Source organism: Advenella mandrilli, from assembly GCF_016595155.1.
GTDB classification, from domain to species: domain Bacteria; phylum Pseudomonadota; class Gammaproteobacteria; order Burkholderiales; family Burkholderiaceae_B; genus Advenella; species Advenella mandrilli.
The window spans coordinates 171,512-214,456 of record NZ_JAENGP010000005.1; the positions used below are offsets into that span (position 1 = coordinate 171,512).

Annotated in this window: 30 protein-coding genes and 7 pseudogenes; 23 read left to right on the plus strand and 14 right to left on the minus strand. The window is 47.2% G+C overall.

Annotation, left to right across the window (positions count from 1 at the left end; genetic code table 11):
* Nucleotides 1–345: 345 nt before the first annotated feature.
* Nucleotides 346–621, plus strand: a complete 276-nt coding sequence (locus JHL22_RS06520) for a transcriptional regulator (protein WP_200235172.1) — start codon at nt 346–348, stop codon at nt 619–621.
* A gap of 227 nt (nt 622–848) precedes the next feature.
* On the opposite strand, the gene JHL22_RS06525 is transcribed toward JHL22_RS06520, so the two are convergent.
* A protein-coding gene (locus JHL22_RS06525; protein ID WP_200235174.1) for an IS3 family transposase occupies nt 849–2,002 on the minus strand; the annotation gives its coding sequence in 2 pieces (ribosomal slippage) (nt 849–1,756 and nt 1,756–2,002; 1,155 coding nt in all).
* 66 nt (nt 2,003–2,068) lie between these two features.
* Between JHL22_RS06525 and JHL22_RS06530 the strand changes: the two genes are divergently transcribed.
* The 5 genes and pseudogenes from JHL22_RS06530 to JHL22_RS06555 form a co-directional block, all read left to right on the plus strand.
* Nucleotides 2,069–3,163, plus strand: a complete 1,095-nt coding sequence (locus JHL22_RS06530; RefSeq protein ID WP_200235176.1) for an HNH endonuclease — start codon at nt 2,069–2,071, stop codon at nt 3,161–3,163.
* A gap of 496 nt (nt 3,164–3,659) precedes the next feature.
* Nucleotides 3,660–4,625 carry a DNA-processing protein DprA gene (locus JHL22_RS06540; RefSeq protein ID WP_032469929.1) on the plus strand — a complete coding sequence of 322 codons (966 nt, stop codon included), beginning with the start codon at nt 3,660–3,662 and terminating at the stop codon, nt 4,623–4,625.
* On the plus strand, nt 4,622–9,298 hold the full coding sequence (locus JHL22_RS06545; protein WP_200235180.1) for a RecQ family ATP-dependent DNA helicase: 4,677 nt from the start codon (nt 4,622–4,624) through the stop codon (nt 9,296–9,298). The genes JHL22_RS06540 and JHL22_RS06545 overlap by 4 nt, the downstream gene beginning before the upstream one ends.
* Nucleotides 9,295–9,783, plus strand: coding sequence for a hypothetical protein (locus tag JHL22_RS06550; RefSeq protein WP_032469931.1), 489 nt, complete (start codon nt 9,295–9,297; stop codon nt 9,781–9,783). The genes JHL22_RS06545 and JHL22_RS06550 overlap by 4 nt, the downstream gene beginning before the upstream one ends.
* A 321-nt stretch (nt 9,784–10,104) precedes the next feature.
* Nucleotides 10,105–10,227: pseudogene (locus JHL22_RS06555) on the plus strand (transposase); the annotation flags it as partial.
* 45 nt (nt 10,228–10,272) lie between these two features.
* On the opposite strand, the pseudogene JHL22_RS06560 reads toward JHL22_RS06555, so the two are convergent.
* Nucleotides 10,273–10,743: pseudogene (locus tag JHL22_RS06560) on the minus strand (IS66 family transposase); the annotation flags it as partial.
* Between the two features lie 25 nt (nt 10,744–10,768).
* Here JHL22_RS06560 and JHL22_RS15930 point away from each other — a divergent pair.
* From JHL22_RS15930 to JHL22_RS06575, 4 genes and pseudogenes are all read left to right on the plus strand, one after another.
* Nucleotides 10,769–11,011: pseudogene (locus JHL22_RS15930) on the plus strand (IS3 family transposase); the annotation flags it as partial.
* A gap of 382 nt (nt 11,012–11,393) precedes the next feature.
* Nucleotides 11,394–11,777, plus strand: coding sequence for a hypothetical protein (locus JHL22_RS06565; protein WP_200235182.1), 384 nt, complete (start codon nt 11,394–11,396; stop codon nt 11,775–11,777).
* A 4-nt stretch (nt 11,778–11,781) separates the two neighbouring features.
* Nucleotides 11,782–13,617 carry a hypothetical protein gene (locus JHL22_RS06570; protein ID WP_200235184.1) on the plus strand — a complete coding sequence of 612 codons (1,836 nt, stop codon included), beginning with the start codon at nt 11,782–11,784 and terminating at the stop codon, nt 13,615–13,617.
* Between the two features lie 22 nt (nt 13,618–13,639).
* Nucleotides 13,640–14,605: a hypothetical protein gene (locus tag JHL22_RS06575; protein ID WP_200235187.1), complete on the plus strand. Its 966-nt coding sequence runs from the start codon at nt 13,640–13,642 to the stop codon at nt 14,603–14,605.
* A gap of 110 nt (nt 14,606–14,715) precedes the next feature.
* On the opposite strand, the pseudogene JHL22_RS06580 reads toward JHL22_RS06575, so the two are convergent.
* Nucleotides 14,716–14,970 (minus strand): annotated as a pseudogene (locus JHL22_RS06580) (IS3 family transposase); the annotation flags it as partial.
* Nucleotides 14,971–15,049: 79 nt separating this feature from the next.
* Here JHL22_RS06580 and JHL22_RS06585 point away from each other — a divergent pair.
* The 4 genes and pseudogenes from JHL22_RS06585 to radC form a co-directional block, all read left to right on the plus strand.
* Nucleotides 15,050–15,196: pseudogene (locus JHL22_RS06585) on the plus strand (transposase); the annotation flags it as partial.
* Between the two features lie 230 nt (nt 15,197–15,426).
* On the plus strand, nt 15,427–16,026 hold the full coding sequence (locus JHL22_RS06590) for a recombinase family protein (RefSeq protein ID WP_200235191.1): 600 nt from the start codon (nt 15,427–15,429) through the stop codon (nt 16,024–16,026).
* A complete protein-coding gene (locus JHL22_RS06595; RefSeq protein ID WP_200235193.1) occupies nt 16,010–16,276 on the plus strand; it encodes a hypothetical protein in 267 nt (88 codons plus the stop codon). The genes JHL22_RS06590 and JHL22_RS06595 overlap by 17 nt, the downstream gene beginning before the upstream one ends.
* A gap of 257 nt (nt 16,277–16,533) precedes the next feature.
* Nucleotides 16,534–17,052 (plus strand): RadC family protein, encoded by a 519-nt coding sequence (radC, locus tag JHL22_RS06600; RefSeq protein WP_200235195.1) that lies wholly within the window; start codon nt 16,534–16,536, stop codon nt 17,050–17,052.
* A gap of 178 nt (nt 17,053–17,230) precedes the next feature.
* Here the strand turns inward: radC and brxL are convergent, their stop codons facing one another.
* From brxL to JHL22_RS06655, 11 genes are all read right to left on the minus strand, one after another.
* The gene (gene brxL, locus JHL22_RS06605) at nt 17,231–19,321 is read right to left on the minus strand and encodes a BREX system Lon protease-like protein BrxL (RefSeq protein WP_200235197.1); all 2,091 of its coding nucleotides are present in this window, start codon (nt 19,319–19,321) and stop codon (nt 17,231–17,233) included.
* Between the two features lie 14 nt (nt 19,322–19,335).
* Nucleotides 19,336–21,843 carry a BREX-1 system phosphatase PglZ type A gene (pglZ, locus tag JHL22_RS06610; RefSeq protein ID WP_200235199.1) on the minus strand — a complete coding sequence of 836 codons (2,508 nt, stop codon included), beginning with the start codon at nt 21,841–21,843 and terminating at the stop codon, nt 19,336–19,338.
* Between the two features lie 2 nt (nt 21,844–21,845).
* Nucleotides 21,846–23,366, minus strand: a complete 1,521-nt coding sequence (locus tag JHL22_RS06615) for an AlbA family DNA-binding domain-containing protein (RefSeq protein ID WP_200235201.1) — start codon at nt 23,364–23,366, stop codon at nt 21,846–21,848.
* 1 nt (nt 23,367) lies between these two features.
* Nucleotides 23,368–25,149, minus strand: coding sequence for a BREX-1 system adenine-specific DNA-methyltransferase PglX (gene pglX, locus JHL22_RS06620; protein ID WP_200235203.1), 1,782 nt, complete (start codon nt 25,147–25,149; stop codon nt 23,368–23,370).
* 2 nt (nt 25,150–25,151) lie between these two features.
* Nucleotides 25,152–28,205 (minus strand): RNA-directed DNA polymerase, encoded by a 3,054-nt coding sequence (locus tag JHL22_RS06625; protein WP_200235205.1) that lies wholly within the window; start codon nt 28,203–28,205, stop codon nt 25,152–25,154.
* Entirely contained in the window at nt 28,202–30,007 is a 1,806-nt protein-coding gene (gene pglX, locus JHL22_RS06630; protein ID WP_200235207.1) for a BREX-1 system adenine-specific DNA-methyltransferase PglX, read from the minus strand. Before pglX (JHL22_RS06630) ends, JHL22_RS06625 begins: the two co-directional genes overlap by 4 nt.
* Before the next feature lie 12 nt (nt 30,008–30,019).
* A complete protein-coding gene (gene brxC, locus JHL22_RS06635; RefSeq protein WP_200235209.1) occupies nt 30,020–33,592 on the minus strand; it encodes a BREX system P-loop protein BrxC in 3,573 nt (1,190 codons plus the stop codon).
* Between the two features lie 14 nt (nt 33,593–33,606).
* Nucleotides 33,607–34,218, minus strand: a complete 612-nt coding sequence (locus tag JHL22_RS06640; protein WP_200235211.1) for a DUF1788 domain-containing protein — start codon at nt 34,216–34,218, stop codon at nt 33,607–33,609.
* A 3-nt stretch (nt 34,219–34,221) separates the two neighbouring features.
* Entirely contained in the window at nt 34,222–34,842 is a 621-nt protein-coding gene (locus JHL22_RS06645) for a DUF1819 family protein (RefSeq protein ID WP_200235213.1), read from the minus strand.
* On the minus strand, nt 34,839–35,033 hold the full coding sequence (locus JHL22_RS06650) for a helix-turn-helix domain-containing protein (protein WP_121737843.1): 195 nt from the start codon (nt 35,031–35,033) through the stop codon (nt 34,839–34,841). Before JHL22_RS06650 ends, JHL22_RS06645 begins: the two co-directional genes overlap by 4 nt.
* A gap of 135 nt (nt 35,034–35,168) precedes the next feature.
* Entirely contained in the window at nt 35,169–35,414 is a 246-nt protein-coding gene (locus JHL22_RS06655) for a hypothetical protein (RefSeq protein WP_200235215.1), read from the minus strand.
* Here JHL22_RS06655 and JHL22_RS06660 point away from each other — a divergent pair.
* The 9 genes and pseudogenes from JHL22_RS06660 to tnpB form a co-directional block, all read left to right on the plus strand.
* Nucleotides 35,395–35,490, plus strand: a pseudogene (locus JHL22_RS06660) (transposase domain-containing protein); the annotation flags it as partial. The gene JHL22_RS06655 and the pseudogene JHL22_RS06660 sit on opposite strands and share 20 nt — an antisense overlap.
* Before the next feature lie 368 nt (nt 35,491–35,858).
* Entirely contained in the window at nt 35,859–36,674 is an 816-nt protein-coding gene (locus tag JHL22_RS06665) for an N-6 DNA methylase (protein WP_200235217.1), read from the plus strand.
* Between the two features lie 450 nt (nt 36,675–37,124).
* On the plus strand, nt 37,125–37,748 hold the full coding sequence (locus tag JHL22_RS06670) for a hypothetical protein (protein ID WP_200235219.1): 624 nt from the start codon (nt 37,125–37,127) through the stop codon (nt 37,746–37,748).
* A gap of 189 nt (nt 37,749–37,937) precedes the next feature.
* Complete coding sequence (locus tag JHL22_RS06675) at nt 37,938–38,366, plus strand: LexA family protein (RefSeq protein ID WP_200235221.1); 429 nt, start codon at nt 37,938–37,940, stop codon at nt 38,364–38,366.
* Nucleotides 38,363–39,637 carry a Y-family DNA polymerase gene (locus tag JHL22_RS06680; RefSeq protein ID WP_200235223.1) on the plus strand — a complete coding sequence of 425 codons (1,275 nt, stop codon included), beginning with the start codon at nt 38,363–38,365 and terminating at the stop codon, nt 39,635–39,637. Before JHL22_RS06675 ends, JHL22_RS06680 begins: the two co-directional genes overlap by 4 nt.
* 134 nt (nt 39,638–39,771) lie before the next feature.
* Nucleotides 39,772–40,900 (plus strand): annotated as a pseudogene (locus JHL22_RS06685) (IS3 family transposase).
* A gap of 210 nt (nt 40,901–41,110) precedes the next feature.
* The gene (locus JHL22_RS06690) at nt 41,111–42,361 is read left to right on the plus strand and encodes a DUF262 domain-containing protein (protein ID WP_200235225.1); all 1,251 of its coding nucleotides are present in this window, start codon (nt 41,111–41,113) and stop codon (nt 42,359–42,361) included.
* Nucleotides 42,362–42,444: 83 nt separating this feature from the next.
* The gene (gene tnpA, locus JHL22_RS06695) at nt 42,445–42,816 is read left to right on the plus strand and encodes an IS66-like element accessory protein TnpA (RefSeq protein ID WP_200235227.1); all 372 of its coding nucleotides are present in this window, start codon (nt 42,445–42,447) and stop codon (nt 42,814–42,816) included.
* On the plus strand, nt 42,810–42,945 hold a 136-nt coding region (gene tnpB / locus JHL22_RS06700; protein WP_200235229.1), incomplete at its 3' end, for an IS66 family insertion sequence element accessory protein TnpB. The genes tnpA and tnpB, both read left to right, overlap by 7 nt.

Sequence of the window (42,945 nt, forward strand, 5' to 3'; positions counted from 1 at the left end):
TGTTACTTGTGGTTTTAAGGATTATTTATTCGAAGTTCGGAAATTACCCGCCATTTCCGATGTGTGAATGCCTCACGGCAATCGGCGCCTTTTAAGGTCGTCAGTCTAGATACGGTTGCGCTATCTCACATAGCCCGTGTAAAGACTGGTTTTTCATCGGTTTTACTTCAACCCCGATGTATTGCAGGTTGCCGTCCAATCGCTTTTCAAGCCGTGATGGCTTGAGAGGGGATGGTATTTATCGTTTCCAAATTGTAAAAGATCGTCGCAGTTACATTTTGTTATGTAACTGCATTGATGCTATTATCAATAACAAGTTGAAGTCTGTCAAGACAATATTTCCAAATGAGCGATATTCAAAATAAAAACGAACCAAATGCAAAAATAGATTATTTTCCACCTATCAAATCAGCCTGTGACTGGTTTGGTGGAGTGTCTGCATTTGCCAAAGCGCTAGGCATTTCGCCCCAACTGGCTCATAGATGGGCTGTAAAACAACAGGCCGTACCGATTATTCGTTGTGTTGAAATTGAAGAGTTAACAGCCGGTATGGTTACGCGCAAACAGTTACGACCAGATGACTGGTGGTTGATCTGGCCGGAGTTGCGAGAGAAAACATAAATCTTACTTTTTGCTTGGATATAACCAGACTTTCATCGTTTTTACATTAAAAATAATGTTGTCAGAGCCTTCAAAAAGATGAAGGTTATTGTTCTAGTTCATATGTGCTAAGATGTTATTGCTCAGCGTTAGGCACTTGCAGTGCGCCTACTATCCTCATAATCTCAACGTCACTCCGTGATAGTATTACCGACATGGGGTTTCCTCATGTTGAATCGACCAGACTTTTATAGACAGTTCGTTGCCTCAGAAAAGTATTGCTGTTCGTAGTTTACCGGCGAAAGGTTCGCTGCATGGCTGTGCCGACGAATCGGGTTGTAAAACATTTCGATGTAGTCAAAGATATCTTCGCGTGCCAGCTCCCGAGTTTTGTAGATTTTCCGCTTAATGCGCTCACGCTTGAGCAACTGGAAAAAGCTTTCAGCAACGGCGTTGTCATGGCAGTTACCACGACGACTCATGCTGGGTTGTAAATTATGGGAAGCTAAAAACGCCGCCCATTCGTAGCTCGTAAATTGGCTGCCCTGGTCGGAATGCACCATGACGCGTTGCTTGGGCTTGCGCCGCCACACCGCCGCGAGCAAGGCCTGCAAAACCAGGTCTTTACTCATGCGCGAATCCATCGACCATCCCACCACTTGGCGTGAGAACAAATCCAATACAACAGCCAGATACAACCACCCCTCATGGGTGCGGATGTAGGTGATATCTGTCACCCAGGCAATGTTCGGTGCGGCAACATCGAATTGCCGGTCCAGAATATTGGCGGCCACGTTATGCGGGATTCCACCATGGAAACCGGGACGACGACGATAGCCCACCTGAGCACGCCAGCCGCGGCTGCGCATCAAGCGTGCCACGCGATGACGACTACAGGATTCGCCCAAGTCGCATAAGTCGTGATGCACCTTGCGGTAGCCATAAACCCGGCCGCTGTCCACCCAGGACGGCTCCACCAAGGCCAACAACCGCTGGTCTTCATGATGGCGCTGGCTATGCGGGTTACGCCGCCAAGCGTAATAACCGCTGGGATGAACCTCGAGCACTTCGCAGAGTCTGCGCACGGTGTATTGAGTCGTGTGCTGCCGAATAAACGCGTACTTTAGCCTGACTCCTTGGCAAAGTACGCGGCGGCCTTTTTTAAGATATCGCGCTCTTCAGTGAGTCGCTTGACCTCTGAGCGCAAACGCCGAAGCTCAATGGCCTCAGCGCTGTCTTGTTCGCGTTGCTGTGCCGACTTGCCGTAGCGTTTGACCCATACGTACAGGCTGTGGGTCGATACGCCTAACCGCTTAGCCACTTCGGCCACTGGACGCTGGTGTTGGGTGATTTGCTTCACCGCTTCGAGTTTGAATTCTTCCGTAAATCGGGCCGTGCTCATAATCATCTCCTCTGTGAGTATTATGGTAAGCATTCGCCCAATACCGTCTTGACAGGTGCTGGGCGAATGCTTACTTTGAATCACTTTTTTTATAAGAATGAACCAGGTTTTATGAGCGCTTACTTATCTGATCACTTACTGGAAAGCAATTTTCGATCAATTTTTTTATTGGGTGCCAACACTGCTACCTACAAGTTTGCCCTTGCCAAGTCATTATTAAAATTATCCAAGTCAAATGCTACTTTTGTCAGTCTTGATGATCTCACGCCCATATACGCCAACTATTTGCTTGAGCATGTAAAAACAGGCAAAAGGCAATTAAGTGGCAAGGGTACCGCAAAGCTACTTAATGCCTTGAATCTTTACGACCAAGGACAAATCTCTGAAGAACTCATGCTTAACATCACCAGAGCAGAGGGTTTTAAATATGTTCTTGATGCTTTTCACAATTTACCCAAAAAACAAAAATCCTTATCTTTTTTTGAAAAAGGAATCCAAGATAAAAAACAAGGCATTGTTTTACATGACAATTTATTTGAGATTTTTCAAAGCCAGGATTTTTCCAATTTTGAATTTGAAATTGAAGGACGTTGGAATTTGGTGGAATCAGCCTGGAGTGAAGACCAATTAATCAATGTCAAATACGACACCAATACTGAAAATCTTTACTATCTAAAGCCTGTTTCCAATAATTCTTTCCTGAACTCTCATCTACGGACCAATCTATCCAAGGTACGATACCCTTTGAATGGGTATCAAAAAGGCAAATGTTTTTATTGCTTAAAGCCCATTTCCATCCAATCCAATCAAGAAAACACCTGTGATGTGGATCATTTGATCCCCATGTCCATCCAATTTGGGTCGATGTATGACCTTCAGCTTAATGAAGTATGGAACTTGGTGTTGGCCTGCAAAGAATGCAATCGTTGGCAAGACGGAGGGAAAGCAGGCAACCTGCCTCAGAAAAAATTTCTTGATCGATTACATCATCGCAATGAATACCTGATTGAAAGCAATCACCCGCTGAAGGAAAACATCATATTAGCGACAGGCAAAATGGTGAAGGATCGTATTGATTTTCTGCTCAAGCGGTATGAGTTTGCCTGTACGATTCGTAAACCCAGCTGGGAACCAAAGGATGTTTTTGGTGACGTATTTTGATGGTAATGCTCCGGCCAGTGCCGTCTAGAGTTCTGTTTTAAATTCTATACGGCACTGGCCGGAGCATTACGTTGTACATATTTCAATCTACCCGCATAGGGAACCACATGATTGAAAATGCCAAAGCAACGACACTTTCATAATTTATTGCTAATTTTTCATACCGTGTAGTCACTGCTCGGTATTTCTTAATTTTCAGGGAGGCATTTTCAACTAAATTGGGTATCGATATAAACACTAATTTATATCGTCATTGCCCCGACTGCTATTTTCTTTCCTTGGTCGCAGCTGATACCAAATGCAGATGGTATCAAAATACTCATTCCGACAATAATAAACTGCCAGCCCTGATCGAGCTACTAGGTATTAGTTCAATTCAAAACGCTCTTGCCGTGGGGTATATCTACTTATAGAAATTGACTTTATTGTGTTTTCGGTCGAATATAAGTAAATTTGTGGTTAATGGACTAGAATTTGTTGTTTGTTTGGAGTGGATGTGAATATTGTAGATGCTCTTGTTGTCAAGAGGTTAATGAACGTTGGTGATGAAACTGTTCTGTCCATCTTAAAGTTTTCAGCGTATAGCGGAGTGGCAACACTCGAAGAACTGGCACACCACTCCTCCAATCTAAAAATATCAAACGGTAAATCTCGAGCAACTCTCGAAAGCTTCTTAGATACTGCGAACTTCCAAGCTCTTAGGGTCGAAGTACAAGCTGAGATTGATTCGTTCAAAAATAAAGGTGTTGAGATTGTTCTCTTCGGTACGAAAACCTATCCAATTGCGTTATACGGTCTCCCGAAACCTCCTCCTTTTCTATACTGCAAAGGCAATCTGAACCTCTTAGATAATAGGCTTTCATTAGCGGTTGTAGGCACTCGTGAAAACACCCCCAAGGGGGAAACCATAACGATTAAAACTATTCAAAAGTTTGCGACTTATGGCTTCACGATAGTCAGTGGACTTGCACTGGGTATCGATACAATTGCTCATCGCGCGGCATTAGACGCCAAAACACCAACGATTTCTGTTCTTGTCGATGTGGAGTCTATTTCTCCCGCAAGTAATCGGGAACTCGCTAAGGAAATATTGGACGAGGGCGGACTTCTAGTTGCAGAGAATGCACCAGGAACCAAAGCAATACCTGCGTTCTTTGCTAAGCGAGACAGGATACAAGCAGGTTTATCTACTGCCGTCTTTGCTATTGAAACTTCGATAGATGGTGGGACGATGCACGCAGTCAAATCTGCTATCTCTATGATGCGTCCTGTCTTCGTTCCTGACGCACATAAAGCTAAGTATCCAGATCTTACTATCAAGGCAATTTCAGGAACTCAACAGCTAGTTAACGAAGGGAGGGCGATACCCTACACGAGCGAATCTTATGAAGATATTCGTCTTCAATTAGAAGATATCGCGAGTTCATTTGGGTCGTTGAAAGCAAAAGGTGGCCTGCTGTGATAAAGGTCATCGTCCTCGATCTTGATGACACGCTTATTGATACATCAAGCCTCGAACCACTTCGGTCAGCTGGCCGATGGAGAGACATACCCAGGTACTTTAATGGTTGTGTCATCTATCAGGACGTTGTCGGCCTTGTTACAACGGCTCGGGCGGTTGGAATCAAGGTTGCTATCTTCTCGAATACGCCTTCGAACTACGTTCAGGGGCTACTCAAACACTTCAGTATCACTGTTGATTATGTAGTAGCCTACCATGATGTAACGCAGCATAAGCCGAGCCCTGAGGGCGTTACTCGTATTCTCGAGTACTTCGGTGTTAGCGCCGACGAGTCAATTTATTTAGGAGATAGTAACCTAGATCGAGACGCTGCTTCCAATGCAGGAGTTGAGTTTTTCTCAGTAGATTGGGGTTCTGCCTCGGAGATCGATTCGTCACATAAGGGAATAAGCGGTCTCTCCGAGCTTATTGGAAAAAACTCGACGCGGAGCTCCGCAAGAACTGGACGTTCTGAGTTAATACAATCTGGGAATAAACTTCATCTGGGATTCTATTTAGATGGTATCAAACAGGAAGTTTGGTCTTTCAAAGATAACAAGAATACTTCTGTTCGCCGCTGGGTTAACAAGACTGTTGAGCTAGCTCCTTCATTCCCAGCCATAGATATAGTTGTTCGAGCGTTAGGTCACGCTGAGCTTAGGGCTGAAGATGGCGATAAAGCATTAGATACCTTGGGCAAATCGCTGGCTGTTGCTTTAGGGGCTTCTTACCAACCTAAGATATTAGAGAAAGATCACGTATTAGATAAATCGACTAATTGCACTGCAGCACAAAGACTCCACCAGGTCAGAGGTGCCTATAAAGCCGATTTTGATTCAATAGAAGCTAATTCAAATCCGACATTTCTGATCGTTGACGACGTATTAACTTCGGGGGCTACAACTGATGAGATAACACGCTGTCTATCTCAAGCTTTTCCGAATTCAAGTATTTACATTTTTACGTTGGTTAAAACTCTCTATAGATTGGAGCTAGGCACTGACAGCCAAGAACAACAACACAATAACCAACTGTTTTCAGATTTGTACAACCCAATCATCGACTCGCTGGCGGACGAAAGTGAACTATCTAGACATGTCAGGTCGAAGTCTAGTAGCAGGCTTGTAAGCAAGAAGTTTTCTGCTAACTACGCGAGAACCAACCATAACTTCATTTTCCACAATCTTCTCCAGTATTCTATCTCGTCTGAAACGGCGTCTGGACAGCTATTTGCAGCAATTCAAGTTCTTAAGAATATGCTTCAGAGAGGGAAGCCAACAATAGCCTCGCGGAAACTGAGGAAGGCATTTGGCATTGAACTGGAGAGGAGCGGTCTTAATACATCAGCTCAGGCTCTTGTGTCAGATAAGCCAGTTTTTTGGAATAGATTGATTCGAGGCAACAAGCATTCTGGGTACTACCCAGCGAAAAGGTTTTTTGATGAGCTGATTCCAAAGTATTTCGGTGAGTACATTTTTGTAAAACAACTAATGCTCCCTGAAGTTCAGATTTACGATATGACTCAGGTCTACGTTGAACAATTCCAGAACCGACAGGTAGATTTTTACATTCCTCAAGTTGGTTTAATTATTGAGATAGATGGTCAACAGCACCAAAATTCTCAGCATTTAGATGAGATGAGGGATGCGTTTACTGAAACCTTGGGACTGAAGACAGTTCGTTTCACTGTTCAAGAAGTGGCATCTGAGAATCAGTCATTTATCAGTAAGATAAATTCGATTATTTCTCAAATTCAGATCGTTGATAGTCTAGAGCGAAATGGTGTCCTAACGCCTCCTAATGGTATTTCTTTATTGAATTACCAAGAGGCTTATGAAAATGGAGTCGATGTTACTGACTCGCGATTGAGGCTGACCTCGGCGTTGCGTTTCCAGATACTGTTATTAGAGCTTCTTGAACGAGGTCAGATCAGACTAGGGGAGTTGAAAAAACTATTCATAGTCAATCGTGATGGAACTGATTTTGCTGAAGCGGCACTGGACGACCTGAACGATTTGTTATCGAATATCTTTCGTCTCATCGGCATTGAAGAAAAGCGAATTGAGGTTGCGCTGATCGAATCAGATGAGCTTCCGAGCGAACGGTCTGGTGAAAATATATTCATCGACTTCAGCTTACTGGAGCGTTATGACGATTCCTTTCAAGTTAACCAAGACGTCATATATTCACGTACGGATTACTTCGATTTCTATCGAAACTTCGAAGATTCTGATGCTGTTTCAATAGAAACCAGTCAATTGATTGACTATGACTTTTTCGAGCTTTCATGTAGTAACCCCATTACCTACAAGCTAGATCTTAGCCCAGGCAGCGAGCAGCGAGAGTCGCTGAGATACTTCCTCAGCAACCTGTTTCTACCATACCTAGAGGATGTAGATTTCAGGGAAGGGCAGGTTGGTATCATAGGATCTGCACTTTCGAAAAACGGCACAATAGGATTGCTGCCTACAGGTTCGGGTAAGTCGATTTGTTACCAGCTGTCTGCGGTCCTGCAACCAGCCGTTAGCTTTGTCGTGTGCCCGATAAAAAGTTTGATGTATGACCAGAAAGCAGATTTGGATAGCATCGGCTTCACTCGAAGCAATTTTATTACAAGTGATTTGAAGGCAGGAGAGAAGGCCAAAGTTCAGAGAGATTTCGGACGTGGTAAGTACTTCTTCGTTTTCATATCGCCTGAGCGATTCCAAACCCATGCGTTTAGAAAAGAGATGTTGGCTATCGGACTAGATCTCTCATTTGCCTACGCGGTGATCGATGAAGCTCACTGTTTGTCTGAGTGGGGACATGATTTCAGGACTTCTTATCTGAACCTGGCAAATACAATCGAACGGTTTGCTCCTAGTGCAAGTTATATAGGCCTAACGGCAACAGCATCAGTTAACGTCTTAAAGGATATTCAAACAGAGTTTGATATCCCCGATGATTTTGTCCGTACCCCAATGGACTTCACTCGCGAGGAACTCTCATTCCACGTTATCGACGATAAAGGCCTTAAAGGTGATGCAGTCGTCAAGCTTGTTTCTGAAATGGAGGGTAAATGGAATTCCGATCGGGAAGACGGCAATAAGGCGGGGATCATATTCACACCTACCGTCAACGGAGCTAAGGGTTGTCATAGCTTAGCGGGCCGAATTTCAACACTCTTGAAGATGGATGTTAGATATTTTTCGGGGTCGGCTCCGAAAATGGGTGGATTGCAGGGAGAGGCTTTCGATAGGTATAAGCGCCAAGTTCAAGACGAATTTAAAGAAAATAAATACCGCCTACTTACTGCCACTAAGGCATTCGGAATGGGCGTGAATAAGGGGAATATTGCCTATACGATTCACTTCGGAATACCTGGGTCGATGGAGGCCTTGTATCAGGAAGCAGGCAGGGCCGGGCGAGATAAAAAACTATTCAAGGAAGTACCCGCAGATTGCTATGTGCTTCTCACAAAAGAGCCCAATTCAGCTATTCTCGACAAGATTTGGGACGCTAGCACGAACGTCAAAGATCTGAAGGAGTACGTGAAGTCATTGAGTCGCGATAGCGACCTGAACACAAATCTATTCCTGATGACAAACGGCTTGGACACAATCAATGATGAGTTCAAGTTGATGACAAATGTATACGAATTCTTTAAGTACAATCAGGAACACAACACGGTGACTATTACTGCCAGGCAGTTTGGTACGGAAAAGTTTAAATTGGAAAAGGCTATCTACCGTCTTTCTCAATTAGGTATTGTCTCTGACTGGGTAATCGAAGACTTTTTTAATGGAACGCTCTATGTCGAGTTCCAGTGCCTATCGGAAGAAGGCCTGGAAAAGAAAATTGAGCATACCGTCAGAAAGTATGATCCTGAGTTTAAGCTCGCTGATGTGTTCAGTAGTGATAACCAGTACTACAAAATTCTCTGCGACAAGCTGAGAAAAGGGTCTATCGATAAATCGCAATTTATCTTTCTTGTTCTTTTACTTTGGTCCTATGACCATTTTGTCTACAACCGCCGCCAGTCACAGAAGAACGTTTATGAACACTGTAGTTTATTTGCTGAAGGCAGGATGGATGGCAAAGAATTTAAGGAGAAGTTGGAGGGTTATTTCAGACACGACAAGTCGAGCCAACTTTTGCTCTATATGGCTGAGAATTCTGCATCGGCGAAGTTATGGCCATCAGTTTTTTTTGAAACTGATGAAGAAGAGGGCACGGAACATCTAGTAGGCAGCGAGAAGATGACGATCCTACGAGGTCAGATTTCTCGATTCCTAGAGTCATACAAAGATAATGCATTCTTGAACTACTTGAGTGGTGTGCTGCGACTAGCTTCCGATGAGTTTGATGATGCAGATGGAGAGCGAAGAATGGCATCGTCATTTGATCGGTTGATCAGTGATAATAGGGATGAAGCACTAGAGCTGGTCCGAAAAACTATGCAGCTAAAGCCAATGTTCTCTGAAAATGCGCGAAGCCGCTTTGCTCGTTTGGTCCATGAGAAATTTGAAGATTTGGATTTTCTTGAGGAGGTAAATGAAGAGCTAGGAGATCCGTTCTCCTATCACACTTTGTTAGCTCCACTAGCAATTAGACTTGAAAAACTTACCAGCCTATACAAGGGGATTAATTGGTGAATGACATACAGAAACTACACCGGGTAATCGATTCACTCGAAGAGCAATCGACGCAAGTGGCAGAGTTTAATGGCCTGTTGAGCGCCGTCAACGATGCAAGAACTGAGATAGAGGCAGCGAAATCAACGCTCGCAAGTCTAGCTTATGAACAGGCTGAATTGGTTACGAAGAACTCGAATAAATTTGAAGAGTTTGACGGTCGCCTTACGTCACTGAATGATCTTCTAGGCCAGATCAAAGATGAACAGTTGAAACTAAGGCGTGAGGTTGCAGCCTTGAAGTTTGTAACACCTGATCAGTTTGAACAAGGCTGCACAGCAATTGATAGCCGCATTGCTAAACAATTAGCGGAATTGAAAAGCAAGTTAGAGGCGGCGGTGGAGTCTCAGCAAAGATCGATAAGCGGGCTACGAACCATAGTTGTTTTAGGTATCTTGGTGTTGGCTGGAGGTGTCGGATTCTTGGCTATGAATATGGTTCTTTAATTTTTAGATTGTCATTCAGTTTTTAATTGTAATCAATAAGTTGGAATACAGAATCGAGCCAAGCTTTGAACTTTGCTAAGATAGGCAATACTTTTTCTTGTCGAAGTTGGTAGCGTTCATCTGGGGTTAGGTTTTTACTTTTCGCCTATTGTGCCAATGCGTAGAGTTTGCCGATATAACTTTTTGCTATATTCGCTCGGCCTTTAACGCGCTTTTCTGATTTAACGCATCTTCATATTTACGTCTAGCATGTGCCCCCCTGTGTCAGGATAGTTGTCACCCTCCCATTTCAACTAAAACAGGCGGTAAAGGACACTCATCATGGCCCGTTATTCCCATGAACGTAAACAAGCGGTACTTAATAAATTACTCCCCCCTTACAACCTGACGGTTGCCGAACTGGCCCGTCAGGAAGGCATTAGTGAAGCAACCCTTTATAATTGGGTAATGCTCCGCCCCATACCGTATTGACAGCTTAAAACTTGTTTTTTACAGCTGCACTCGCCAGGGCAATAACTCGTCTACGCGATTAACCGGATAGTCAGCAATCACCGACAGCACATGACACAGGTACGCCTCGGGATTGATATCGTTCAGTTTGGCCGTGCCCAGCAAACTGTAAAGCGTTGCCGCCCGCTCACCACCCGCATCCGAACCCAGGAATAAGTAATTCTTGCGTCCAACAGACACGCCGCGCAAGGCTCGTTCTGCAGCGTTATTATCGATGTCGATTTCCCCATCATCCAGATAGCGTGTCAAGGCCTGCCACTGGTTAAGGGCATACTGGATGGCATCGGTCGTTACGGATTTACGTGACAGAGTCGGTAACTGCTGCATGAACCACTCATGCAAGGCAAGCACAATTGGCAATGACTTGTCCTGGCGCTCGGCCTGACGAGTTTGTGGTGGACTGCCCCGGATGCCGGCCTCAATCTCATATAAACGGCCAATTTGAGTGAGCACATGATGGGTAATATCAGAGGGCCGATGGTATAACGAAGAACATCGTCATAGCCAAATCCGCTATGTCACACCGGCTCAGCGCCATGCTGGCCAGGATGAGAATATCCTACGGGCTCGCCACGAACTGTACCAACAGGCCCAACGTGCCAATCCCGCCCGCTGGTCAGGTCAGACACGTAACTGGCAACCGATTGGAGAAGACTGGCTCAATCCCGATAAAAACCTGAAGATCATTCAACAGGAAAAAACGTTAGAGGCGGCATGATTCACGTTCCAACTACCTTGACAAACACCGAGTATAAGATCACGACTAAACTGGATCAGTCAAACTGATCGTTTAGTTTCCGCTCAACTGGTTAATAAACGTTAACGATCTTGCCCTGGCTTGATGTGTCCTTCAGTTGCGAGCGAACAAATAATGTTGACTTGAATTTTATTCTTGTATAGAGTGTTATTAATGCATTAATGCATTAATGCATTAGTAGAAACCTCTCTACCGTATAGTGTTCGTTCCGAACTATCACACATAAATTGTGACTTTAGTCTTGCTAAGAGGGGACGTATCCCCTCGACCACTTTTGTGTGCACATATTGTTTGATGGAATTACCACGAATATTCTGCTTATTCATTTTAACAGGGAGTAAAAATGCTTTTCTATGCTGTAGTGTTCATAGTTTTAGGAGTGATTTTCAAACTTCTATTAAGTGAAAAGATATTATACCCAGCAATTATTATAACCACTATTTTATGGGCTTTTGCCTTTGGCCCTTGGGCAATTTTAACATTTTTTGAATTATTGCTCGGCGTTACTATAGTTGAATCAGTGAAAAGTAATACTGACATTAATAGTAAAAATACCGAATCAAATAAAAACACCTCCCCTACAAGAAAAGATTATTTAACACCCACATCAAGAAGAAATATAGTGGCTAAAGAGAGCAGCTCTCCTATAAAAGACGATAATTTTGATATTGACATTAAAAAGCTTAACGTTGCATATACAAAAGAATTAAATAAGAATAGCTGGTAATTCCATGAATCAAAAAATTGCCATTTCAAGGCATGACGATAATTTTTCATTTTTAAATGAAGTAACAAATTCAAACAAACGAATACGCCTTGGCTCAGTTAACCCGAACAAATTAAATCAGGTTGATTACACTCCGATATCCACTAATGGTCACACCGTACTCTATAATCAAAAATATTTTGAAATTCATGAATTTTTTCATAAAGTAAAATCAGAAAACGTTCAGAACCTAATCGTTTTGACTACAAAGGAAAAAAGCAAAATATTAGAAGACTTGTTAATTTATAATCAAAGGATGTATGTGCTAGAAGAACTCTATCCCATATTTTCAGATTTAAAATATATTAGCAATTTAGAGCGTAATTTGAATGAATTAGTGAAAAGACTTAACGATGTAAGAAACTTATGTATTAAAGGCGGGTCATTAAATAAATCGTTATCAACAAAATATCGGTATGCTATAGAAAGAGCTATTAGATACAAAAGTGAGCTTGATTCAACACTATATTTTGCTTGTCTGCCCCCTTACCAAGAAGTGTTTAAGTTGACTGAAAAACAAAAAGATAGAGTGATCTTCAGTGTCGATTATAACTCCATGTTTGCAAAGTGTATTCAAGGCTCGTTCCCTGATCCCAGAAAGCTTAAATTAAAATCGTTTAAAGATAGTTATGAATTAAATGAGTTGTCACCTGATGGAGTTTATAGGGTACTATTAATTGGAGCTAAGAATTCAATTTTCTTAAAGCATCACCCTTTAAAGTTTTCAAGATCAAATCAATCTTTTCATTTTAACCTCGAAGTAGGAGATAATATCGAGGTCTTTTTACCAAGAGATGAGATCATTTATTATACGTCATTTTTTGAAGGATATCGCGTTTATAGCGGGATCGTTTCTTCCAGAGAAATCTTACATCCATTATCTAAAACGGTTCAAACGTTGTATAACGATAGAAAATCTTCACGAATAGGTTGTTTAAAAAACTCTTTAGCCAAGCAATCTATCGTCATTGCCACTAGCGTTACCAATGCCAAAAGGTATATAAAAGTTAACTCGGAGCAGCCAAATGATATCATCAACTTTTTCGAACAACATTTTAAATGCCGATTTGACGATTCGTTCGATGTATTTCAAAAATTAGAATTAGCAAAAATCAGCAATAGACTAGTAACTTCGGGCACTAATATCAATAAGTTAAGGTCTAAGGTTATCAATTATAAAAACAGGGACTCGATTTATTCTTTTCATTCCAAAATGCTTTCTAACTCTAGGATCATGATGATGAAATTAATAGAAAAATTGTTAAAGATTAATACCGTAGAAATATGCTATGCCAATGTCGATTCAATTCATTTTTCGCTAAATCGTGATATGGTCAATGAAGTCAGATCTTTTCTTAATGAAGAATGCTCTGATGAGTTAGGTAAGTTGAAAATAGAAACGCAAGCAACGTTTGGTTACTGGTTTGACTTAGGCAGATATTGGTTAGGCAAGGAAAACTTTGAAGTAACTAAATACAGTAATACCTTATTCAATAACTCTTTTGATAATAAAATCTATAATAGAAGAAGGGTACTTAAAAAGGTTGATTCCATACAGGGTTATAGATACATATCTTATCTCCCAATCGCTATAGAAAAGACTTTCAGTTTTAAAAAGAAATTAGTTGTTAGTAATAACCCTGATCAGACCTTATATAAAAGATTTGATTATTCTGAAATAAAATCAGCTCCGATTGCGAGTAATTCAGTAAATAAAGAAAAGATAACAAATTACAGGCACAAATTTTCTTTACTAAATGAAATGGCTTCAAACATTCAACAATTAACAATTAACAACTGAAATGTGAAAGTAGGACAGTGCGATGAGCTATTATGTATCAACATTTGATAATAAATTTAAGAGAATCTTTGCTTCGAGTTATATTAATTTAGACAAAAGAGATATTTATGATTTGGCGTTACAGATCCTATCCAGTCACGTCAGTAACATGTCTTACTCGATTGAAAGAGAAATCAAATCAATACTAAATTCCTATTTTGATATTAATCAACGTTACAAAGACGTTTACGTAAATTTTTGCTTATCGAATAAATTGATGGCGCTTTCTGAGTCTTCTAATGAATTACATTCTATTCCAAAAGGCAAAGATGTTCGAAAGGTTGTCTACTTAAAAAGAGTCAACAAATTTTATCGAAGCTCCTTATTAGAGTATGCCAAAAAAGAAAATATCAACATTGAATTCGTTGAATTAGCCATGAAAAGAAACTTTCTTAAAGTAATAACGGGATTCTTTTTACAGCGGCACTGTAACCAAACGTTAACCCCTCAGATACTTAGCAAACTCGAATTTTTTGTAGAGACTATTAATACCAACAACAGGTTATTAATCCCCTATCAAAAAACAGAAAGATTTCAAAGATTCATCCATGAGCTTTGTTCAACCATAAAGGGTGATACTTCTGTTCCTAGTATACCTTCTAAGTTAATGCGTACCATTTTATCTTCAACAAGGTTCCACTTCAGTTACATTAACGAACTAGACTTGAGTATGCAAGAGTTAACTCGGATAAGACAAATACAGAACACCGCATTCGATGAAGTTAATTTATTTGATCATGATCGCATGTCACCTAAAATCGGAGCTAAATATATAAAAAATTGGAAACAACGACATCAAATACCAATATTTGGCTGGAAACATGAATCAATACTCGACGAAATAAATCAAATCGATAATGATGACTTGTTGTATGTGAACTTGTGCATTTATAGCAGTTTAAACATAAAAACTATGGATGAGGTATCGCTTGAAGTTCTTGGATTTTGAAAAATTCTGATTGTGTGATGGTTACAGTGCTTACGACAATATTGACGGGATATTCCCTGTTGGTTGCTGGGCACCGGTGTTTGTCAAGGTAGTTGTCACTGTTTTTTGTCTTAAGCAGCTTGTTGCATCTTCATCTCTTTTTCAGGGTTCAACGTGACAGGTCCAATCGGCTCACAATTTCTGACTGGGCGTGTTCCCCAGCGTGAGGGGTTACGCAGCTTGGCCTGCTCCAGTATTGCCTGGCGTTGAGCCAGTAATGCAGTGTCTTTACCGTTATGCCGTTGCTGGGGCGTCACGAAGTTGAGTTTGCTATGACGATGCTCGGTGTTGTACCAGCTGACAAAGCGCTCAACCCATTGCCGTGCCTCATGCGTAAACTTACCCTAAAAAGGCACAAGCCATAACCAGAGATTTCAGCCATTGTCATCTTTGATGGAGGAAATCATGAAACGATCCAAATTTACAGAAACTCAGATTGTGGCTATTTTGAAATTGGCTGAGCAAGGCATGAAAGTCACGGATATTTGTCGCGAGCATGGCATCAGCAACGCGAGTTATTACCAGTGGAAAAGCAAGTACGGTGGCTTGGAGCCTTTTCTTTGCCCCCCGTTTAGGGTGAGTTAAATTCTAACATCGTTGAGGGCTCCAACTAGTCTGATACAGGGGGCAGTGACGCGATTGGGTTTTGAAAATAGCCAACAGAAAATAGTGTCTAAAAAACGGTCGTTTTTAAGATACTGTGAAATTAACCCCTAAATGGGGTTTAATTATGTCTATAAGTGTTATATACTCGTCTAAAAATCAACGTCTATAAAAAGTCTATGAATCAACGAATTGGATACGCCCGTGTTTCAACTGATGATCAGAATTTAGATCTTCAACGTGATGCCTTGTTAAAAAGTGGTTGTACTCTGATTTATGAAGAAGCAATCAGTGGAAAAAATACTGAACGCCCAGAATTGCAGCAATGCTTAAAAGCCATTCGCGCTGGTGACACTTTGGTTGTTTGGCGCTTGGACAGATTGGGACGAAGTCTACCTGATTTGATTCATATTGTGACGGACCTTGAGCAGCGCAATATTGCTTTTGAAAGCCTTACTGAGAAAATTGATACAGGGAGTGCTACTGGTAAGTTGGTTTTTCATGTGTTTGCGGCTTTGGCGGAGTTTGAACGGAATTTAATCCGGGAACGTACACAAGCCGGATTGATGGCAGCCAGGGCTCGTGGTCGCAACGGTGGCCGACCCAAAAAACTAAACAAACAGCATGAAAAAGAAATTCAGCGGTTGATGGATGACCCAGAAATACCCGTCAAGCAGATTGCTGAGCGGTATGGTGTATCCAGGGCAACTATTTATAAAGTAGCACCACGTAATAGTGCAATGATTTTAAAGGATGAAAAAAATGAGTATAAAAACTGACCCCGGTGAATATGGTAGAAAAATGGCTACTATTGAGCAATTAATACAATTTATTAATGACGGGGATACTGAATCAAAAGGTGAGTTGCAAAAGCGATTGCCGACAGAGTTGGCAAGCCTGAGAACGCTTTATCAGGTGGCTTATGGTATTGATGATGCTGATAAGACATTAATTGCTCATTTGGCTAGTTTAAAGCCATCATCTAATTACAAAGAAATCCCGCATAACAGTGCATGGACCTTGAACTAAACGTAAAGCCCATTATTTTAAGGTTATTTCCCCGAGGTGCTAATTGGCATTGTAGGGAAACGGCATCTTTCTAACAAGAGTCTCACAAGCCCAGCGGTGGGGCGGTCTTGCTATCCGTCAGTGTGTCACACCGTTCTCGCTTTCAAGGGCTGCGCACTGCGTGCTTGTGGCCTGGCGGCCATTGACACCCTTGAAAGCTGCGCTGCGGCGTACCCCAAAAGGATAGGCAATCTCGCCTAATTCTTTTGGAGACCGTTATGTCTAGCGCACTTTCATTTGATAATCTGAACAATCACAAAACATTGTATGTTTGTGATGATCTGGGGCGATATCAAGTAGCAACATCAGAAGAAATACTCGCAACGGCCAGGTATGTTGCCGATGAGCTTCTCGCCGATAGAATTGCTTGCGATAATCCTGTAAAAGTTAAACAATTTTTAATTGGCAAGCTGGCAGGCATGGAACACGAAGTGGCTGCTTTTATTTTTCTGGACAGCCAATATCGATTGATCGACTATCAAGAGTTATTTCATGGCACGATTAATCAGTCGTCGGTCTATCCACGAGAAGTAGTCAAAGTGGCCTTACGTCTGAATGCAGCGGCGGTTATTATGGCGCATAATCATCCCAGTGGCAATCCGACAGAAAGCACAGCGGATCGAGCGCTTACTGAGCATCTTGTGAAAAGTCTCCAGTTGTTGAATATACGACTTTTAGACCATTTGATAGTGGCTGGTTCACGTGCTATATCGTTTGCAGAAAAAGGATTTCTGTAATTAATAACGGAGTCTCCCGAAAGGGAGGCTTTTATTATTATTTTTTGTGCTGAGTTGAAATCGTCTTCGGTAGGAATGTCTTTAATCATGTGTGTTTAATCTTTTGCTGTTACGGGCGTGGGGCACTCACGCCGTACAGCGATGAGCTGATTAAGCCAACCCTAAGGAGGCCGAGTGATCACAACCGAATATACGTCACCTCAAACGCCTTACAAGCCCGGTGCTGCTGCAGGCGGTTGGCAAACGAGAAGACGTCGTTCATTTCATAGTGCTGGAAGATGTCCAGGCCGCGATCAAGCGATATCTTCCAGCCGTGGTCGGTGACAATGTGGCGGGCGTGCATGGTTCCTGGAGTGTCGAAAGTCCAGGTGAAGTCGATTCCCGTGGTGGCAGCGCTGGCCTGGATTTTTTCGAAGTGTTCCCGTTGCTGTTCACCTTTGAACTCGTCTTCGACAGTAACCAAGTGGACAGACACTTCGTCGTCAGGGGCTTTGAGCTTGACTACGGTTTCCAGCAGCTCCATTAGGTTGCGTATCTGGTAAAACAGCCGGATGTACGGGTCGGTGATCGTCAGGTTCGTGGCGCCTTTGAGGTAGGGGCCAATCAGTTTGTCGTAGGAAATTCCTTTCTGGTTTTCCTCGAAGCTCAGGTGCTGCTCCTTGAGTTCCGGTGTTGCTGTGGCGATGTTCTGGAACGCACTAAGGTCAGATCCGTCTGCCGCCGCAGCGTGATTAGTGGTGCTACCTGTGCCCTCGTCCGAAATGCTGTCACCCACTTCAGGTTTTGCGGTACCTGCATCAGCCTTTTGGTATAGCGACGGGTATTCCCGTTCTTCCAGGGTAGTGACCGCATATACATTACCTGCTGCATCGGTATACGTAAATCGTACAGGCGGGTAGGTGGGGTCGATGCGCATTGTGTGGTCTTTGACCCGTTTTCGGCCTTCAATGGCAAAGCGCAGCAGTTCTTCTATTTCTTCGCGGCTTGCGTCGCCGTGCGGGTACAGAATCTTCATCAGCCCGGAGAAGGTCTTATGTATGCCGTCTCGGTCGCGGGTGGAGATGTCTGACGATAAGGTGAAGTGCTCCTGGTAGCGGTGCGATTCATCTTTGTTGCGCTGGTCGCGCAGGATCTCGGCGAGATAATCCACTACAAAGCCATACCCGCTGGAGAACATCTCGCTGCGGATGACATCCACTTCCCAGCCTGGTATGTAGAAATGGATACGATCCAAGAAGGCAGAGTCGCAGAATTTCTCGGACAGGTCGCAGAACAGGTGAGAGTGGCGTAGCATCCACGGTACGGTGTGTTGGGTGTTGCCCACGAAGGCCATGGAGGCTTCTGCGCCCAAGGTTTCGACCCCACGCGAGAAGGATTTGTTGGCCATGTAGTTCTTCAGGATGTCTACCAAGGCCTTGTCTACACGCTTTTGCTTGCCGGCGAATTCGTCAAAGGCGACGCAGTCCCAGTAGCCCACCAGGCCGAGTTTGCCTGTGGAATTATTCACAAACAGCTTTGGAACAGTGACCTCACCACCTGAAATCAACATGCCGTGCGGCGAAAACTCTGAATAGATGTGAGATTTCCCGGTGCCCTTGGGGCCGAGCTCAATCACGTTGTAGTTGCGTTCGCAGAAGGGGATTAGGCGCACAAGTTGGGTCAACTTACTGCGGCGGCTGAAGAGTTCGGGGTTGAAGCCCACGCTCTGTATCAGCAGGTCTATCCATTCATCGGTGCTGAACTGACGCCTGGCGTGTGCATAACCGTCAAAATCGAAGTGGGACAGTTGAATGGGCTTTAGTGAAGAAAGCAGCCAGGGGCAGGCGTTCTTGTCTTCTGTGGCCATATATTCAAGATCGGCGATGCACCAGACACCGCCCACCAACAGCTTGGGGTGGGTTTTGATGGTGCTGGGATTCACCAATACCTTCTTGATTCCCAGGTTGGAAAACTCGGCTTCATACACGTCGTCTTTGTCGTTCAGCGAGACACTGATCTTGTCGATGACCTTGTATCGGCCTTTTTCGCGGATGTTGGAACGAACCAGCCCGGCTTCGTTACGGTGTACATAGTGTTGAGCCAGAATTTGCTTGACGGTTTCAATGCCGGTCTGAATGCTGGCTTCGTCGCTGGTGGCGCAGTATTGCCCCAGCAGGTATTCGAGAACATACGACGGCACGATGGCATTGCCCTTGACTGTCTTCACAAGGTCCTTGCGGACCACCAAGCCGGGGAAATGTTCGTTAATTTTCGTGTCCAGTGCGTTCATCGTATGCCCTTGCTTCAGAAATCAAAATCGCTGGTAAACGCGCGTCGAATCGTATAACGCAGCGATTTATACGTTGTCGTGTGCGTGGTGCCTGCGTATTGCTCTTCCAGTCTCAGGTTCACTTCTTGGCCATTGGCTTGGTCGGCCTGACGGGTCAGCACAAAGCGTACAGAGACTTCGCGTTCACGCGGGTTGTCGGAGTCCAGATCAAAATGCACCTCATGGCTGTCGGAAATCAGTTCGCCGTCATCGGTGTAGATGCCCGCTTGCAATATCCGTGGCTGGGTCTTGTCAGTCACAGGTGTGGTCTGGAAGAACGTCACGGCCAGTTGCCCCGAGGTGATAACGGAACTCGCGCCGCGCAGAATATCCACTTCCACCAAGACCGTGTCGCTCTGGCGCTTTTTGTGAATCTTCAGCACCGGAATGACCACTTCTTGCAGGGTGGCACCACCATGAACGAAGCGGCTGCCGGAGCCTTGTAGACGCAGGCGATTGATCGACTTTGGGATTTGTACTTCGATCTCACCCTGCAGGCCAAGCTGTGATGGGAAAAAAGTGTGTACGCTGGGGTGGGGAGACAGGCCTTTGCCGAGCAGGAAGCGTCGGTTTCGGAACCGTACTTTGTCACTTGTCACATCAGCAGCAAGAAAATCGCTCTCGGCGAGTTCGCGGTTCTGGTAAATGAAGCCGTGGTCGGCAGTCACTAAAATATTGCTGGCGTTCGCTGCCGTCAGCTTCTTCACCAGTTGCACGATATCAGCCAAGGTCTCTTCAGCTGCGTCGAAGGCCAGGCCTTCGGACTGGAGCTTGTCGCCAGTGTGATCAATACGGTTGTGAGACAGGTACAGGACACGATTGGCTTTCAGGACTTCACGGCTTTCTTCACGGTTCAACTGCATGAAATCTTCCGCTTTCATGGCCTGGCCGTGCCCACCAAGCGCCTGCGACAGTATCTTGTTCCGGTTGATAGTGCCTTGGGAACTGACGCCATCAACCAGTACGCCCGCTTGGTCGTTATCGGTGATTTCCAGTTTCTTGTGCGGCAGCAGAGCGGCCATGCCTAGCTGGGTGTAGCTGGGCAGCATAGCCAGTGCAGGCTGCAGATCAGCGCCATAGCGGTCCTCGCGTCGAATCAGGCTCAGTAGTTCTTCACCAATTTCATAGCGCATGGCATCGGACACAATCACGCAGACGCGTGTGTCCTTATCCAGAAAGGGCTGCACCCAGTGTTTGAAAAAATCATCCTGGCGGCGAACGGGCAGAGCTTCCCAGGCCTTGGCGCCATCAACGCAGGCCTGAAAGCGGTCGCCCAGCTTCAGCAGGAAGTTGTTGGTGTAGAGGTTTTCTACACGGTCGGACAATGGCTCCATCAGCGAATTCTGGCCTGACTTGCGAATGTGGTAAATGAACTTGCGATAGTGGCGGTCCGTCAAATACCAGGTACGACTGTAGCGCTGCACGCCATCGGCGATACTGGACATCTCCACACGAGCATCGGCTAGGGTTTGGGTGAACTGGGCGGCGATATCCAAGGCTTCGTACAGGTGCTTGAATTCCCCATACCAATGGCTTTGGCGCCGTTGGCGCACCCACTGCGACACCTCGCCGGCGGCGACGGTTTGCCCAGCTACGGCGCGCACCAGGTCGCTGATGATTTTTTGATCGATCAGGCGGAAGTAATCCAGTTCCATCAGCGTGCGGTAGTCGCGCTTGCCAAGATCCTGTTCAATGCCCAGTACCTGTGCGCACTCATGCGACAGCGTTTCGAACGCTTGCGCAGAAAGGCGGCTGTTCTTCCACCGTTTAAGAAACACCAGGGCGTCGCCATTCAGTTTGATGGTGCCCTCTGTCCCCATTGCATAGCAGGACTTGAACAACTCAACGGCGAAGTCGCGCAGGCTTGGGTGCTCGGAATGGTAAGCAAAATGCCGGCTCATCTGCTCCCATAGGTAAGTATCCAGTTTGCATCGTGTGATCAGTCTGAATTTCTCAGCGCTGCCTTCTGCGAGTTCCTGAAGCAGTTGTTCCAGCACTGCATCGAGGCGAGCATCGCTTTCCGCACAGACGGCCAACATCTTGTTGCGGATCTGATTCGCTGTGTCCTGCTTCTGTAGAGAATCTTTCAGCTTCTCCCGGCGTTTAGCAGCTTGGAAGAACTCGTTATGGCTTTGCACCAGGTTGATGAATTCGGGGTCAGGGTTCAGCTCTAGTTCAGACAGCCAGATGGCGTTCTGGTCAGTGCGGAACTCCGCATGCGCCAGCATCACATCCAGCAGCCAGTTATCCAGTTCGGCGGGCGGGGGGCCGTCGTGATACAGCAGGAATTTTCTTTCGGGTTCGCTGCGCAGAATTCGGTGCTTTACGCCGAACTCGTTATTGGCCAGCTCTACTGGCGTAACATCAGCCAGCGACAGCGACTCGAAATCAGCACGAAACTCGTGGTTGCTGTCATACCAGAACACAATACGGTGTTTGGTGAAGAGGTTGCTCAGCGCCTGGGTGATTCTGGGGTTGCTCATGGTCAGTCCCCCTTCATCTCTGCTACAAGCGCCCGGCCTTGAGGGGTCAGGCGATACTGCTGCAGGCGACTATTGGGTTTCTCTGGTAGGGTCATTTCAATGAATTGTTGTTCCAGTAGGGATTTGATCTGTCGGTGCAGGGTGCCTGAAACTGTTTTCTGGCCCAGCATTTGTGCAAGTTGTGCCTTTCCGGCGGGTTGCTCAATGAGCAGTAGAACGACTCTAGCCGCGAGTGCTGACTCTAGCCGCGACTCTAGCCGCGACTCTAGCCGCGACTCTAGCCGCGACTCTAGCCGCGACTCTGACTCTACCCCGTTTGTTGTGTCATCGCCCGATTCCTTCGGATGGCCTGTTGTGACCGCCGTCTCGGCTGTCATGGGGTGTGCGAAATACACAGTGAAGCGTAAGTGCAGGCCGATTTCCTCAATGCTGGGCTCAGGCAGCCCTTGTTCTTGGGCTTCCCGGAAAATACGGCTGACACCGCTGCCCCATTGCTCGATCAGCCTCAGTTCTCGAAATACCCGTGCAATAACGCGGTTGCGCAGGTTGGACACCCCACGCTTCATCGCCTCCACAGTCATGCCTGGAACGAGGATGCCAGGGTTTTCGATCTCGATCCGGTCGTCAAAAAAGGCCACGCGTATGGGAGCCCCTTGATGCGAGTAGTCTGCGTGGACCAGCGCGTTGACGATGGCTTCCCGTAGGATAAGCAGGGGGATACTCCAGACATCTTTGCGCTGAACGCCCGAAAAGTCTGCGGCACGCATAGCGTGTTTTTTCAGGAAATCCATAATCTCCTCGACGCACGAAGGCAAGTGAGAATGGATTTCCGTATGGTCGAAAATGCGTGCTTTGTCTGTTCCGACGAAACGGCCGCACTGCACCCAGGCATCTGGAAAATATTGCTCCCGATTCTTCCCAAAAAGCAGAATCGCTCCTTTAGTGGGCACCAAGCGACCCTGTTCCCGTACCAGCAGCCGCAAGGTCAATAGCGCTTCTTCTGTGAGGGTATGTTCTGGCCCGAACATACGCTGTGCTGCATCAATGTTCAGATCATTGATACTTAACGCCGGCATCGGCTGTTCATCAAAAGCCACACCGCTTGTAGAACGCCTTAGTTCGGCAATGAGTTCGGGGCTGGCCTGACGGTTGCTAGAGCCCAGGCGCACATACACGCCTTTTTCATGGCCTTCATTTTTCAGGTAGTGGGGCCGTGAGCTACTGGGAAAGGTTTCAACCACCAAGACGCTTTTGTCTTCATGGGTCACGATTTCTACATTCGGAACCAGATGCGGGCTGATGGAATCAGCAATCAGATTGCAAAGGCGTTCTTCATCGTCCAAAGGGCGTTCCACACCCACCACTTTACGGTCATCATCAATGCCGATCAAGAGCTGGCCGCCAGCGCTGTTGGCAAAAGCCACCAGGGTCTTGAGAATATTCCGCGGGGAAGACAGATCACGCTTGAACTCCAGCGTTTTTCCTTCTGCGGCGGCGAGCAGTTGCGTGATGGGTGGATTCATTTCAATCGTCCTTGGCTTCCAGGCCGGGGATCTTCTTCAGCGCAGCGCCAAATTTCGGGTAGTTGGCTTTCACCCCGTCATCCAGGTCAATTTCTAGCTGTTGGGTAGCCAGAGGGTAGAGGGTATCCCGTTCGTAGGCGTCTACCTCGGCAATCATCTTGCTGATCTTTTCGATTTCTTTCAGAGCCTTGGTTTTCTCGCCCTGGCTGGCCGATGCGCTGATACCCAGTGCTTCCAGGTGATTCTTGCGAGCCAACAGCTTGGCGCGGAATTCACGCAGGTAATCGTTCAGTACCACGCTGACGGTGTCTGGCCGGTAGCGGTGCATATAGATCAAGGCATTAAAGCTACCCTTGGCGCTGGAGAACAGCCAGTAGATAGGGCGTTTCTTATAGCGCTTCAGATGATCGGTATAGAACTCGCTTAGGAAGTAATCGCGCAAGCTGTAATTACGTTTGCGCTTGACGTTCAAGGCTTCCTCAATAAAGCGCAGGTTTTCCTCGTAGTGTTCCTCGCCAAACGTCATTCGCAGGAAACGACGGAAGCGTTCGGTAATGTCGTCGGCGAACCAGTCACCGTCCAGCATGGGGATGACGTTGTCTTTATCAGGCATGTAGGTGGGCTCAGGCACCTGCGCCAGGTAGTCGGCCAGTGTTTCACCCTGATTCGCCAGAATCAGACCGGGTTTGTCCAGGCTGTAGCGCCCGAACATGCAGCCGACTGCATAGGAAATGAATTCCCGCATGGTGTCGGCCAATAGCAGGGCTTCCAGTTCCTCTTCTGTTTTGTCACCACCGTAGCGATAGTGTGGGTTGCAGGTGAGGGTAATTTCTTTCAGAGGGACTTCGGGAGTGAGTTCGTCTTGCAGGCCGTAGGCTTCAATGAAGATGCGGTTGTTTTCTTCTTCCAGGCGCTGCATTTCTAGTGAAACGGAACGCCAGTGAGCGCGGAGGGACTGATAGCAAGCGTTGAGCTTGACCTGGCGATGATTGGGGGGCAGCAAAGGATTTCCAGCAAAATCCCATGATTGCTCATAGCTATTCCAGTCCAGTACCGAAAAATTGATTAGTTGTTTTGTATGTTTCTTTATTGAATCATTCTTTGGGAAAATGACTGGTATTCCTCCCACAGAGCCCGCACCAAAATTCAGGGTTGGGTTGATGGCGTAAAGTGACTCTCTCGTTACCCGCGAGTTCAGCATTCCAAGTAAGCAGTCGGTTCGATCCTTGGGAAACATTGTGGATCCGGCTGAGTCAAAAATCGCTCCGTAATCTGTTAGCCGAAAGCTTGAAATGCTAGATGTTAGGGCGTTCCACGTTATTCCATCTGAGAAATACCTATCTTCGCTCCGAATCTCTTTCGTATAGCTTCCGCCACCGTATGCAGATATGACGGCTGCTTTGATCTCTTCCCCATCATTTTTCCAGTTGATGACAAAATCTTTGTTGCCGTACCATTTTCTAAAATTTCCCCCTTTATTCAACGGAAACCATTTTTTTCCCGAGTGCATTGCTGAGGAGCGGCACTTGCTATTTACCTGGATATCCGAGAAATTAATTTCTGACCAAACTCTTATAAAACGTGAGTTATCTGTGGTTGCTAAACCTTTTCTTGGGCCTGCGACTGATTGGAGCGATTCTCCTTTTATGAAGGCATTGCGAAATGTAGCGCTCATCCAGTAAGCGATCGGGCTCCCTGGTATTTTTTTGAATTCCTTAGTCGAGGCACGAAAGAAATTATTACCCATGTCCCGTTCATAACTACTGCTCTGCTTCTCATTCATTATTACTCTCCCAGGGGCAATACTTTGCGGCCAAATTCAGTTTTGAATCCATCTGGTACAGGTTTGAAGGAATCGTTAGGCGAGCGAAAGCTACTCTGAAACTTCCGTAAAGCCTGTACATCGATCTCACCTGTGATGCAATAGTCATGATTACCGCCCTTAACGCGTAGAAGATCGCGCTTCCACCGATCTTTATATGGTGCACGGATTCGGCTGTCACCAAAGCGGCGATTATTGCATTGGATGATGTAAGCGTGAATATCCAGCGCCGCAGACTCTACTAGCGCGTTAAAGGTATCAGTGTCGCTATTCCATTCAGGAATAAACAAGGCATCAATCTTGCCCCTTAACTCTGCACGATATCGAATGTTGGTCAGTTCACTGCAGATAAGCATGGCGAAGTGAAAATCACCATGCTGAATGACCGGTGGTATGTCGTTTTTCCACGTTTTAGCGGGCTTTAGGCAGACACCAGCGAGTCGAAATAGCTCCCGCTCTTCGTGAAAAGCAGGTTTTTGCTTGTCTTGCCGATAAAGCATTAGTGAAGGAAAACCAAGGCCATCGTGGGTGAGTGATGCCCAAGTCTGGTTGTGCACGTGTTTTTTTCCTGAACGTAGATACTCGACCCCGGAGATCAGCGATATGCGCCGACCGTTGAGCTTACCTGCGATTCGTAAAAACCATTTAGGAGGTATCGCCAACTCTGGCAGGATCACATACCCGGCATGATCAGGCCTGGAAATCAGTTCGTTGATCAGACGATTGAGGCGCTGGTAGCGACGCCTGCTTGCTGGATCTGGCTTGCCCATGGCAGCAGCCGTAAAGTTGCTGTCACTGGTTTCCCAGCTCGAAACGGCGATGGTCTGCCTTGCTTTGGGTTCCCCATCAGGTATTATCAGAGTGCGCTGATGTTTGTCCCATTGTGGCATTTTATCTGCATGTAGCTCAAAGCCGCGCAGTGCATAAATAACCTTGTCCAGCCTCGGCAGGCTCGTGTTGCTGAAGGGTTCAGGCGCAATGAGGTATAGCTCGTTCAGAGTAAACGGCCGCGTGGCGAAGTAAAGGCCTGGCGGTATACCGTTGATCAGCTTCGGCTTGAACCATTCAGCCAATATTTCGATGCCTTCGGAAATCTGAGTTGCATCGTTAATCAGCCACTTGACACCCGACAGGCTCTTACGAAAAGGGATGCTTCGTTGCCAGGCCAACTCTCTGGGTAACCCAGCAAAGCGCAAAGGAATATGGGCGAGATCGTGGCTGAACAGGTGGGCGTGTAGTTTCTGTAAATCTCGAATTGACTTCGAGACTCTGTTTTTCAGCCAAGTGATTCGGAGATGTTCGGAAAGCCGTTGCCAATGACTCTCCATGTTTTGTTGCCAGTCTTGTTGCGCTTTTCTACCCAGTCGTGGGGGTAAGGCGCTGAGAATGGCTTCTGAAATTACGTTGGCGTGATGGGTTTTCCAGAGGCTGATCCCGTGGCGAAATCCTACATCAGGTTTTTCTTTAGCCTTTATTCTCAGCGAACACTGTTCACATACACTTTGGATCGTCTTATCCAACTTTTCTATGATTTTAGCCAGATGCTGAAAATCCTCGCATGCTGTAGCCATTCGGATAATGCGTGGTAGGTACTGGGCTAGTTCAAAAAATTTTACCGGGGTCAACAGGTGATCTATTACCGCTTCGAAAAAAGCGTGGCGGTGTGCTTGCCACGCTTCTGGCAACAGGTCACGTTCAAAGGCTTCGTAATCTCGCAGATTCAGAGCAAAGCCCGCTCTGTGCAGCGTCAGACAGTCTGTCTTACGCAAATTGTCAGCGTGTTCGCCAGAATGGTTAGTAGCTTTTAATAAGTCAGTAGCGATAGATCCTGGGTTGTCCGGCAGGTCTGGTAACGAGCGCCATTCACTGGCACGCTGGTTGATTTGTTCGCTGATGGCATTGATCAGCACTGTACCCGGTGTGCCTCCGAGAATGAACAGCTTGTTTTTGTTGTTTTCGAACGCAATATGGCTGTCAGCCAAGTAGCTCCGATGGAAAACGATGCTCCCGTTTTCCTGTTTGAGTAGATCGTTGCCACCATCGCGATTAATAATCCATTCCCAGAAGTGCGCGCTGCTGCTGAGTTTGCTGGTGTTGTGCATCACTAGCAGAATGTCATCAACGTAACGACCATAGTAAAGAGGTACAACCTGCTGCTCTATGAATTGGTCGAGTTCGATCAGCGCAGCATTCGCGACTATTGCCGACGCGGGCAGTCCTACGGGTAGCCCACTTTTTAGTGGGGTTTTATCAGACCAAGCTTGAAGCGCCTTAATGAATAATTTGTTGAGCTGGGCGAGGGGGGCCGCGTCGAGCTTTACACCTGCTTTCTGGTGAAACTCATCGTCCAACATAAAAGCAGGGTTGAGCTTGTGATAGAAGCTGCTGACATCCGCAGTAAGCGCAATGACTTCTTTCCCTTGTGACAAGGCGCGTCGCATAGCATCAATGGCACCGTCGCGCCAATCACGAAAAGGCTTCAGGTAAGGCTTGAAAGAACCCAACGCCATATCATTGAAGTCGTCATGGCGAGTGCGGCGTAAGCGGCTTCCGTAGACATTTTCGCCCAGGGTTCTGTCGAACAAGTGACCGACTTTCATAATCCACAGAGCTGAGAATACGTGAAAATCGATGCTGCAGTCCGCCATTAAGCGAAATTCCGCAGTAGGCCGATCACCGTTTGAGATGTGATTGGACCACTCGGCATCCTGAGAAGCAAAGATTAACGTTGTTTCGTGGGTGTGGTCCTCTGCAGGGGAATGTTTCTTACTACCTTCCGTCGTTTTTGGCTTTTTTGGAAACGAAATGGACTTTGGTGCGAGAGTCCATGTTCCGAGAAATTTTGGATCAGTAAGCCATTCCTGATCATCGCTGTTGATGCACTCGCGTAGATTCTCCAGATTTTCTAGGAGATTGTCCTCGTAGTCAGCCATGGCGAGTAGTGGCGGGTTAGTCGAGTAGTACAGGTCGACTTTTGCCTTGCGCCAAGCGAGGATGAGATCTTCAAGGGTGATCATTTGCCAATCCTACGTGCTGCTTGGATAATTTCCAACGCGCGGGGGCCTTGCTGATCTGCTCCACGGAAGTCGGACAGGCGAACATATCCACCCTTGTAGTCCGGTTTGTATGCGTTCTCTAGCGTGAAAGTACAAATTGGCACCGTAGCACCGTCAAAGCCTGAGTATTCAAGTTGTATAAGGGAGGTGATGGTCTTCTGTTCGATAAGGAAGGTGCGAAGCTTTTCGTAGCTAGATATGAACATCCATACGAACGGTGTCATGAAGCCGATATGCCCTTTTGGAACAGCTAGTTCGAGGTTGCGAATGATGAATGCGGCGAAAAGGTCAGTTTTTACCGATTCGTAGTTTTGCTTGAGCCAGCTGCTTAAGCGTGGATTCATTCCTTTGCCGCCCATGTAGGGTGGGTTTGCCACTACGATGGCGTAACGTGGGCTGAGGTAATCCGCCATGCGCAGCACAGTCAACACACGCTGGTGGGTTTCTGCCAAGAACAGCCTGCCACCCATGTCCTTGGTTTCAAGAGTCGCCAGAATATCAGCTACGTTGCTGGCTTTGGGCGTAATCAGCGAGCCGAAGTTATCGGCCTCATCGAACTGCCGTAGCGTCTTGCGCAGTTCCGGCGTGAACAGGTCTTTGCCCACTGCGATCATGTATTCGGTCAATACATCATCGTCGAATGCGATCTTTTCCAGCACGCAGATATTGGGGCGTATGCCCTTGCTGAAAAACCGCCGTTGGCGTTCGCGGGCTTTCATGGTCAGGGCGAAGGCGGCAAGCTCACCGGCGCGTTCATCCAGTTCAATGCCGTACAGGTTGTGGGTCAGGATGTTTTCCGGAATCTCTGACGGGTCGTAGCCCTCTTCCTCGTAGATGTCGTAGAGCAGGTCGAAGGCATAGGTCAGCATATGGCCGGAACCGCAGGCCGGGTCGCAGACTTTGATCTCTTCCGGCCCGTTTATCTTCAGGAAGTCGGTGTCGGGTTGTTCCGGTGGAATGTAGTATTCCATCTGTTCGGCCAGACGCGATTGGGGCCGGTTCAGCAGCCACAGGCGCCCCAGCGAGTTCTGCACCAAATAACGCACGATCCAGTGGGGGGTGAAGAGCTGGGTGGCGGCGGGAATATTACTGGGAGTGATCTTCTGGTTCTTTTTCAGGCCGTCAAAGATCTGGTCTTTCTTTTCAGAAATATAGAACTGGTACAGCCAGCCAATCACTTCCACGCTTTCGCAGGCGTCTGGTGTCATGGCCTCGCGGGTGTAGGCCAGGATGGAATTCTCCGACAGCAGGTCATCGGGGAGCAGCAGTTCGGTGTAGTCGTCGATGTGCTGGAACAGGAAAGGCATGTTCCGGTGCCAGTCGCGGCAGGCGGCGACCACCAGCAGGCGGTAGGCTTCGCCTTGTGAGTCGCGGCTGGGGGTGCGGCCCGACAGCAAGCCTTGTATTTCCTGGCGAACAGCGGCAGGCACCATGTCTTCGTCGATATGGCCCATCTTGGCTTCGGCCAGAATCTCGGGCTGAAATTGGCCTTCGGTGGGTGACACCACGCCTACCCGCGTGTAGCGGTTCACATCCATGAAGCGCAGGGCGCAGAAACGGTTGAACCAGATGTAGGCCACGCGTTCAATCACGTATTCCCGGCTATTGTTGGAAATGGCTTTTTCCAATGCCTTTACCGCTTCAGCGCTTTCACGGCGAGCCAGGCTGTCTGTGGTCAGCACCGTATCGAGCTTCAAATCCACTTGTTCGATCAAACTGCTACGGGCGAACTGAGCGAACTTCTTTAATTTTGAGGTGTCCATCCTTCCTGCCCTTTAAATCTGTACTTTGTGACCTTGCTGCACTTCGCTGAGCAAGGCTTTGCGTAAGGCATCTAGGTAATTATCGATATCGGTTTCTGTTGCCAGCCACGCCTTGGGGTAGTCGGGTTTTAAACTGCGGGCCGGTACGATTTTTGGGGCGGCAGGCGGTACGGGCGTCGGCGCAGACGGCTGTGGTACATCTTGAATGCGGTTGCTGTTGTCTGAGCCCGCGCTGACAGGCTCGGGGGTACGGGTTTGCTGCGCCATAGCTGCGGTCTTTGTCAGCAGCGTGGCATAACCCTGGTCTTCGAAGTGGTGCATGCGGTCGTTGATGGCCGCGATCAGCGTTGTCTGTTCAACGTACTGTTGCAAGTCCTGGAAGGGTTTGTCGAGTTCTTCCTGCCTCGGTGCTGGCAAGGCTTGGTATTCTTCCATGCCTTGCAGTCGGGATTGCAAACGGCTCAGTTTTGCAATCGCCTGTTCCGTGGCCTGCTTTACTGCAGTAGTGACTTCTGCACGTAAGGTGTCGACCAGCCCCTTGAGCTGCTGCATGCGGTTGCTGCGGTAGCACTTGGGGTCAGCCAGAATGGTCTGGATCTGTTTTGGCGTGTCGCTTTCAAGGTAGTGAAAGTTCGATTCCTGTGACTGCAACAGGTTTCGAGCTTCCAGGTAGATCTCTTTCTGTGATCCCCCCATAAAACTGAGGATGGGGTCCAGGATGTCTTCTTTCAGGGCCAGCAGCTTGTCTTCTTGCTGGCGAAGTTCGGTCAGCCACCATGTGTAAGGCTTGCCGGCCAAGTCCTGGAAGGTCTGTTGTATCGGTTGCAGGTTTTCCAGGAATGGAAAACGGTCTGCCTGTGAAAGCAGCGGTTTGATTTTTTCGTTTATCAGGCGCTGAGCATTGGCCGAGGCTTCCTTACCCAGGGCTTTGGCTTCGCTGCTGCTGGGTGGGCCAAAGAACTCCTCATGGAATTCTTTCAGCGCCCGAACTTGAGACGCAGTGAACTCAATCTGTGGCTCTAACACCAAATGCCCGTGGGCGCTGGTGTTGCGCAGGGCTTGTTCCAGGGCGTCGGTTTCCAGCAGGTTGCTGTCGCTGCGTGCTTCCAGTTTGCCGCGGGCCCAAAGGTTGGCCGTCAGGCACAAGATCGCGGCGTAGTACCAGCCGTAAGGCTTGCGCTCGAACCGTTCCAGCACGCTCTTGAGTGTGGTGCGAACGCCTTCGCGCTGGTTGCCGTGAATAAAGGCCAGAATTTCCTGCTCGGATTCGGGCAGGGTAGCGGCATCATTGCCAATCAGGCCATCAGTGGCCAGTTCCAGGCAGCGGCGGATATCGTTTTCGGTGTAAACGACGCCGCGCAGCATGGAAAGGTTGGGGTACACCCGGGTAACCAATTCATGGAAGCCGCGGGTGATGCGTGTGGCAGGTTCATTCGCCGTGACTTCGACATCGGCCCCGGCAATCATCAGCCTGGCGTTGCCGATCAGCTCGTGCACCAGCAGGCGGATGCGCGCTTCGCGCTGCTGATTCTGGTGGCCTTTGTCATACAGAATGCGTTTGGTGGTTTCATTCTGGGTAATGGAAATGTTCTGCCGGATGTAGCGTTCAGTTCTCTTGTACATCAGCAGTTCGCGCATCAACTGTTCGTCAGGCCGCATCACGACAAACAGCGCTTCCATCTGGTAGGCCGAAGCAGTGCGCAGCATCTGCTCGCTTTCCACGTGCTCATGAAACGGGCTGATCACGTGAATGCTCAGTTCGTGGTCGCGGCCGTGCAGGCGGTCGTCCAGACGCCGGGCGAAGGAGTAATCCTGCCCCTGGTTGGCTGAAGTACCCAGGCTCACACGGATCTTGCGCTGCCCCAGCACCTGATCAAACACCATTTTCTGAAGCTCTTCGGCAACGTCGGTGGTATCGACATCGGTGTTTTTGATCTCCTGCTCGATGTCTTTTTCTTCGTCGCTCAGGAACTCAAACAGTTCGCCGTTACGCTGGATGTAAGTCTGGCTTTCCAGCAGGTTAAGCGCTTCTTCCACGCGGCGCTTCAGGCCGGGCAGGTCTTGTTCAAAACCTTCCAGCATCAATACGCACAGGTTGCGTATCGAGGGCTTGAACTCCTTTACATACTTGACCAGGAACAGCGCTTTCAGCAGGCGTACTGCGAATTCATCTCCCAGGTGTTGCTCTGCCTGCAGGATGGCGCGTTGAATGTTGGATTTCAGCGCCGTGCGGATGCCTTCGAACATTCGGTCAAATGTAGCCAACTGACCCACATCGGTGTCGCGGATCTGTATGACGACTTGCTGGAATACGCCCAACATGGATCGTTCACCCACAGAGCTGTGCTTGCCTTCAAAGGCGTTCTGTTTCGATAGGTTCTGTATGGCTGCCTGAAACAGTGAAAACTGATACGGAATGAAGGGGTAGCTATTGACGAAGTGATCCTGGTCGCGGAAGTTCTGATAGTGCTGACTGCCATCCGTGAAATCGAACAGGGTTTTGAAATTGTTCGATTGCGCATGGTAGATCTGCGCGAGTTGGGTGGCGCCGTCTTCCGTCTTCGCCAGCAGGCGCTTTTGGATCACTTCGGCAACGTCCTGGGACGTTAGCTTCATGCGATTGGCAAAACGCGCCTGAATCTTGGTGAAGTCGTTCTCCTGGCGCTTGTTCATTTCGCCCAGAACGGTGCTCATGTCCTCTTGCGCCGTGACAATGATCCAAGCACGGCCACGGCATTTGGTCGCCAGGCTTTCTGCAATGGTCTGCAGATTGGTCATCAGCTTGGTGTTCTCGGCAATGTATTGCCCCACTTCATCGACAAAGAAGTTCAGGCGAAATTCCGGCCCTTGTTGGTCTACCCAGCGCCGCACCTGCTCGGCGAAGTCTTCAATGGACACCCGATACTGGGCACGGTATTTGTCTAGAATGCCCAATGCCTGGTCTGCCTCGGTTGCGGTGGCCTGAGCATAGGCTTGCGCAATGTTGCGATTTTCGAGCAGGGCCTGTTCGCGCCCGATGTGCCAGGGTTTGCCGGCGACCGCCTCGAATGCCTGTTTGAAGGCTTCGTATTGGCCTCGACTATCAAGGTCGCGCTCGAACTGGGCAATGTGACCCTGATTGCCGTAGTAGCCACACATCTCATCGAAGACCTTCACGAACACTGATAGCAGGGCATCAATTTCAGTCTTACTGATGATGGCGGCTTTCTGGTCGATGTTGAACAGAATGCTCTTTGATGGAACGGCTACGGCCTTTTTCAGGTCGGCGCGTAGCATCTCGTTGCTACCGCATTTGGGCAAGAACAGATCCAGCGTGTTGGCCCCGTCTATTGAGCGGTTTTCCAGCACCAGGGCCAGCATTTTCAGCAAGTGCGACTTACCAGAGCCGAAGAAGCCGGATATCCACACCCCGTTCGCATGGGTGTAGTTGTTGTAGGCCTCAAGAAAAGCCTCCAAGCGCTTTTCCACCTCGTTGGTGAGGACATATTCCTCGATTTCGAGGCGCAGGCTGGCTTCATCGTCGGCCTTGATGACGCCTTCGATGGGGCGATCGACCGGTTTGCTGAAAATGGTTTTCAAATGCATGCCGCTTTCCTCGTTCATACTTCGAAGTGATAGATGTTGAAGGCCCGGTAGTACTTGTCATCGTGCAGGCGTCCGAACAGATCCAGCGACGCGCCGGATATCTGCGACTGGGTATACACGCCGGGGAAGAACATGACAGTGGGCTTTTCTTTCGCTGTGCTTTGCAGGTTGTTCAGCACGTTGTGGGAACGAATGTAGGGGAAGACTTCGCCTACACCGGACAACAATAGGATGTCGAAAGTGTGCGTGGCCAACTTCTGTGCAATGGCGGGCACCAGGTGGCTTTCAGGGTCCAGCACGCCCTGCAACAGCTCCTTGAGCTCGTCCTTAGTGACGGTAGGTTCTACTTCCAGTATTTGTTCCCAGATACCGCGTGTATGCAGAAGCTCGATGGCCAGGTCGTAAAGATTGATCTCCAGAACCTGAACACCCTTTTGCTCAAGATGCTGGGTCAGTTGCCTGCGTAGGCGGTCCATCGCCACCGCCTCTTCAGGCGGGTAGGGGCAGATGAAGAAGGGCACCTCATTACCCAACCCTTGCTTTTGCAGAAAGCGTTGCCCCGACATGACCGCACAAAGGTGGTCAAAGCGTTCTTTTATTGGACGGCGAGCGATGTCGTGAGGCATGGGTCAGGTCTTGATCTGTGTGTCGAAAGTGGGGAAGTACAGGGCTTCTTCGGGACGACCCTGACGGAGCAATTGCGCGAGTTGGGGGTTAAGCTGAACACCCTGAATGGTGCGTTGTGCAGACAGCAAACCTGCTTCGCGCAGCAGGCGGAACAACACCTGACGTAATTTGTTGTGTGTGGATGGGCTGATCGAATCAAGTTCAGGATGCCATTGCACCTTGCGGTTGAAAAAGGCATCGAACTCACCGAGTGGCAGCTCATACTTCAATGACAAATAACGTTCGCGTACCACTTCGGCAGCGAACTCGGCAACAAAGGGGTAGCAGCGGCAGACAGCCAACCATAGGACCTGAGCTTGATGCGGTTCGGTGGCTTTGGTTAGTAACTCCAGTTCCGCGGGACTGAGGGTTTCCAGACGAGTCGTCAGCTCGCGCAGCAGGCGACGTAAGGAGCTTTGTGTCCTGACCTGCAGTAGATTCTCGGCGAAAGCCCCGTTGCGTACTTGCTCCCAGTCGCCCTGATCCAGATAGCGCCCTGCCAGTATTGCGGAATCGCTGATACAGAGGCTGGCTGCTGTGAAGGACATGCGGTAGTCTTTGGAAAGCGGAGTAATGCTGTTCATTCGTGATGCTCTGCCGCGCCACCGGCTTTGACCCAGGCGTCTACTTCGTCACGCTTGAACTTCCATAGCCTGCCCATCCGGTGAGCAGGCATGGCGTGCTTATCGATCCACTTGTACACGGTGTCGTTGCTGACCCCAAGGTACTTGCAAATGTCGTGGATAGACAGCCAACGGTCGTCGAGTTCGGTCATGGATGTTTAGCAGGCAGCGTGAACAGATAGGCAAGACAAAGTTATCCTGCATGATGATGTAATAATATCTTTGCTGCGGGTCGATGTCAAACGATATTTGCCGATTTAAGCCGAAATTGGCGACGTAAGATGCAATCACCAGGTGAGGGCGGCGGTTGTTGCTCCCATATCGCTATGCAAGGTTTCCTTCAGCGGGTGATTGCTTTCAATTAGGTATTCATTGCGATGATGTAATCGATCAAGAAATTTCTTTTGAGGCAGGTTGCTGGCTTTTCCTCCGTCTTGCCAACGATTACATTCTTTGCAGGCCAATACCAAGTTCCATACTTCATTAAGCTGAAGGTCATACATCGACCCAAACTGGATGAAGGATGTCCTCACACGCTTGCCCACTCAGCCCGCCAGCCGTATTGCTGAACTGTTGCCGCATAATTGGCAACCACAGACAGCGATGTAAAAAAAACAGGTTAAAGAAAACCGCTGTCAAGATGAGATGGCCGAACGCTTACAAATGAGTTTGCATTAAGATGTTTAGAGTACAGTAGATGTAGATATCATGGCTACGATTTAGGATATAAAGGCATGAGACGATATTACCAAAGGTGCTAATAGGCGCCGTAGGGAGACGGTATATTTCTAACTCCAGCCCCACAAATTCATCGGTGGGGCGGTCTTGCTATCCGTCATGATGCCACACCGTTCTCGCCGTCCAGGGCTGCGCACTGTGTGCTTGTGGCCTGTCGGCCATTAAAACCCTTGACGGCTGCGCTGCGGCGTGACTCCAAAAGGATAGGCAATCTCGCCAAAATCCTTTTGGAGTCCGTTATGAATACAATTCAACAAAACAAAATTTTAAATACAGCAGATGAACATCAACAAGCCATTGTCAAAATCATTGAAGCATTATCCAGGACATATGGGTTAGATCGTGTTTGGTCTGATTGGGTTGAGATATGCGCCATTGCATTAGCCAGAGCTGATAGGGCGCAATTTGAAGCCAGGGAAACACGTTACCTGAGTATCGTTAATCACTACGACAAGAAGGAACTTAACGGACTGGTACAGGCTTTTTCACATCTTGTCATGGCTTTTGAGAAGCATGTAGAGAACGGTCAGATCATTGATGTCCTCGGTAAGATTTTTATGATGCTGAACATGGGGAACTCAAATTCTGGACAGTTTTTTACACCATTTGAAGTCTCGTTGATGATGGCTCAAATGCTTACGCCTAAAAACGGATATGACATTATCAGGCAACGAGGGTACGTCCGATTGGCTGAGCCAACGGCTGGGGCAGGGGGCATGATCCTTGCCTATGCCAGGACAATTGCTGAGGCAGGATATAGTTATCAACGAGAGCTACATGTGACAGCAACAGATATTGATAGCCGTTGTGTACACATGACATTTGTACAGCTGGCTTTGCTACATATACCGGCAGTCGTTATACACGGCAATGTACTTACTGTTGAAGAGTGGCAGCATTGGTATACTCCAGCCCATATTATGGGTGGCTGGCATTGGAAGTTACAGCAATCAGATATGACCAATAAACAGCCTGATACGGCAGAGTCTGAATTGATTATGCCAGTGCCAAGCATTGAAAGCTTATTAACTGCCGATCAATTACAACTTTTTTAATCAGCAGTAGGGCCGCATTAGCGGCCTTTTTTTTATTTGGTCAAATACTCCAATTACTTGTAGGTAGCTAAGAGGTTAGTGGCCGTAAACGGCCTATGGGTGCTCGCCGCACGGCTGGTGTTAACCCCCGGATGCAGCGGTTACGGCTAATGCCATTCCCGAGAGTTTCTTGGCCCAAAAGCGCCGACTGTATCACTCCACTCCTGCGCTTCAAGGGCTTTCGCGGCATAACAGGCACCTCCCGCAAGCGGGGCCCTCCTATTATTCCACGGTCCCTTTCCGCTTGTCATTGCGTGATTCAGTACGGCAAGGGCGAAGAAACTCACGGGAACGGCGGCTTACCACCGAAACACCAGATAGAGGAATCAATACCAATTTTTTGAATCAGGCTCAAAAATCTTCGGGCTCGGTCAGCAGGAAGAAAAACTTAATTTTTTTTGTGGAAATAATATGCAAGCAACTCAAACTGAAATTCATTCTGAGCTTTATCACGGTACGGTTGAATACTTTGATACTTTTCGTGATCCAGCTATTTGTCGTGTAGACCGTGGGGCTGGATATTATCATCAGGGGAAGGGTGTGTATCTGACTACAGATCCCAATGGATATGGTCGTTTTTTTGCCCGTACATCTTCTGCAAAACTAGTTGTTGAGATGTTAATACAGAAAAAGTACATAGAAGCAGACAAATACCATGTCTCGCGCGGGGTGATTTTGTCAGTTAAATTGAATGAAGGTGTTCGTATCTTGGACCTTACTAAGGCGCCGGAGACTATCAGGGTATTGTTTGAAAGTAGTGTTGGAGATATGGGAGTGGGTTATCAATTACGCCAGGCAGTCTTAGAGGCGGGTTTTGATGGTATTTCCTTTAAAGAACCAAATTATCCTGAAGGTTGGGAGGTTGCGCATAACGCTATGACAGTGGTTGTATATAACCATGGCCAATTAACAATTACAGGCTGTAAAGAGGCCGATTTTTATGAATTGCCTTCAGGCTGGGCAGGACGTGGGGATAGTGGAGAAAAGCAATCTGAGTCAGTATTTGAGAAGTTGGACAATAAAACCATTTACTGATGAGATGTCCGAAGCAGCCCAAAAATCGACTATGGTAAATTTCAAGGATCAGAATCATAGTGACGTGCGAACTGAGCCTTCTCTTGGATTTGATGATTGATCTAATCTGTAAATTCAAATAGATCTTCAACACAAATCATGGGTAAAAAATGGCATAATATACTGTATAAATAAACAGTATATTATGCTATGAATATCACTTCAGAACTTTTTCCGCTTGTTGTCAGCCCAGTCTCAATTGGCAATATAGACGCCAAAACCCCTGCCGGGTTTCCTTCTCCGGCCCAGGATATGGCCGTTAACCGAATAGATATTGGTGAAATCCTGGTTAAGCACCCAACATCTACGTATTACATGTGTGTCAAGGGGCATTCCATGGTGGAGGCGGGCATCGACGACGGTGATCATTTGATTGTGGACCGCTCCCTGACCGCCAGGCATAACCATATTGTGATAGCCGAAATCAATGGAGAGGTAACAGTCAAGCGTTTGTATTGCCGCAACGGTATTGTTCGGCTTAAGGCAGCCAATGTCACTTACCCGGATATTGCACCCGAGCCCGGCCAGGAATGGACAATCTGGGGTGTGGTAACGCATGTTATCAAAGACCTTATATGACTTTCGCACTTATTGATGGCAATTGCTTTTATTGTTCCTGTGAACGTGTTTTCCGTCCTTCACTCAAGGGCAAGCCTTTAATTGTCTTAAGCAATAATGATGGCTGCGCCATTGCGCGAACCGATGAGGCCAAAGCCTTAGGTATTAAAATGGGCGATCCTTGGTTCAAGCTCAGGCATTTGGAAAACTCGCATGGCCTAGTGGCACTGTCTGCCAACTTTCCGCTGTATGGAGATATGTCAGACCGTATGATGACGGTTATTGGGCGCTATTCCCCAAAGCAGGAAATTTATTCAATTGATGAGAGCTTTATTGATCTGTCCGGTTTTAACCGTGATTTGTCAGAATACGGCCAGCGTATCCGGGGTGAAGTGCTGCGGGATACTGGTATTCCCACCTGTGTGGGTATAGGCTCAACCAAAACCTTGGCAAAGCTTGCTAATTATGTTGCTAAGAAGCAGCCCAAGTGGAAGGGCGTTTGTGATCTTACTCAATTGAATCGTTATGAACTGGCTGCGCTTATGCAAAGCATTGATGCAAAAGAGGTCTGGGGTATTGGTCGAAGAATCTCTAAGCGGTTGGAAGAAATGGGCGTCCATACTGTACTGGATTTGGCGAAAGTAGATCCCGAAGTAGCTCGGGCAGAGTTCTCTATTGTCACCAGTAAAACCATTCAGGAGTTGCGGGGGATTTCCCGTCTTGAATTGGAAGAAATCGCAGCACCTAAAAAGCAGATTATTTCTTCCCGGTCTTTTGGTTTTCCAATGATAGATTTTTCTCAAATGCAAAGTGCATTATCTGAATTTATAGCTATTGCCTGCAATAAATTAAGGTCCCAAAATTCTATTGCAGGTTGTATGCAAATTTTTATTACCACCAGTCCATTTGATAAGGATAGGCAATATGGCAATAGCAGAATGGTTATTCCTCCTTGCCCAACAGCAGATAATCTAATTTTTACCAAATTTGCACTAAAAGCCTTGGAGGCCATTTGGCGACCTGGTTATAAATATAAAAAAGCCGGTGTTATGTTGATGGAAATTTTGCCGTCACAGCCAGTTCAAGGCGAGTTGTTTTTTGGCTACCCCGAGCAGGAAAAGCGGGTGCAACTGATGGCAACACTGGATGAGATCAATGTCCGTTTCGGACGAGGTTGCTTAAAAACGGGCAATATCGGTTTTCATGAAAGAGAGCATTGGTATATGCGGCAAGAGCGTAAAAGTCCAAGTTATACAACGAATTGGCTAGAGGTTCCGATTGCTCGAGCTTGAACATATTCCAATTTAATGGGATCGTAAGTTTAAAAATATCTATAAATTTCATAAATAATTTCGTAAACTTACCCTAAAAAGACACAAGCCAAAACCAGAGATTTCTGCCATTCTCATCTTTGATGGCGGAAATCATGAAGCGATCTAAATTTACAGAAACTCAGATTGTGGCTATTTTGAAATTGGCTGAGCAAGGCATGAAAGTGACCGATATTTGTCGCGAGCATGGCATCAGCAACGCGACTTATTACCAGTGGAAAAGCAAGTACGGTGGTTTGGAGGCGTCGGATTTGAAACGATTGCGGGACATCGAGGTGGAAAATGCCCGTCTAAAGAAAATGTACGCAGAATTGGCTTTGGAGAACGCAGCGATCAAAGATTTGCTGGGAAAGCTCTGACGCCGGAGCGACGACGTGAAGCGGCCTTGCACTTGGTTCAGCAAGGTTCGCTTTCCATTGCCCGGGCATGTCGTCTGACACGCCTGTCTCGTCGCAGTTGGTACCGGCCTGACCCCAGTCAGCATCGTCTTGAACGTGATCAACCTATCATTGATGCGCTTAACGCAATCGTGCAAGATCCAACGCGATCCCGTTGGGGCTTCTGGAAATGTTTTTATCGATTGAGACTGGATGGAAAACTTTGGAATTTCAAGCGAGTGTGGCGTATTTACTGTGCGCTGAATTTGAACCAAAAACGTCGCACCAAAAAACGCTTACCCGAGCGTGCGCCAGCGCCTTTGGCGGTGCCTGCGGAATCGAATTACAGTTGGTCTTTTGATTTTATGAGCGATGCACTTTACAACGGTACGCGCTTTCGTGTGCTCAATATCATTGACGAAGGCGTCAGGGAAGCCTTGGATATCGTGATTGATACCTCACTGCCGGCCACCAGAGTGGTGAGAACGCCGGAGCAACTTAAAGCAGAAAGAGGCCTGCCTAAAATGATTCGCGTGGATAATGGTAGTGAAATGACGTCGCTTGCTTTTACACAGTGGTGTGAAGCACATGGCATCAAGATTTGTTATATTGAGCCAGGCAAGCCAAACCAAAATGCTTATATATAGAGCGATTTAATCGCAGTTATCGCACCGAAGTCCTGGACCCGCATTTGTTCTCATCGCTGGATCAGGTGCGAGACCTCAGTTGGGCCTGGATGTTAAGTTATAACGAGGAACGACCCCATGAGTCATTGGGTAACTTACCACCCAGTGAATTTAAACGACAGTTAGCAGCAGAAGCCTCTAGTTATGAACTGTGCGCTTGACGGTAAGCTTACGGGTCTGACCCTACATTAGGGCCTGAATGCCAACTTACTACAACATTAGATACGTGAAAATGACCACGAAAAATACAAACATGCCGTCACAGGAAAAATATATATCCGCGACTGGTAAACATCTATTTCAATAGCAGACACAAAAACTTATAACTGTAAGTATTTGACGATAGAAATACAAAAATAGGAATGAAACACATGAGTCATCCCCTTAGCGCCAAAGAACAGGCACTTTCAAAAATTTTCTCCGACGATTACGTATTCAATATTCCCGGCTACCAGCGTCCGTACTCCTGGGGTGAGGAGCAAGCCCTAGAGTTACTCGATGACTTGCTAAGTGCTTTACGAGAAGCACCGCAAAAACTCATTGATTCCATGCCCTACTTTCTTGGCAGTATCGTTCTAATTAAACGTGATTCAATACCAGATGCAATCGTAGTTGATGGTCAGCAACGCCTTACCACCCTGACTCTACTTTTATCGGCGATCAGAGATACAGTCAAAAACACCGAAGTCCAAGACGGTATCACTAAACGTATTTATGAAAAAGGCGATGTAGTTTCCGCGACTGAGCCTAGGTACAGACTCACTTTACGTGAACGTGACCGAGATTTCTTCCGACAATATATCCAGCATAAAAATGGATTGCTACAGTTAATGAAAATCAACTCGGAGCTTCCTGATGCCCAGAGCCGCCTAAGAGCTAATGCTCACGTTTTCCTACACGAATTGAGCAAGTTAGAGCAATCTGAACTAGTCCGACTAGTGCAATTCATCGTTACGCGTTGCTTCCTTGTAGTTGTAGCCACTCCTGATCTTGATTCGGCGTACCGGATTTTCGGCGTATTAAATAGCCGAGGACTAGATCTTAGTGCAACCGATATCCTAAAGGCTGAGATTATCGGTGAACTATCTGATGAACTAAGAGATTCCCATACCAAAAGTTGGGAGGATATTGAGGAGTCCTTGGGTAGGAACAGTTTTAACGAACTCTTTAGTCATATTCGCATGGTCTATCGTAAAGCTAAGCCACAGGGTACTTTATTAAAGGAGTTCCGTACTCATGTAACACCCACCTCTGATCCTAGTTTATTCATGACTCAGGTGCTACTTCCAATGGCTAAAGCATATGAAACCATTACCGACTCAGCATACAGTAGCACCGAGCTGGCAGAAGAAATTAATAATCATCTGCGTTGGTTGAATCGTTTGGAATTTAAAGACTGGATACCACCATCATTGGCCTTCTATATACTACATCACAATGACTCCCAAGCTATGCTAAAGTTTTTCAAGGATCTTGAGCGTTTGGCGTATTCGATGTTAGTGCGTAAGGCTGGGGTGAACGCACGAATGGAGAGGTTCTCCAAACTGACTGAAGCAATCGAAAAAGGTATTGACCTCTCAGAAATTAAGTCACCACTCCAATTATGGCCAACAGAACAGTAATGCTCCGGCCAGTGCCGTCTAGAATTCTGTTTTAAATTCTAGCAATATAGATGTCCATTTATTCAACTAGGTTTTGATGCGTTATGGATGTTTCTCTTTATTCGGTGCCGGTGGCCGAGCGACCCCGGCGTCGCTATTCAAACGAATACAAACGCCAGGTCGTAGAGGCTTCTTTTCAGGCCAACACTTCGGTTGCTGCCGTTGCTCAAGCACATCAGATTAATGCCAATTTACTGCATACCTGGCGCTGGCAATATCGGAAGGGGCAATTCGGCGCGGTTGATCAGGCAGTATCTTTGGTTCCTGTGTGCTTAACCAACCCGGAACCCCCTGTCACCACAACGACAGACACTGGCTACTTTGAACTGCATATCAATGCCGTTCGCTTGCAAATTCATGGCACACCGGATATGCAATTATTACCTGAACTGCTGAAGATGATAAAAGCATGTTAGGTTTACCTGCAGGAACCCGCGTCTGGCTGGCGGCAGGTGTGACCGATATGCGCCGGGGCTTTGATGGTTTGGCCGCCATTGCCCAGGACGTCTTGCAACAGGATCCCTTCAGTGGTCATGTGTTTGTAT

Bases quoted from the DNA above. Each gene is read 5' to 3' on its own strand.
- JHL22_RS06590 (WP_200235191.1), top strand. From the start codon at position 15,427: ATGAATCAACGAATTGGATACGCCCGTGTTTCAACTGATGATCAGAAT.
- JHL22_RS06650 (WP_121737843.1), bottom strand. From the start codon at position 35,033: ATGACCGAACTCGACGACCGTTGGCTGTCTATCCACGACATTTGCAAG.
- JHL22_RS06675 (WP_200235221.1), top strand. From the start codon at position 37,938: ATGAATATCACTTCAGAACTTTTTCCGCTTGTTGTCAGCCCAGTCTCA.
- JHL22_RS06530 (WP_200235176.1), top strand. From the start codon at position 2,069: ATGCTTACTTTGAATCACTTTTTTTATAAGAATGAACCAGGTTTTATG.
- JHL22_RS06690 (WP_200235225.1), top strand. From the start codon at position 41,111: ATGAGTCATCCCCTTAGCGCCAAAGAACAGGCACTTTCAAAAATTTTC.
- brxL (WP_200235197.1), bottom strand. From the start codon at position 19,321: ATGAACGCACTGGACACGAAAATTAACGAACATTTCCCCGGCTTGGTG.
- pglZ (WP_200235199.1), bottom strand. From the start codon at position 21,843: ATGAGCAACCCCAGAATCACCCAGGCGCTGAGCAACCTCTTCACCAAA.
- pglX (WP_200235207.1), bottom strand. From the start codon at position 30,007: ATGGACACCTCAAAATTAAAGAAGTTCGCTCAGTTCGCCCGTAGCAGT.
- JHL22_RS06570 (WP_200235184.1), top strand. From the start codon at position 11,782: ATGAATCAAAAAATTGCCATTTCAAGGCATGACGATAATTTTTCATTT.
- JHL22_RS06680 (WP_200235223.1), top strand. From the start codon at position 38,363: ATGACTTTCGCACTTATTGATGGCAATTGCTTTTATTGTTCCTGTGAA.
- JHL22_RS06665 (WP_200235217.1), top strand. From the start codon at position 35,859: ATGAATACAATTCAACAAAACAAAATTTTAAATACAGCAGATGAACAT.
- tnpA (WP_200235227.1), top strand. From the start codon at position 42,445: ATGGATGTTTCTCTTTATTCGGTGCCGGTGGCCGAGCGACCCCGGCGT.
- pglX (WP_200235203.1), bottom strand. From the start codon at position 25,149: ATGAATGAGAAGCAGAGCAGTAGTTATGAACGGGACATGGGTAATAAT.
- JHL22_RS06670 (WP_200235219.1), top strand. From the start codon at position 37,125: ATGCAAGCAACTCAAACTGAAATTCATTCTGAGCTTTATCACGGTACG.
- JHL22_RS06575 (WP_200235187.1), top strand. From the start codon at position 13,640: ATGAGCTATTATGTATCAACATTTGATAATAAATTTAAGAGAATCTTT.
- JHL22_RS06625 (WP_200235205.1), bottom strand. From the start codon at position 28,205: ATGATCACCCTTGAAGATCTCATCCTCGCTTGGCGCAAGGCAAAAGTC.
- brxC (WP_200235209.1), bottom strand. From the start codon at position 33,592: ATGCATTTGAAAACCATTTTCAGCAAACCGGTCGATCGCCCCATCGAA.
- radC (WP_200235195.1), top strand. From the start codon at position 16,534: ATGTCTAGCGCACTTTCATTTGATAATCTGAACAATCACAAAACATTG.
- JHL22_RS06520 (WP_200235172.1), top strand. From the start codon at position 346: ATGAGCGATATTCAAAATAAAAACGAACCAAATGCAAAAATAGATTAT.
- JHL22_RS06595 (WP_200235193.1), top strand. From the start codon at position 16,010: ATGAGTATAAAAACTGACCCCGGTGAATATGGTAGAAAAATGGCTACT.
- JHL22_RS06565 (WP_200235182.1), top strand. From the start codon at position 11,394: ATGCTTTTCTATGCTGTAGTGTTCATAGTTTTAGGAGTGATTTTCAAA.
- JHL22_RS06615 (WP_200235201.1), bottom strand. From the start codon at position 23,366: ATGAATCCACCCATCACGCAACTGCTCGCCGCCGCAGAAGGAAAAACG.
- JHL22_RS06640 (WP_200235211.1), bottom strand. From the start codon at position 34,218: ATGCCTCACGACATCGCTCGCCGTCCAATAAAAGAACGCTTTGACCAC.
- JHL22_RS06645 (WP_200235213.1), bottom strand. From the start codon at position 34,842: ATGAACAGCATTACTCCGCTTTCCAAAGACTACCGCATGTCCTTCACA.